The sequence below is a fragment of the Polaromonas sp. P1_F4 genome (assembly GCF_056405675.1).
In genome coordinates this window covers 335,374-381,113 of sequence record NZ_JBFUBP010000004.1, presented here as the reverse complement: position 1 = coordinate 381,113, position 45,740 = coordinate 335,374, and the positions used below count along the sequence as shown (strand labels likewise).

The window sequence follows — 45,740 nt, the reverse complement described above, 5'->3', positions numbered from 1 at the left end:
ACATTGAATGTCATCAGACGTTGGGCATTGCGGGATCAGATGTCCATCCGCGAGATCTCAAGGCGTACAGGCCTGGCTCGCAACACCGTGAAGAAGCACCTGCGATCAGAGGAGAGCGAGCCTAAGTACCCAAGACGGGTCAGCTCAAGCAAGCTCGATCCCTACGCCGAGAAGCTGGCCACCTGGCTGGTAATCGAGGCAACAAAATCGCGGAAACAGCGGCGCACTTTGAGGCAGATCCACACATATCTCCTGGCTTAAGCCCAAATTTCGCGGCTAACTTACCAATCTCCGGTTTTGATTTCAGTTGAAGTGGTGCTCGAAGTTTTGGACCTTTTGGAATAGCAAATTTGAGCATCTTTTGAAAACTCTCCACGAACTGTGGAGTGCAATCAGGATAGCCAGAGAAATCAACTGAATTGATGCCTGTCCATACTTCGTCAGCATGCAGGCCAGCTGCTTCGGCGCATGCCAACATCAGAAAAACGCCATTCCTTCCCGGAAGAAAAGCTGGAGAGATACTGTTGCTCATTTCAGCGACATTGCGCTTCAACGGAAGTGAGCGCTCCGGTTTATCCCAGGAAACTCTTATTACTTTTCTGTCAATCTTGAATTGCTTGCATTGTGCAGAGGCATAGTCCAATTCAACGTGATGTCGTTGCCCATACTCAATGCCAAGACTAAACGGCTGATAACCCCGAGACTTCGCTAGGAGAAGACAGACCGTGGAATCTAGTCCGCCACTATGAAGAACGACAATTTTCTTACCCATAGTTCCCTTTTCTTCCCATCGCAACGTAACTTAGCGTACCGTAACATAGGTGACGTAGCAAGGGAGCTTTATCTCAGAAGCTTCGACTTCTTGGCCCCAAGTACCCAAGCAAAGTAACCCCCCTTCCACCGCCATCACCGTCCTACCCAGCGCCACCACCGCGCTGCTCCCAATGCGGTCAATCAGGCCGGCGGCCAGCGCCACGCCAATCGACTGACCCAGGAACAGGAAAGAAGCAAACATTGAGACGGCCGTGCCGCGCATGGGCGCCATCTGCGTCGCGTTGGCCTGCATGACGTTGTGGAACATGAAAAAGCCAAACCCGCCCACCAGGCTGGCCGGAATGGCCGGGGCCCAATGCGGGGTGTAGGCCAGCACCAGGGCGCTGATGCCGACCATCGTGCCGCCCAGAATCACCAGGCCGTGCTGGCCGAAGCGGCGTACAGCGGGCGGCCAATGGCCACGTATAGCCCATGCCGCCTTCTTAGCCTGCCCGCTAAGGCTTCACCGGGCCTTTGCGCATGGTGGCAACCTGCCCTGCCATGGATTTCTCAAAGTCCCAGGCTGGAGAAGCAATAAGTGCGGGATAGGCGGCGCAACGCTCTCGGGCCCGCGCGGGATCGCTCGAAAACATGGTGCGCCTTTGTTTGGCCTTGAAGGCAACAAGCTTTTGATTGAGTAGCGCACGAAACGCATCGGCCTTTGCCTGATCACCTTTGGTCTCCCGCTCAATCATGGCCGACATATTGCTTTCCATTTCTTGCAGAAGAGGCGCCGACTTTGCCCGCCAGGCGGCGTAAGCGGTTTCATTTTTGGCCTTGTGCTCTGGAAATTCTTCCGCGCACAGGTCTTTGATGACTCCCAACGTTTGAGCCGCGCCAAACAACTGAGAGAGATCGTTCTCATAGTTTCCTGAAGCAGCCCCAAATTGGGCATGAGCCGCAGGGGTAAAACCGAGCACCATGAGTGTGATGATTCCAGCACTGAAAAACGAGTGGGTCATATTCGATACTTTCAATTGAAATTCTCCAGAGTCTATTTGACTTGCAAAGATGACTTGCTGTGTCGCCTTCTCAACACCCAGGCAAAGTAAGCCCCCTCCACAGCCATCACCGCCCCACCCAGCGCCACCACTGCGCTGCTCCCAATGCGGGCGATCAAACTGGCGGCCAGCACCACGCCGATCGACTGGCCCAGGAACAGGAAAGAAGCAAACATCGAGACGGCCGTGCCGCGCGCATGCGGTGCCATCTGCGTCGCGTTGGCCTGCATGACGTTGTGGAACATGAAAAAGCCAAACCCACCCACCAGGCTGGCCGGAATGGCCGGGGCCCAGTGCGGGCTGTATGCCAGCACCAGGGCGCTGATGCCGACCATCGTGCCGCCCAGAATCACCAGGCCGTGCTGGCCGAAGCGGCGTATCAGCGGGCGGCCAGCGGCCATGTACCCCACGCCGCCCAGACCAAACAGCGCCACGATGGCGCCTGAAACCGAGAGCGACAAGCCCAAGGCATGGTGCAAATGCGAGGCCCAGATGGCCAGCACGCCAAAGCCGGCAGCACCCTCTACCACCGCCATGATCAGCACGACGCGTGACCAGCGGCCGGTAATGATTTCCAGCGCCTGCGTGACGAAATGGGTGCGTTGCACGGGCTGGCGGGGTGCGGCGGCCGGGTCTTTGCCCTCGGCGCGCTGCGCGGCATTCTGGCGGCGCAGGTCAACGTAGAGCAGCGTGCCGACCACGGTAAACAGCACCGTCATGAAAACAAAAGCCCAGCGCCAGCCGAGCGCATCGGTCAGCAGGCCGCCAATCAGCTGGCCGCACACAATGCCCAGCGTGCTACCGAGGCCGGTGCGCGTGAGCATTTCCTGCAGCTGGTCGGCGGGCACGTTGTCGCCCACCCAGGCCATGCCCAGCGGAATCAACGCCGCGGCGCCCAGCGCCATCAGCATGCGGGCAAACAGCAGCGCATCAAGGCTGTGCGCAAACACGGCCAGCAGACTGCCGACGCTGCAGCCCAGCGTGGCAAAGGTGACCACCCGAAACTTGCCCAGCCTGTCGCCCAATGGTCCGTAAAAAAGCTGGGATGCGCCATATGTCATGGCAAATATCGACACGACCTGCGCGGCCTGGGCCAGGCTGACGGCAAACACGCGCGAAAGCTCGGGCAACATGGCGTCGCAAATGCGCTGGGCCATCATGCTGGCAAAGGTGCCAAATGAAAGAAGAAGGATGGAGCGGCGGACGGCGGGGGAAATGCTGGCGTGGGGAGCGCCGTGCGCGTCGGCAGGAGTCATGAAAGTAAACAGGCCTGGCAGCTGCTATATAGCCAACTTGGAAGCGGCTTTCCATTGCGCAATACGGGTCATGTGGTACTGCAAATAGAAGGTGCTGAAGAGGAAAGTCATGGTCGCTGAAAGCTCAAGCTGCATGGGTTCAACGCCGTTGTAGTGGTTCAGCATGGACCTTCGGATGGAATAAGCCCCGAAATAGAAAATCACATACGACACGAGCATCAAGAGAAAACCAACCCCCTTGAGGTTGTCTGAGCCTTCAAACAGTATTTGGGCAAAGATGGCCAGCGGGACATAAATGGCGAATTGGGTCGTCGCATTCGACGCCGGATTGATTTTTCGTACCCAGGTGGATTGGACGAACATCCAGACGATCATGAATACCCCAAGCGTGAGGAGCGTAAACAGCAGCACCAGGGCCCAATGCAATTGGGGTGGCGCGGGGTAAGCGTTTCCATTCATACCGCCACCCGGTGGCCCGGGGTCTGCCAAGGGTCCTGCTGGTCTTCGTTCATAAGCTCCCTCTTTTCTTTCTTCTAATCTATCCAGGCCACTTCGCTCAACCCATGGCCTCCAACTGCTATTTGACGGCGGCCGCGCGGCGAACGTCGGTCACCACTTTGTCCAGCGTGGCGACCAGTGTGGTCTGCACATTGTCATCTGAGACCCGGCCCTGGAATCGCTCAGAGCCGATGGCGAAGAATGGCTCGGCATCGACCATGCCCTGGATGCTGATGTGCACGACTTTTTCGCTTCTTGAGCTTTCAATGCCCTTGATCAGCAAAGCCGTGAATATGCCGCCGCCAGCCGCTGCAAGGCCAGCCTGGTTCAACGTGACAGGGGGAGCGTACACGTTGACGACAAACTCGCTCAGGGTGATCTTCCTTCCCTGGAGTTCGGCTGCCAGGTTGTTGTGCAGCCAGGCCTTCATGAGTGCGGGTGCGTCCGGCGAGAGGTTGTCGTCACCAAAATAGTTGTTGAAGCCGCCATTGTTGTCTACAGCCCTGGAGACACGCGTTTCAGCGGCACGGTCATCGACAAACCGGAAACCGGTGGTCTCAGGCGCCTGCACCGCCAGTTTGGGTGAAAGTTTTACAGCGGAAGTGGCGCCGCAAGCGGCGAGAAAAAGGGCCACGCAAACGGGCAGGACAAGGCGGACGAGGCGCATAAAAGCTTTCGAAAAAAAGAATGGGTTGAAATAAATGAGTTTGCGTAGCAGCTCAGCGAACGGTGGTCATTTGTTTGTGTGAGCTTGCCCGGGCAGGCTATTTCATCTGCGCCTGAATCTGAAGATACACCGGGTCTTGCAGCCACTCGGCGACGCTTTTGGGAAACGGTTTAATGGCGGTGCGCGGCAACACGATGTCAGGCTGGGCATTGTCAGGCGCAAGCGCCTTGCCCGACGGCAAACCCAGCAAGCCGATCTCATAGCGGATGCCGGCCGTGCCTCTGGCCTCTTTCACGCGCTCCAGCACGTCGATACCAAAGTCGGACGCGTCGGGTGGCTGCCCCACCAGCACCGCGCCATTGAGTTCGCGCAAGGCACCGGCCAGCCAGGCGGCGCCGCTGCCGGTTTCTCCATCGACCAGCACCACCCACTTTCCGGAGACCAGCCACTCACGTAACTCAATCACGCCGGTGGAATCCAGGCCCTTGACCGCATTCATGCTTTCAGTGGCCGAAAAAGGCCGGGCAAGATCGCTGCCGGGGCGGTGCTGCACGGCATGCCAGGCGCCCGCCTTGCTGTGCTTGCCCAGCAAGGCAAGCACCCACTGAACATTCACCAGCCTGCCGCCAGGGTTGCCCCGCAAATCCAGAACGCGAACCCCGCTGCTGTCGGTGGGCTGCCCGCGCAAGCCTTTCATGAGACGGACCGGCGTGTCTTCAAAAAACCCCGCCAGGCGAATGTAGAAGTGACCAGGGGCCTGCCCCACCACAACGGTCTGGTCCTGAACCGTTGGCGCGCGGGCGATGCTGCGGCTTTGAGATGGTTCACCCGGGCGCTGCGAAACCAGTTGCACCGGCATCGCTGCAGGGTGGCGCAGCAATCCAAAAAGCTCGCTGGCGCCCATGCCCGCAAGAGGCAGGCCGTCGAGGCTGACAAGCACGTCGCCGGGCTGCAAGCCCGCCGCTGCTGCAGGGCTGCTCGCAATCGCCTCCCGCACCACCCACTGGCCATCAAGGCGAGCCAGGATCAGCCCAGGATCGAAAGCGCTTCCCGTGTTCCACTCTTTGGCTTCCACCGGGGTGTAATAGCGGCCACGCGGCCCCATAAGCTTCATCATGCGGCGTTTGCATTGCAAGGCCAGCTCATTAGCCTCGGCCTCGGGCACCAGCTGCCACTCGGTGGCCAACTCCAGAATTACACGGTGGAGCTGGCCCGGGTCATTGGGTACGACGTTGAATTCTGGTGATGGTTTTTTTTGGGTGCACGCTTCGTACAGCTGCGCATAGCTGTACACCGCCAGCGGCTCGCGATGCATGACCAGTATCAGCTCAGCCACCTCCAGCGCATTGCGTTTGGCCGGCTGCGCGCTCAAAGGCGCGGCCGCCAGCAGCGCCAAGGCAGCCAGCAGGCCGGCTACTTGTTGGCGCTTTATCACAGGGCCTTGCCCAGCCGCCCCACACCCTCTTCAATCTTCGCCACGTCCGCCGTGGCAAAGCTCAGCCGCAGCGTGGCCAGGTCCGGGTTGCTGGCGTAGAACGGCGCGCCGGGCACAAAGGCCACGAGTTGCTCAATCGCTTTCTTGGCGAACTCGCCGGCGTCTTTGCTTTTGCCGCCCGCGCCCGTCAGGCGTGCCCAGAAGAACAAACCGCCCTGCGGCTGGGTGAATTCAATCGCGTCGCCGAGCTCGCGCTTGAGCGCTGCGCCCATGGCGTTGGCGCGCTCGCCGTATACCTTGCGCACATGGGTCAGCGTGGCGGGCATGCGGCCGGCCTTGAGGTACTGGGCGGCGGTGGCCTGGGCGAAGGTGCTGGTGTGGGCGTCGCTGAACTGTTTACACATGGTGGCTTTCGCCAGCAGCTCGGCGGGAGCGATCATCCAGCCCACGCGAAGGCCTGGGCTCAGCACCTTGCTGAGTGAGCCGCAGTGCGCCAGCAGCTCGCGGCTGCCGGGCACGCCGGCGCTCAGGGCGAGCAGTGAGGGTGGTGGTGCCTCGCCGAAGTAAAGGTCGCCATACGGGTCGTCTTCGACGATCAGCGTCTGGTATTTAACGGCCATCTCGAGCACCTTCTTGCGGCGATCCAGGCTGAGCAGTGCGCCGCTGGGGTTGCCGAAGGTGGGAATCAAATACACAAACTTGGGCTTGTGCTGGGCGATGAGTTGTTCGAGCTCGTCGGTTTTGACGCCGTGGGCGTCAATCGGGGCGCTGATGAGCTCTGCGCCGTAGAGGCGAAAGCACTGAATGGTGGCGAGGAAGGTGGGGCCTTCGACGATGACCTTGTCGCCGGGGGAGATCATGGTTTTGCCGAGCAAATCAAGCGCCTGCTGGCTGCCGGTGGTGACGATGAGGTTTTCGGGGGCGACGTCTTTGGCGCCCTTGGTGGCCATGAAGGCGCTGAGCTGTTCGCGCAGCGGGCCGTAGCCTTCGGTGGCGCCGTATTGCAGTGTGCCGCCGGGCTCTTCATTCAGGGCCTTGTTGCTGGCCTCCTGGATGCCGGCCACGTCGAACATGGCGGGGTCCGGAAAACCGCCGGCAAAGCTGACGATGCCGGGCTTGCCCAGCAGTTTGAAGAGTTCGCGGATGGCGGAGGTTTCAACGTTGTTGAGGCGGTCGGCAAATTGCAATGGCATGGGGGTCTCGCTTTCTGTTTTGTATTGTCGCCAATTTGCGCGCAGGTTTCCTGCGGCCCGGGCCGCAGGTTGCCCTGCGGTCGCAGGGAAGTTGACAGAGTAACAATCTAGAGTAATACTCTAGTCATGAGTTCTGCCACACCCCCCGCCGCTGCCACCCTCTCTACCCGGGAGCGCCTGCTGGACGCCGCCACCAAAGTGTTCCTGGCGCACGGCTTCACGGCCGCCTCGATGGACATGGTTCGCCAGGAAGCCGGCGTGAGCAACGGCAGCCTGTACCACCACTTCCCCACCAAGGCACAGCTGGCCGATGCGCTGTATGCCCACACGCTGCGCGATTTCCATGCGGCGCTGATGCAGCCCATCAGCGGCAAGGCCTCTGCCCAGGCCGGCGTCAAGGGCCTGATGCGCGCCTACATCCAGTGGGTGCTGCAACACCCAGACCAGGCACGGCTGCTGCACACGCTGCGGCGCGGCGGTGACATGGCAGGCGGCGCCGAGATCGACGCGGCCAATGAGCAGGCCTTTGCCACGCTGAGGGCCTGGGTAGCGCAGCAGGTGGAGGCCGGCGAGATGCGGGCCATGCCTTTTCACCTGTGGATGGCGCTGATGTTTTCACCGGCGATGTCGCTTACGCAGGGCTGGGTCAGCCAGCCCACCCCGGCCGTCACACCCAAAGTGAGGGCCGCACTGGAACACGCGGCCTGGATGGCCATGGCCCCCTGAAACACCTTCCCGATTTCAACAAGGAGTAGCTGCATGAAAGTCGTCAATGTTCATCAACGTCTGCTGCACGCCAGCCCGGAGCAGGTGGGCGCGCTGATTGATTCGCTGGGCTCGCCGGCCGATGCCTTGTGGCCCGGCAAGGTCTGGCCGCGCCTGAAGTTCGACAGGCCGCTGGCCGTGGGCGCCATCGGTGGGCACGGGCCCATCCGCTATGTGGTGGAGGCCTACACACCGGGGCAGTCTGTGCGGTTTCGCCTGACCGCACCGGCGGGGTTTGACGGCTGGCACGGCTTTGAGGTGCTGGACGCCACGCCTGCGCATTGCGTGCTGGAGCACCGCATTGAGATGAACACACGCGGCACTGGCCTGCTCTTGTGGCCGCTGGTGATTGGGCCCCTGCACGACGTCTGCGTGGAAGACGTGCTGTCGCAGGCGCAGCTCTCGCTGGGCAACGAGCCACGGCAGGTGCCATGGCCGGCCTATGTACGCCTGCTGCGCTGGCTGGTGTCGGGCGGCAGGCGGTTGACCCCGCCGTTTTCGCGCAGCCAGCATGCCCGCTGACTTGCTGGCCTGGGGCCGCCAGGTGCTGGGCCAGCAACCCTTCAGCGCGCTGCTGAACGCGCAGCTCGATGCCTTTGCGCCCGGCGGCGCGGAGCTGTCGGTGCCTGTGGTGCCCGGCCTCTTGCAACAGCACGGCTTTGTGCACGGCGGTGTGTTGTCTTATCTCGCGGACAACGCGCTGACGTTTGCGGGCGGCTCGGTACTGGGCGACTCTGTCACGTCAGAGTTCAAGATCAACTACCTGCGGCCAGCCAAGGATGCTGAGCGCTTGCTGGCCGTGGCCACCGTGGTGGGCAGCGGAAAAACCCAGGCAGTGTGCCGATGCGATATTTTCTTGCTGCGCGGGGAAGAGCGCATCTTGTGCGCAGCGGCGCAGGGCACGATACGCAAAGCGGGCTAGCCACAGCAACACGGGGCCGCTGGCGCTAGACTTGCCGGCATGCCTTTGACCCAGACGCAAGAGTTCGCGCCCAACCCGCACCAGCATGCCTACATCGCCCGCATCAACCGGGTGGTAGACCACGTCAGCGCCAACCTGGACGGCACGCTGGACCTGCAAACGCTGGCCGATGTGGCGCACTTTTCACCCTGGCACTTTCACCGCGTGTTCCAGGCGGTAACGGGTGAAACCCTGGCCGACTGTGTGCGCCGCCTGCGGCTGGAGTCGGCGGCGCAGCAACTCATTTTTTCACCGCAGACCGCGCTACAAATCGCGCTCGACACGGGCTTTGCTTCTGCGGAAGTATTCAGCCGTGCCTTTCGCGCCCATTTCGGCACAACGCCCACGGCCTGGCGGCGTGGTGACTGGCGTGAGTGGGCAACACGCCACGTGCTTGAACATGGCAAGAATCATCAAGCCCATCACAAGCCGAATCAAGACTCCATCATGGCGCTGTTTAAAGATAGAACCCTCTGGCCCGTGGGGCCGGTTTTATCTGAAAGAGGCTTGAACATGCACATTGAACTGAAGACCCTTCCGGCCATGCGCCTGGCTTACATGCGCAATACCGGCCCTTATGGCGACCAGGTGGCGCAGCTATGGCAACGCTTTGTCGCCTGGTGCGGCCAGCACGGCCACATGAACCCGCGCCCCAGGATGTACGGCATCAGCCAGGACAACCCCGAGATCACGCCCGCCGACAAGTGCCGCTACGACGCCTGCATTGAAGTGAACGAGGCTTTCAAACCGCAAGGCGAGACAGGCGTGCAAAACTTTGGCGGCGGGCGCTATGCCTGCGGCCGTTTTACCGGCAAGCCGGGCAACGAGGTACACGAGGCCTGGACGCACATGTTTGCCGAGTGGCTGCCGCAAAGCGGCTACCAGCCGGACAACAAACCGGCGCTGGAGTTGTATGAAGAAGACTTTGTAATGGACCCGAAAACGGGAAACTTCAGCTGCTGGCTGTGTGTACCGGTCAAGGCGCTATAGCCCCTGTAGCGGCAGCAACTTGCCCTCGGCCGCGGAAGGCGGCGCAATGCGCAACAGGCGTGACAGCGTGGGAGCAATGTCCACCACTTCCACCCGCGCATCGATGCGGCCGGGCTGTATCCAGGCGGGGCCGTACATCAGGATGGGCACTTGCGTGTCATACGGATGCGGGGAACCGTGGGTGGCGACCGTGTTGCCGAACATCCAGCCGGGCTTGAGTGAATACTGCACATCGCCCGACACATCGGCGTGCCAGGACTTGCGCAGCTGGTCGAAGAACGGCGCGCCCACTCGGCTGCCGCTTTGCAGTTCGCGGCGGGTATAGGCCGCGACAAATCCGGGCTCTGCCAGCAGCAGGGTACGGGCTTCTTCTGCCAGGGCATTCGGGTCTGCCTGTTTTTGTGCGATGAGTTTTTTGTCGAACAGCACGCTGGAGCCCGAGAAGCCTGCCGCCCATTTGCCTTCGCCGAACCGCTTTTGCAGGCCAGTGTTGACGCGCCCCAGCACCTGGCTGCTGTTGACGCGCCCGGCTTCACGGCCCTGGCTGGCGAGGTGGTCGGGTGACGGCATGAAGCCGTGGTCGGCCGTCAGCATGACGAGGTAGTTGTCTTTGCCGACACGGGCGTCCAGGTCCTGGAAGAAGGCCTGCAGCATGCGGTCGAGTTGCAGCAGGTGGTCGTGCGACAGCCGTGACTCGGCGCTGAAAGCGTGGTTCACGTAGTCGTGGCCCGAGAGGCTGACCGACAGGATGTCGGGAATGTCGTCTTGCCCCAGTTGCTCGCCGGCAATGGCCGCGCGGGCAAACTCCAGCGACATGGCATCGACAAAAGGACCGCGCAGCAGCGAGCTGTAAAAACGCGGGCCGGGCGCCGTGTCGTCAGGCGCCCCATACATGGCGGGCAAGCCGCCACCGGCGGGGCCAAACCATTTTTGCTGGTCGGGCACAGAGCGCGCATAGGCGGCCTCGGACAGCAGGGCTTTCCATTCAGTCTTGAAGTAGCGGTCGGCCAGCTTCTGGCCGTTAAAGGCATTGACCCAGCCCGGGTGCGCGGCCATGTAGTGCGTGCTGGACGCAAACTGCCCTGTGGCGCCCATGTACATATAAGCCGTGCCGGTTTTGCCGGCGGGCAGGATGGCACCGCGGTCTTTGCCCGAGATGCCAATCACTTTTGAGCGGCTGTCTACCCGCCGCAGCACGTCGCCCACGGTTTCCACCTTGAGGTTCTTCGGGCTGGTGCCGTCGAGTGCGTTGGTCTGGTGGCCGATGTAAGTGGCCGTGGTGTCGCCCGTGCAATACACCGGCTCTGCGGTGATGGGGTCGCGCCAGTCGTTGCCGATGATGCCGGTGCGATGCGGATAAGCGCCTGTGAGCATGGTGGCGTGGCCGGCCGCGGTGACGGTGAAAGCATGGCCGTAATGCGCGTTGGCGAACCAGGCGCCGCGATCAAGGAAGCGCGCCAGGCCATCGGGTGCGAGCTGGTCGCGGTAGTCCAGCACCTGGCGCTGCGGCAGCCCGTCCACTACCAGGAAGACAACGAGTTTGGGCCGCGGTGCACCGGCTTGCGACAGCGCGGTAGACCCGGGCGCAGCAGCACAACTGGCCAGCAATACTGCCGTGAACGCGGCAACCAGGATACGCAAAGGCGTGTGAAGTTTCATGGGGATCATGCGGGTGATGCTAGGTGAGTTCATGGTTTTCGGGCAACAGTAGTCACCCGTAGCAGGCCTGGGTGTCACGGCCTGTTGCCGGGAAGGCTTGCATGGTAACTGCGTCACCACGTACCCATTTGGGTCTCCTGTGTAGGACCATGGCTCTCCGGACTACTACTTCTGTCTCGTTCACATTTGGTTTCAATGCCAAAGGATTGACGTGCGTTTCGGTTGTAAGGCAGGATGCATTCATGACCAACAACGCAGCGCCGGACACGGCGCCCAACGTAGCGCCATATGTCGCCGCTCCAGGGGAGACGGAGGTTGAACGCGTGGTGACGGCGAGCATGTGCAACATGCGGGAAGGCATCTTCGCGCAGATGGAAAACATCCGCACGGAGTCGCTACGCCACAACACGCCCCTCGGTCTGCACGTCGTGCTGCATTACCAAAGCGGCTGGTTTGTGCATTGGGTCGAAGGGCCTTCGGCCGCTGTACAGGACTTGCTGCAGCATGTCGTGCAACACGACCCGCGCCACCATTCACCCCATACCCTGCACACCAGCAAAGGGCGGCGGCTGTTGCCGACACCGTGGTCGATGGCGATGTCGCAGGCCACCGAGTCGGCGGTTTATTTCGGCCGCCGGGTCATGGCCCTGCGGGAGCAACTTGAAAAGGGCAAACAGTATTCGCCCTCCTCGGTGCTTCGCCGCCTGTCGGCGCCCATGCAGCTTGCCCAGGCGCAGGCACTGGCAGACCCCGAAGCCTTTCACCGCATGGGCATCTGCTCGGCCAGCGGCACCGAGGCTTTCGACATGGTGGGCTGGCTGGCCAAAAAAACCGGCGGAGTGGTCGCCAAACGGCGCTTTGCCGGCGAGACAGACTTTGACGGCAGCAGCGAGTATGTCGACTTCATGGAAGGCGGCTACCCATGCCGGCTGATTGCCGTGGCGCGCAACGGCCTGACGCACGGGCTGCGCCGGGCTTTCCTTCCGGAGTGGCCGCATTTTGTGATGCTTTTTTGCGGCGCGGCCAAATTTGACGACGCACTGATGGCCCGCATGATCGCCGCCTGCGACGGCCTGCCTGCGAAGCCGGTGCTGGTGGGGGTTGCCCGCGACACCGCGACCCACCAGCGCATGCAGGACATGGCACAAGCGGCGCAACTGGAGTATGTCGTCGGGGGCGTTGCCACACCCGACAACTGCAATGCCATATGGCAAACGATGCGCGACCAGCTGGACCGGGCCGGCGCGCCGTCCAGCTCGGTGTGGGACGTGCCGCGCATGGCAGCCTGAGCGCCCTGCCCCATTTCCCCGTTTCCCCGTTTCCCGCTGTGCTTATCGGCATCTGGCTGCGCAGACTGGTCTTTGCACGCGCCGGCCTGCGCGCGCCGATACACTGCGAGGCATGAAAAAAGAAGACATCGCCCCATTCTTTGCCACGCTGAAGGCGGCCAACCCGATGCCTGTGACCGAGCTGGAATACACCAGCGTGTTTGAGCTGCTGGCCGCCGTGCTGTTGAGCGCGCAGGCCACCGACGTGGGCGTGAACAAGGCGACGCGCAAACTTTTTCCGGTGGCCAACACGCCGCAGGCCATCATCGATCTTGGGCTGGAGCGCCTGGAGTCTTACATCCGCACGATCGGGCTGTACCGCACCAAGGCCAAAAACCTGCTGGCGGCGTGCCAGATTCTGGTGGAGCAGCACGGCGGCATAGTGCCGCGCAGCCGCGAGGCATTGCAGGCCCTGCCCGGCGTAGGCCGCAAGACAGCCAACGTGGTACTGAATTCGGCGTTTGGCGAGGCGACGATGGCGGTGGACACGCACATCTTTCGTGTGAGCAACCGCACGGGCCTGGCGCCCGGCAAAAACCCGCTGGAAGTCGAGCTGGGCCTGCTCAAGCGTGTGCCCGCCGAATACCTGGTGGACGCGCACCACTGGCTGATACTGCACGGGCGCTATGTGTGCATCGCACGCAAGCCCCAGTGCTGGCAGTGCGCGGTGGCGCCGTGGTGCGACTTTCGCCCCAAGACACCGCCGCCGGCGGCTTGACGCTTCATCTGGAGCGGCTCTTAGCGGGCGAAGGTGCCGTCGGCGCGAATCATTGTCAGATTCACGAAGCGCGAACCCAGATTGCTTTGCTTGCTGTAAGTCAACGCAAAGCCGCCCAGGTCTTCATTGGTGAATGTTTCAAGCGTGCTGATGAGTTTGGCGCGCGTGACCGGCGCCGGTGTTTTTTGCAGCGCGCGCACCACCAGCTTGGCGTTCAGGAAACCTTCCATGCTGTTGTAGCTGAACTTCTTGTCGCCGTTGGACGAGATGACGGTCTGGTATTCACGCACGACGGCATTACCCAGCTCGGTAAACGGGTAAGGCACAACCTGCGAGGCAATCACGCCGGCTGCCGCATCCTTGAGCTCGGCATGCAGGCCGGACGACACACTGAGCACCATGAACTGGGCGGTCACGCCCTTGGCACGAAAAGCCTGGATGAACGCCGCATTGGGCTTGGCCTGCCCGATCAGGATCACGGCCTGCGGCTGCGCCGCGGCAATCACCTCGGCGGCTTTGGCAACGTCCACCGTGCCGCGCGGCACCGGGGCCACGGCAGCGGCCGTTGCGCCGCGCTTTTGCATGGCAGCGTTCAGGGCTTCCAGGCCTTCCTTGCCGAAAGCGTCGTCCTGGTACATCACGCCGATTTTCTTGATGCCGATGGTCCACGCGTGGTTGACCGCCGCTTCGATCTCGTCGGTGGTGCTGGCGCGCACATGGAACAGGTTGGACACATACGGTTCACGCAGCGACTTTGCGCCGCTGGTGTTGCCGATCTCCGCAATGCCGGCGGCCTGCACCAGGGGCACGATCTTCAGCATGTTGGCCGTGCCGCGATAGCCCACCAGCGCTACGGCGTTTTGGGTTTCGATCAGGGCTTTGGTGTTCTCGGCCGTCTTGTCGGGATTGAAGCCGTCGTCCAGGCTGACGAGTTTGATCTTCTCGCCGCGAACGCCGCCTTTTTTGTTGATGTCATCAAAGTACGCGTTCATGCCGCGCACATAGTCGGTCGTCAGTGCGGCGCTGTTGCCAGAGAGGTCACCCGAGTGGCCGAGCACGATGTCAGCCGAAGCGGCCGAGGCGGCCAGACCTAGAAAAAAAGCGGCCAGCAAACGGCCGCCCTTTGAAAAATTAACAACTTTCATGAAACGAATCCCTACCCTCTTGTGAAAAATTGGTGTCAATAAAAAAGCCGGCCCAAGGCCGGCTTGTGCTTCCGGTGCGCGGTGTATGTCAGGCGTCGATCCTGACTTTGGCCTGCTGGGCCACCTGCGCCCACTTCTTTTGCTCCATCTTGATGAAGGCCGCAAATTTTTCGGTGCTGCCGCCGCCGTCTTCGGCGCCGTACTGGTCCATCTTTTCCTGCACGTCCGGCATGGCCAACACCTTGTTGACGTCTTCGTTCATGCGTTGGACCATGGCCGGCGGCATCTTTGAAGGGCCCATGAGGCCGTACCACACGGTGGCCTCGAAACCGGGGAAACCGGACTCGGCCATGGTGGGCACATTGGGATGGCCTTTGGCGCGCTTGAGACGCGTTTGCGCCAACGCGATGGCCTTGCCGCTTTTGACATGCGGCGTGGCCGAGGTCATGGTTTCAAAGCAGTAGTTGACCTGCCCGCCGATCAAATCGACCAGCGCCGGGCCGGAGCCACGGTAAGGAATGTGCAGCGCAAAAATCTTTGCCTGGAGCTTGAACATTTCCAGTGCAAAGTGCTGGGCCGAACCACCGCCCGCGGAAGCAAAGCTGATCTGGCCGGGCTTGGCCTTGCACAAGGCCACCAGGTCCTTCACGGTTTTGGCGGGCTGGTCGGCATTGCAGATGAGCATGTTGGGCGTGACGCCGACCATGCTGATGGGCACGAAGTCGCGGTCTGCGTCGTAGCCGAGCTTGATGCCGAGTGCCGGCGCCAGCGCGTGGCTGTTGATGTGGGCCATCAGCAAGGTGTTGCCGTCACCGGCCTGCTTGGCCACGTAATCGGCGGCGATCACGCCGGCGGCGCCACCCTTGTTTTCAATGATGACCGAGGTGTTCCACATGGTGGACAGCTTCTGGCCCACCACGCGCGCCAGCGCGTCGGTGCCGCCACCGGGCGGGAAGCCCACCACAATGCGCACCGGCCCACTGGGCAGCGTTTGCGCCCTGAGCATGGGTGACGCCACCATGGCGGCTGTGGCCGCCGTCGCGCTGATAAAGGTTCTGCGTTGCATGGTTTCCCTTTTTGATTCAGTAATTTATGGAAATTTGATGACCGTTTGACGTAACACCCTGCGCTCGTGCGCAGCGGGTGATCAGGCTGCCTTGCGCTGCGGCACCACAGCCGCATGGCTGGAGAAATGATCCATGGCGGCCTGCACGCCCGAGCCCGCGAGCTTGACGCCCGCAAGTTTCAGACCCATTTCACAGCCGCTCAGCGCCGCCATCAACGTGAGGTCGTTGCAATCGCCCAGGTGGCCGATGCGGAACATCTTGCCTTTGACCTTGCCCAGGCCGGTGCCCAGCGAGCAGTCGAAGCGTTCGTAAATGATCTTGCGCACCGCGTCGGCATCAATGCCCTCGGGTGTCATGACGCCGGTAAGCACCGGTGAATACACGGCTGCGTCGGCGCACTGGATCTGCAGGCCCCAGGCCTTGACCGCGGCGCGCACGCCGACAGCCCAGCGCTGGTGGCGCGCAAACACGGTTTCCAGGCCGTGCTCCAGCAGCATGTCGCAGGCTTCGCTGAGGGCATACAGCAGGTTGGTGTTGGGGGTGGACGGCCAATAGCCGGTCTTGTTCATCTCGATGATTTCATCCCAGGCCCAAAAGGCTTTGGGCAGGGTAGCCTTTTTACTGGCTTCGATGGCTTTGGCCGACACGGCGTTAAAGCTGATGCCGGGCGGCAGCATCAGGCCTTTTTGCGAGCCGCTGATACTGACGTCGACGCCCCACTCGTCGTGGCGGTAGTCGGCCGAGGCCAGGCCCGAAATGGTGTCGACCAGCAGCAGGGCCGGATGTTTGGCGGCATCGATCGCCTTGCGCACGGCGGCGATGTTGCTGGTCACGCCGGTGGAAGTTTCGTTGTGCACCACGCAGACGGCCTTGATGCTGTGCTGGGTGTCGGCCTTCAGGCGCTCTTCAATCAGATGGGCCTGGACACCATGGCGCCAGACGTCGGCGCCGGGGTAGCCGATGACTTCCGTTTTGAGGCCCAGGCGCGCGGCCAGCTTTTGCCACAGCGCGGCGAAATGGCCGGTTTCGTACATCAGCACATGGTCACCCGCGTTCAGCGTGTTGGAAAGCGCGGCCTCCCAGGCGCCGGTACCGGAGGCCGGGTAAATGATGACGGGTTGTCGGGTCTGGAAGATCTTCTTGATGTCGGCCAGCACCTTGAGGCCCAGCGCCGCGAATTCGGGGCCGCGGTGGTCGATGGTGGGCAGGCTCATGGCCCGCAGGATGCGGTCAGGCACCGGCGAAGGGCCGGGAATCTGCAGAAAATGACGTCCGGTGGGGTGAAAGTCAAGCGTCAACATGGCGAAAAACTCCAGAAGTAGGACGCTATTTTTTGCATACAAAATTCATTTGTCAATAGAGCAAAGGGTTACAAATTGATTTGACACCCCTGTTTTTTGCATACAAAATTTGCTTATGGCTGCCGAAATCATTCCCATCCCCCGCGCTGCCCTTCACGAACAGGTGGCGCACCGCCTGCGCCAGATGCTGGTTGAAAACCGCATCCAGCCGGGCGCCAAGCTCAATGAACGCGAACTCAGCGAGGTTTTGAATGTCTCGCGCACGCCGCTGCGCGAGGCCATCAAGATGCTGGCCGCAGAGGGCCTGGTCGAGCTCTTGCCCAACCGCGGTGCGATAGCGGTGGAACTCACCGAAGCCGACGTGCTGAATACCTTTGAGGTCATGGCCGGGCTGGAGGCGCAATCGGGCGAACTGGCAGCCCAGCGCATCACCGATGACGAGCTGGCTGAAATCAAGGCCATGCACTTTGAAATGCTGGCCGCCTACACACGCCGCGACCTGCCCAACTACTACCGGCTCAACTCTGCCATTCACAGCGCCATCAACGCGGCCGCGAAGAACCCGGTGCTCACCACCACCTACCGGCAGGTCAACGCGCGCCTGCAGGCGCTGCGCTTTCGCTCCAACCAGGACGAAGAAAAATGGAAGTCAGCCGTGAATGAACACGAGCTGATGATTGACGCACTGGCTGCGCGCGACACCGCCGCCATGCGCAAGGTGCTGCTGGGCCACCTGGCCAGCAAGCGCGAAGTCGTGGTCCAGCAACTGCGCGCCGCAGCGGCGCCCTCCAGCACGCCTTCCAGGGCGTGACCTGCAACGTGACCCTTGCCTGGCTTCAGGGCCGGGCCTCAACACCCACACAAAACCCGGATCGCCCGCGATGAACGCCCCCCTTCCACTCAAGATCTCCCGGCAGGCCGCGGCCCACGCCTACGACAACGTGGCCCGCATCAGCAATGAAGTTGCCGGCAGGCTGGCGGCGCGGCTGGCCGCCGAAACACAGGGCGAAGTGCTGTTTTCGCCGGCCGACCGGGGCCGCTACGCCACCGACGCCTCCATCTACCAGGTCATGCCTGTGGGCGTGTTTGTGCCACGCACGGCAGACGACGTGAAGGCCGCGCTGGACATCTGCCGCGACATGCAGGTGCCCATCGTGCCGCGCGGCGGCGGCACCAGCCAGTGCGGGCAAACAGTAGGCACCGGCCTGGTCATCGACTACGCCAAGCATGTGCGCAATATCCTGGCGGTGAACCCGCAAGAGCGCACCGCCGAGGTAGAGCCCGGCATTGTGCTGGACCACCTGAACGCAGCCCTGAAAAAACACGGCCTGTGGTATCCGGTGGATGTTTCGACCAGCGCGCAGGCCACGCTGGGCGGTATGGCGGGCAACAACTCTTGCGGCAGCCGCAGCATTGCCTACGGCAACATGGTGCACAACGTGCTGGGTGCCAAAGCCTGGACATCCGACGGCAGCCTGCTGCAGCTGGGCGCTTACGCCGGCAGCAGCGGCAAGGCACGCGAGCTGGGCAGCCACGTGCGTGCGCTGGCCGAGGAGCTGCACCCCCTCATCAAGCGGCGCTGGCCCAAAGTCATGCGGCGCGTGGGCGGCTACAACCTGGACATCTTTGACCCGCAGAGCGAGCGGCCCTACACCAGTGACGGCTCGGTCAACCTGGCCCATTTGCTGATAGGCAGTGAAGGCACGCTGGCGCTGACCCGGTCGCTGACGCTGCAACTGAGCGAGTTGCCCCGGGCCAAGGTGCTGGGCGTGGTGAATTTCCCGACCTTTTACCGCGCCATGGATGCGGCGCAATTCATCGTCAAGATTGGGGAAGGCACTCTCACTGCGGTAGAGCTGGTCGACCGCACGATGATCGACCTGTCGCTGCAAAACCCGGCCTTTGCGCCGACGATCCGCAGCGCGCTGATCGGCGATCCGGCGGCCATTTTGCTGGTGGAGTTTTCGGGTGCCAGCAAGGCCGAGCTGTTGCCCAAGCTCAAGCGCCTGGGCGAGTTGATGGGCGACCTGCTGCTGCCCGATTCGGTGGTGGAAATGACCGAGGACGCACCGCAAAAAAACCTGTGGGAGGTGCGCAAGGCCGGCCTCAACATCATGATGAGCCTCAAGGGCGACGGCAAGCCGGTGAGTTTTATCGAAGACTGCGCCGTGCCGCTGCAGCATCTGGCCGCCTACACCGACGCCTTGACCGAGATCTTCAGGAAATACGGCAGCAAGGGCACCTGGTATGCCCATGCCTCCGTCGGCACGCTGCATGTGCGGCCCATCCTGGACATGCGGCGCGAAGGCGCGCCCAAGATGCGCGCGATTGCCGAAGAAGCCTCCGTGCTGGTGCGCAAGTTCAAGGGTGCCTACAGCGGCGAACACGGCGACGGCCTGTGCCGCGGGGAATGGATCAAGTGGCAGTTTGGCCCGGAGATCAGCCAGGCATTCGCCGCCATCAAGCAATACATGGACCCGGCGGGCTTGCTGAGCCCCGGACGCATGATCAACCCGCCCAAGATGGACGACACGCGGCTGATGCGGTTTCCGCCGGGCTACCGTGTCATTCCCCTGAAGACCGCGCTGGACTGGCGTGCCTGGGATGTGCAGAACGACCCGGCCACCGAAAGGACCAGCGCGCCCGGCAGCGGCGGCGACCCGGCCCGGGGTTTTGCCAAGGCCGTGGAGATGTGCAACAACAACGGCCACTGCCGCAAGTTTGACGCCGGCACCATGTGCCCGAGCTACCGCGTGACACGCGACGAGCAGCACCTGACGCGCGGACGCGCCAACACACTGCGCCTGGCATTGAGCGGGCAGCTGGACGGCATGAAGGCCGAAGACGCCTTCACCAGCGAGGCCGTGAAGGAGGCCATGGACCTGTGCGTGGGCTGCAAGGGTTGCAAGCGCGACTGCCCCACCGGTGTGGACATGGCCAAAATGAAGGTGGAGTTTTTGCACCACTACAAGCACAAGCACGGCTACACGCTCAAAGACAAGATGGTCGCGTACCTGCCCGACTATGCCCACTGGGCCAGCCGCCTGGCGCCGCTGCTGAACCTGCGCGACAAGGTGCCGGTGCTGGCGGCCTGGAGCGAAAAACTGGCGGGCCTGTCGGCCCGCCGCACACTGCCGCAATGGACGCGCCAGACCTTCTGGAAGCGCCTGAACAAGCCCGGCGCGGCGTCGAAAGGAAGCATCACGACCGCCAGCCGCGAAGAAGTGCTGGCCGCCGCACGGCCGGTCGTGCTGTTTGTGGACACTTTCAACGGCTACTTTGAGTCAGAAAACGCACTGGCTGCACTGAAGGTGCTGCAGGTCGCCGGCTACACGGTACACGTGGCGGCGAAAACCGAGGCCGACGGCAAGAGCCTGTGCTGCGGCCGCACCTACCTTGCGAGCGGCATGGTATCCAAGGCCAAAGCCAAGGCACGCGAGGTGGTGGAGGCCCTGCTGCCCTTTGCCGAAAAGGGCATCGCCATCGTCGGCCTGGAGCCCTCCTGCCTGCTGACGCTGCGCGACGAGATGCTGGTAATGGGCCTGGGCGAAGCGGCGCACACCATCAGCCGCCACGCACTGCTGCTGGAGGAGTTCCTCGCGCGTGAAGCGGCCGACGGCAAACTCGACAAGCTCAAGGGCCGGCTGAAAGCGACGGCCCAACCCATCTTGCTGCACGGCCACTGCCACCAGAAAGCTTTTGGCGCGGTCAGCCCCATCCTGGAGGTGCTCAAGCTGATTCCCGGCGCAAAACCTGAGCTGATCGAATCAAGCTGCTGCGGCATGGCAGGCAGCTTTGGCTATGAGGCCAACCACTATGAGGTGTCGATGCAGATGGCCGAACTCAGCCTGCTGCCGGCAGTGCGCAAGCAGCCCGACGCTATTGTGGTGGCCGACGGCACCAGCTGCCGCCACCAGATCAGGGACGGCGCGCAGCGCGAGGCGATTCATGTGGCAGTATTGCTGGCGCAGCAGCTGCGGGGCTGAAGGCGGCCGCCGCGCGGCCGGTTTTCAGCGCCGCTAACGCTATACTTTTAATAGCTGCTTGCGCCCGTCCTTATTGGAAGAAAGCCTGTTTTCTCTTGAATATTCCGGTGCAACGCACATCAGCCACGCAAGCGCCTAGACATGCCCCACCACCATGGGCGCATGCCTGAGGTGAAGCGACAGGCCCAGGGCCGCCATGTGGTTGCCGTTGCGCCCGAGGATGGTTTCGGCCAGCGGAAGGAATTCTTCCTCTTCAAAGCGCGCGTGTTTCAGGTAGGCCTGCACCAGTGCCTCCGCCGCTTGCAGGTCCAGCTCTGCCGGCTGGTTTTTTGCCGCCGCTTTCACTGCGGGTTCGAGGTCTTTCCAGATCGATTCGATCTTGCGGTGCTCGGCCACCAGGCGCTTGATCATCGCGCTGACCTTCTCGGCCTCTTCTCCCTTGGCGGCGCTGCGCAGCACCGCCGGGAACAACTCATTTTCTTCGTCGGCATGGTGGCTTGCCACCGCGTACTTGAAGAGGCTGAGCGTGTGCGAAGCGACGTTGCGCGCTTGCGCGGCAGCAGCCAGCAAGGCTGGCAGCTCGGCGAAAGCCTGTAGCTGGGAAGCAATGCCGAAGTGGCATTGCGAGAAGCCGGCCAACGGCATGGTGAGGTCAACCAGGCCCGCAGCGGCGGGAGGCGCGGGCAATTCCCCACTGTGGTAGCTGACGTGATGGATGCTCATGGATATTCCCCTGGTTAACGGATGCACCCTGCCGGCCAGCCAACCCGGCAGCAGCCGGGAAGAACCAACTGGACACCGTGCAGCCAGTTTGACTATAGGGAGGCGATCAGGGGCGCTGTTGATCCAGATCAAACAGCCGCAGGTTCCCCCAAAGCCCGTGTCAGAATATCCGGAAATTTATTCCAACAGGGAGGACTTGATGAACCATTTGTGGAAGCGCATCTGTGCGCTGGCGGTTGTGCTGTCTTGCAGTGCAGCCCTGGCGCAGCCGATGTCAAAAGACGAAGCCGAAAAAATCTGGGCGGAAGCCCGCGCCGCAGCCAAGGAAGGCCCGCAGGATATTCCCCTGGCCGACCAGGCGGTGCTGAAGCTGCCGGCCGGCCGCATTTTTGTGCCGCAGCCGCAGGCCGCCAGGCTTCTCAATGCCATGGGCAACCCCGGCAAAGACTCGCGCTTGCAGGGCCTGGTGTTTCCGGCGGCCAACGACTCCTGGTTTGTTACGGTGCGCTTTGAATCCGCGGGCTACGTGAAAGACGACGACGCCAAGGACTGGAACGCCGAAGACCTTCTGAAGAGTTACCGCGAAGGCACGGAAGCCTCAAACAGCGAACGCAAGAAGATGGGTTTTCCTGAAATGGAAATTGTCGGCTGGGCCGAAAAGCCGGCCTACAACGCCGCCACCCACCGGCTGGTGTGGGCCATGTCCAGCAAGGACCGCGGTGCAGCGCCCGATGCCGCGCAGGGGGTGAACTACAACACCTACGCGCTGGGGCGTGAGGGCTACTTCAGCCTGAACCTGGTGACGGCGCTGAATGATTTGCCGAAAGACAAACCCGTCGCCGCGGAGCTGCTGTCGGCCCTGCAATACAACGACGGCAAACGCTACGCCGATTTCAATTCCAAAACCGACAAGGTGGCCGAATACGGCCTGGCCGCGCTGGTGCTGGGCGTGGCCGCGAAAAAACTCGGCTTCTTCGCCGTCGCCGCGCTCTTTTTTGCCAAGTTTGCCAAGGTGATCTTTCTGGCCGTGGCGGGGTTTGGCGCGGTGTTCCTGAAATACTTCAAGCGCAAACCGGCTGCAGCGCCGATGCCCGTCGCGGCCGCCGAACAGGAGACGGTTCCTGCCGCATTCGGCAGTGCGGCAAACACGCCAACCACCCCGGCAAAACCTCCCGCTCCGCCCACCGCCTGAAAAGCACCTTCGCGTGACGAAACTCCTGCTGCTGCTTTTCACCGGCGCCAAATTCGGCAAGCTGCTGCTCACGGGCGGCAGCATGCTGATTTCAGTGTTTGCCTACGCGCTGCTCTTCGGCTGGCGCTACGCGGTGGGTTTTGTGGCGCTGCTGTTTGTGCACGAAATGGGCCACTACATTGCCGCGCGGCAGCGTGGCCTCAATGTGGGCGCGCCCACCTTCATCCCGTTTGTGGGTGCGTGGGTAGAGCTCAAGGACATGCCGCATGACGCCGAAACCGAAGCGTATGTGGGCCTGGGCGGCCCGCTGCTGGGCACGATAGGCGCGCTGGCCTGCTATTTCCTGGCGCGCGACCAGGACAGCAACCTGCTGCTGGCGATTGCGTATTCCGGCTTTTTCCTGAACCTCTTCAACCTGATTCCACTGTCGCCGTTTGACGGAGGCCGCATCACCGCGGTGCTGTCGCCGCGCATCTGGTTCCTGGGGGTGCCGGTGCTGGTGGGCCTGTTCTTCTGGCGGCCCAGCCCCATGCTGATCCTGATGGCGCTGCTGGCCGGACCGCAGCTGCTGAAGGCCATACGCTACAAATCAGACAGCGAAGAAGCGAAAACCTATTACGCCACCAGCGCCGCCACGCGGTTTGAGTACGGCTTTTATTACCTGGCCCTGGCGGCGTTTCTGGCGGTAATGACGCATGACGTGCATGAAATGCTGCGCGGCGTCAGCGCCATCCGGTAAATCGGGTTGAGCGCACGGCCCGTGTCAGTCCGGCACAAACTTCGCGTTGAAGGTTGCTTCGTCTTCGGGCAGCTCCAGCGTCACCAGTTGCCCCATGCGCATGTCGGCGAGGCGGCAGGCGCCGAACAGGCTGTATTTGCCCTTGAGCCCGTAGCTTTCCATGTCGATCAGCATGAAGGAGTGCGGCACAAACACCTGGTGCAGAAAAATAGTGCGATACCGGTTGCGCGGCGACGGAAAGAGCTTGTAATGCTCGGTGGTGATGCTTTGTGCTGCTGCCATGATGTAGGTGAGTGAGGGCGGTCGGGGGCGGTCCGGTGTAATGCGTTAACCCTGACTGTAAGCTCTAGCCTTGCACAAACCTTGCCGCAGCCCTGTTTTTGCCCACTTATGCCCCAATACCCATGACAGAGCGCCACCCGACCCCCGGAAAAGAAGAAATTGCCCTGCTGGAGCCGTTCGACCGGCTGAGCCTGGGGCAGATCCAGGTGGTGGCGACACCGGCCCAGGCTGCCGCAGCGCTGCAGGCCCTGGCCGGCGCCACGGTGCTGGGTTTTGACACCGAATCAAAACCGACCTTTGCCAAAAACGAGGCTTCTGAAGGGCCGCACATCGTGCAGCTTTCAGCGCTCGACAAGGCCTGGATCTTCCAGCTCGAAGATGCCGAATGCCGCCGCGTGGTCGGGTTGCTGCTGAGCTCGCCTGCGATCATCAAGGCCGGCTTCGGCCTGGGGGACGACCAGCGCCGCATCATCCGCAAGCTGGGCACAGACCTGCAGGGCGTGCTGGACCTGAACGTGGTGTTCCGCGAGCGCGGCTACCGCAAGGACATGGGTGTGCGCGGCGCTGTGGCCGTGATGTTCAACAAGCGCTTCCTCAAATCCAAGAAAGCCGCCACCTCCAACTGGGCCAATGAACGGCTGACGGAAGCGCAGATCATTTATGCGGCCAACGACGCTTATGGCGCGCTGCGTGTGTTCAAGGCGCTGGGGCTGGGGTAGGCGCAGCCGCAATACGCTACCAAATTGATAGCTGGTTGCGCTCGTCCACAAAGGGCTTCAACCGCTTTTTACTTAAGAATTCTGACGGCCCAAATTATCTTTATCTTTAGAAGGAAACAACCATGAAAACACTGTTCCCCCTGCTCGCCTGCGTCCTGATCTCCGGCTGCGCCGCCGAACTGGTCAGCGTCAATGACAAACTGATTGTGGTCAAAGCGCGCCCGTCGAAATTGGGCGAAGCCACCGACATCGCTGAAATGGAATGCCAGAAGCGCGGCCTGCATGCCCGGCTGGTGACAAAGCCAACCCCCGAGCAGTACGGGTTTGAGTGCGTGCGCTGAGTCAGGCATCCACGCAGCAAGTCGAAGAAGTCGAAGAAAGCGAGGAGATGGCATGCAACAACTTCTGAAGTTCTGCAGGATCTTTTGGCTGCTGCTGCCCGCGCTGGTATGGCCCGGCGGCGGCGCGTGTGCGGCCGACATTCATGTGATGACCTCTGGCGGCTTTACTGCCGCCTATAACGAGCTGGTGCCGGCCTTTGAGCGTGCAACCGGGCACAAAGTCATCACGGCGTATGGCGCTTCCATGGGCGACGCGCCGGACGCCATTCCGAACCGGTTGGCGCGCAAGGAGCGGGCCGACATCGTGATCCTGGCGGCGCCGGCGCTGGATGCGCTCGTGAGCCAGGGCAAGGTGCAAGCCGGCAGCCGGGTGGACCTGGTGCGTTCCCTGATCGGCATGGTGGTACGCGCAGGTGCGCCCAAGCCTGACATCAGCACGGTCGACGCGCTCAGGCGCACGCTGCTGGACGCCCGGTCCATTGCCTACTCGGCCAGCGCGAGCGGTGTCTATATCTCGACCGAGCTGTTCCAGCGCCTGGGAATTTCCGCGCAGGTGGCAGGCAAGAGCACCAAAATACTCAGCGAGCGGGTGGGCACCGCGGTGGCCCGCGGTGATGCCGAACTGGGGTTCCAGCAGGTCAGCGAACTGCTTCCGGTTCCGGGCATCGACTATGTGGGGCCGCTGCCGGATGAAGTGCAGCGCGTCACCGTGTTTTCAGCGGGCATTGCCGCCGATGCTGTCGAGCAGGATGCCGCACGTGCATTGATTCGTTTCTTTACCACTGCGGCGGCCGCGCCCGTCATCCGGAAAACCGGGCTGGAACCTGTCACCGCCCCTTGATGGCGGGCACTGCGGGCATCATGGGTAGTAGAGTTGCTCCAGCCGCGCGGCCTCGGTGTAGATCGACGGCAGCGTGATGTTGCGGGCACCCAGGGCGGCAGCGCGCAAACCCACGCTGTAGCGCGTGTCCTGGCCCGGAAGCGGCGGCGCACTGGCGGGTTTTGCCTTCAGCCAGGCCAGGGCGTCGGCGGCGGCGATTTCCCCCATCGACTTGGCAGACGGCGCCACACTGAGCCCCCCGCCCTGCTGAACGTATTCAATGTCGACCCCCAGCGGCAAGGGCGCGGCGTTGGCTTCGAGCCACTTGATCACCTCGGCATCGGGCACCACGCCGGCCGCTGCGGGCCCGGCACGCAAACTGCCGTGCGAGAGCACCAACACCACATCGGCCTTGCCGTCCATGGCCTTGATGGCAGCCTGCCAGGCGGGGAAATCGCCCAGTGTGTGGGTGACCGCCACGCTATGCGGCGCCCAGTTGAAAGCCTCGACCTGCCTGAGTTGACCCTTGCTGGTGGGGCCGGTGTCGCCCAGTACTGCCACGCGCACGGGCTGGCCCTTTTTGACGTGCTGCAGCAAGTCGCGCATGGCGGCCAGCGGCAGGCGCTCGGCGACACCGGTGACGTTGGCTGCGCCCACGTAGCCGTACTCTGCGGGCTCATGGTCTATGGCGGCGAACACCACCCTGGGACGGCCCTGCCCGGCGAAGCGGCGCATCACGTATTGCTGGGCTTCGTCGTCTACGGCAATCACCAGGTCGGGGTTGAACTGCTCAATGGCGCGCAGGCCTTCTTTTGCGGCGTCCTGGCGGTGGTCTTCATCGGGAAGGCGGTCTATGCCCAGGTAATGCCAGCGCACCGTCAGCGGCTGCCTGTTTTTGTCCAGGACATGGCGTATGCCTTCGTCCATCTTGCCGACGGTGGTGGAGTTGCGGTCCGAGCTGTGCAGCACCAGCACCCGCGGCTTGGACAGGTTGAACATGCCCAGCAGCAGCAGTGCGACAAGAAGGGCCGCGCCCGTCAGGACGGCAAGGGTTCCGTTTTTCATACAAGGCCCAGCCATTCCCAGTAAGGGATCGAAAGATAGGCTGCCAGCAGGCGCGCCAGGTTCATCCAGTGGTTATAGCGCAGGAAATCGGTGTGTTTGTAGTAGCGGTCCAGCCCGCTGCCCATGACCTGCAGGTACTGTGAGCTTTGGTAGGGCATGAACCAGATGTCGCTGAACATGGCGGTCAGGAAGACCACAACCCAGGGGTTGATGAACTGCGCCTGCCCGATCGGCAGAAGGATGACCGCTGCCACGATCATGCCGGCGGTAATGGGCAGCACCAGGCGCAGCAGCAGCGTGACCACCAGCGCGACCGGAATAAACCAGACCATTTTTCCGCCGACAAAATCAAACATGTTGCCCGCCGAATGGGCCAGTGCGGTGTCCAGCCCCAGGTAGCTGATGGCACGGCTCAGGCCGTCAAGGCTGAGCAGAAAGAAAATCATCGGCCAGTCGATTTTTTGCTGGAAGTCTTTCTTGCTCAGCAAGCCCATGAGCAGCAGGCCCACCAGCAAAAAGGCCGCCAGCCAGGCGGGAGAAATCTGGTGCCAGCCGGCGGTGCCGGCGCCCACCAGGAAGAACAGGAAACCGGTGAGCGCGGCTTTTTCGGGCCGGGTGACGTCGCCCAGCAGGGCCAGCTGTCGCTTGAGCCTTTCCTTGGGCAAAGCGGCCTGGGCCGTGCGCCCAAAACACAGGCGCACCACCACCAGGTGCGCGGCCGTGACGGTGAGCGCGGCCACGCCGGCAGCGACAAACCAGAACAGGCCCTGGAACTGGTCCTGCAGTTGCACGGGCAGCATGCCGAAAGCCGTCAGGTTGGACGACTTGCTGGTCAGCAGCATCGGTGAGAACAGCATGGCGCCGGAAAACGTGGCGGCCATCAAGGCCGTGGCGGACTTGCTGTGCGCCGGCAGGTTCAGGCCTTCGATCATGTCGCGGTAAAACGGCAGCACCAGCGACAGCCGCGCATTGCCCGAGGGCATGATGGGCGACAGCAGGTAACCCGACAGCAGCAGCGCCGCCTGGTGCCAGAACGGCGTGTCGGGCAGGCGTATCAGCAGCCAGAGCATGAAGCGGTAGCTCAGGCCCGAGGCGGAGATCACTGCGGCCAGCGCGTACACGCCGACCAGCGTGGTGAGTGTTCTTGACGAGAACCCGGCCAGAGCGACTTCGTAGGGCACAAGACCGACGATCAGCACCGCGGTAATGGCCACCAGCGGCGGCACGAACTCATCGGCCAGGTTGAACAGCCACATCAGCACCGTGGCCGACAGGATGGCCAGGAACAACGAGGCCTCCACCACCAGCCCGGCCATGCCGGAAAGGAAATAAATCGCGGGCGGCACCATTACCACGCCCAGCCAGCCCACCAGCTCGCGCCGGGAAATGGGTTTGGCCGGTTTTTTGGCGGCCGGCTTGCCGGGGGCCGGTGCAAGAAAGGATTCGCCGCCCACATAACCCATCAGCGTCAGCCAGGCCTTGTTGCGCAGGGCGGGCGATTTTTCGGCCAGCTCGGCCAGGGCTTCGCGTGGGACCCGCACCGCCCTCACCGGCGTGGCGGCCGTCACACTGCACAGGTAGCTGGCCGTGCCGCAGGCGGCTTCTTCACCACAGCGCATGCCGGGCAGCGCCACCGTGCGGCCGCCTGGTGTGGTCAGCTGCAGCTCACCGGTTTCAATCACGTACAGATATTCGGCCGGTGCGCCTTTCTCATACAGCGTGTCGCCGGCGGCGAATTCGAGCGTGTGCAGGCTGCCGAGCAGGCGTGCAAGCTGGCTGCCGGACAGGTCGGCGAACAGCGCGTCGCCACGCAAAAGCGCCAGGATGTCGGCGTCGGGGATGGCAGCGGAAATGACGGAGGAAACAGGCATGGATTCCCGGACCTACATTGAGGTGACGGTAAGAATCCGCAGGGGCATCGGCATGGGGCCTCCTCCTTTAGCTATTGTATTGATAGCTGCTTGCGCCCGGCTTGATTGGCCTGCAGCTGTTTTCTGCCATTAAATCACCGTTTTCCCGAAAACGGCCGCCGGAAAACCCTAGGAGGCCACTGCGCCGTGGCCACTCGATACGACCGGAAGGCCTGCGAGTTTCTTCAGGCCTTAAAAATCCCCACTGCCGCCACTGGCCAGGCTTTCGAATTTGGTAATGCGATTCAGGAAGGCCAGCTTGACCGTGCCCGTGGGGCCGTTACGCTGCTTGCTGATGATGACTTCGGCGACACCGGGCTCCTTGCAGGCCTCTTTGGTGTAGTACTCATCACGGTAGATGAACATGATGATGTCGGCGTCCTGCTCGATGGCGCCGGACTCGCGCAGGTCGCTCATCATGGGGCGTTTGTCGGTGCGGGACTCGACGCCGCGGCTGAGCTGCGACAGCGCGATCACGGGGCACTGCAGCTCTTTGGCCAGCATTTTCAGGCCGCGTGAGATTTCGCCGACGGCCGTGGCGCGGTTCTCGTCTGCCATACCGCCGGATACGCTCATGAGCTGCAAATAGTCGACCACGATCAGGCCGAGCTTGCCGCACTGGCGGGCCAGGCGGCGGGCGTTGGCGCGCAGCTCGCTCACCGTGAGGCCGGGGGTTTCGTCGATGTGCAACGAAACCGTGCGCAGCTTTTCAATAGCTTCGGTCAGGCGCGGCCATTCTTCGTCCGTGAGGGCGCCCGTGCGCAGATGGGTCTGGTCGATGCGCCCGATGGAGCCGACGATACGCACGGCAAGCTGCGAGGCGCCCATTTCCATGGAGAACACGGCAACCGGCAGGCCTTCGAGCAAGGCGACGTTTTCAGCGATGTTGATGGCCAGCGCGGTTTTGCCCATGGAGGGGCGCGCCGCCAGGATCACCAGGTCACCGGCCTGGAAGCCGGATGTCATGCGGTCTAGGTCGTAGAAGCCCGTGGGCACGCCGGTGACATCCTGCGGGTTCTCGGCCATCTCGGTGACGCGATCGAGCAGGCTCACGACCAGCGTATCCATGCTCTGGAAGCCTTCTTTCATGCGCGAGCCCTGCTCGCCGATCTTGAAGATCTTCTGCTCTGCTTCGTCGAGGATGGTCGCGACGTCTTTGCCCTGCGGGTTGAAGGCGTTGGTGGAAATCTCGTCCGAGGCGGACACCAGTTTGCGCAGGATGGAACGCTCGCGCACGATTTCTGCGTAGCGGCGAATGTTGGACGCGCTAGGAACGTACTGCGCAAGGGAATTGAGGTAGCTCAGGCCCCCTACTTCGTCGGCCTTGCCCTGGTTTTGCAGGTGCTCGTACACCGTAATGATGTCGGCCGGCTTGGAGGCGTTGATGAGCGCGCCCACGGCGGCATAGATCAGCTTGTGTTCGGAGCGGTAGAAGTCCTGGTCGGTCAGCAGGTCGCCCACACGGTCCCACGCGCCGTTGTCGAGCAGCAGGCCGCCCAGCACGCTGGATTCACCCTCGATGGAGTGCGGCGGAATGCGCAGCTGGGCGATCTGGCGGTCGGGGCTGTAGCCGGGATCGTCATAGGTGGAAAGTACGGCGGACATGGGTTTCCTTGGGAGAGGGTGAATGGTACGCCGGGAGCGTAAAACCTCACGGGATAAGGTTGTGGATAACCGGGGGAAATCGGGTGGAAATACACCGTGAGCTTGTGTACAGCCGCTTGATCCGGCCGGCCATGAAAAAAGCCGCTCGGCGAGCGGCTTTTTTGCGGAGGGAGAAACCGCTTAAGCGGTTTCGCCGTACACGGTGACGGTGATGTCCACTGCCACGTCGGTGTGCAGGGCAACGGTCACGGCGTGGTCGCCAACAATCTTCAGCGGACCGTTAGGCATGCGGATTTGCGACTTCAGCACAGGGAAGCCCTGCTTGGTCAGCTCGGCCGAGATGTCATGGTTGGTGACGGAGCCGAACAGGCGGCCGTCAACACCGGCTTTTTGCGTGAGCTTGACGGTGGTGCCGCCGAGCTTTGCGCCCTGGGCCTGCATTTCGGCCAGCTTGGCTGCTGCAGCTTTTTCGAGTTCGGCGCGTTTAGCTTCGAATTCGGCCTTGTTGGCTTCCGTGGCGCGGCGTGCGCGGCCCGAAGGGATCAGGAAGTTGCGTGCATAGCCGTCTTTGACCTTGACGATTTCGCCGAGGTTACCGAGGTTCACGACTTTGTCGAGCAGAATAATTTGCATGGTCGTGCTCCTTACAGGCTACGGTGCTGGTCGCTGTAAGGCAGCATCGCGAGGAAGCGAGCGCGCTTGACGGCGGTGTTGATCTGGCGCTGGAAAATCGCGCGCGTACCGGTCAGGCGTGCGGGGATGATTTTTCCGTTTTCGGCTACGAAATCGCGCAGGGTGTCGATGTCTTTGTAGTCGATTTCTTCAACGCCAGCGGCTGTGAAGCGGCAAAAACGCTTGCGCTTGAACAGCAGGGATTGGGTATTGCGCTTGGGGCGCTTGTCTTTGTTGAAACGTTTTGGTCCGGGCATGATGGACTCCTTAAATGGGGTTCGGTACTTGCTCTACCTTGTGCAGAGCCTGGATATGAAAAACAACACCTTTGCTGGTGCGCGCATTGATGAGAAAACCGGTGAACCTGAAGGGTTTGCCTAGCGGGGATTTGGCTGATTGCTCAGCCAGCGCTCCGAAGGCCACCGCCCTGACCGTCAACTTGACCTGTCTGGTGACTCCGGCTTCGACGATTTCGGACTCGTGTTCGAGGACGAAATTGGCGGCGGGGATTCCAGCGGGCGTGTAGCGAAGAGGACTTGCCTCGGCGATACAGGCGGTCAGTTCAACGTGGTTCACTGCGTGCTTTTGCTCAATGGCAGCTGCGCGGCAGCGAGGCGTTCAACAGCATGGTGGCTATTAAGCCGCATACTCCTGCTGTTGGGCCTTACGGGCTTCTTCCCTCTCGACGTTGCGCATCATGAGGGACGGGCCGGTTTCGGCTTTCTTCTTCACCACGGTCAGGTGGCGCAGCACGGCATCGTTGAACTTGAACGCGTGTTCAATTTCTTCCATCACGGCCTGGCTGGCTTCGATGTTGATGCAGAGGTAGTGGGCTTTGGCCAGTTTCTGGATCAGGTACACCAGCTGGCGGCGGCCCCAATCTTCGACACGGTGCACTTTGCCACCGCCGGCGGTGATCATGCCCTTGTAACGTTCCAGCATGGCTGGGACTTGCTCGCTTTGATCCGGGTGGATCAGCAAGACGATCTCATAGTGACGCATAAACTCTCCTTGTGGTTGATTGAAGCTGCCCCAGCGTCGTTAAGGGTGCAGCAAGGCGAAGCCAATGATTATAGCACCCCCACGCTCCCCCACTTCGTGTGGGTCGCTGCCCCCCGAGGGGGCCGCCCGCCTGTGGCCCGGCAAAGCCGGTTCCACGGCTCATGCCGGTAAAGGCGGGGAGGAGCCGAATTCGCCCACTTTTTGAGAGAAAAGGCCCTGAAAACGCCGAGAACACCCCCAACGACCACTTTGACCGGGTTTTAGAGGCGTTTTAGGTCTGGATAGCGGATGTATTCGACCAGTTCCTGGACTTTCTGGCTCGGGGGCCGGGTGACCAGGCTCACCAGCACAATGACGGCAAAACCGACCGGCACCCCGAAAAGCCCAGCCGAGATCGGGTCTATGCCCCACCAGAGCTGCACCGGCGAAGTGATGCCGAAAGTGGCGCGCAGCCAGGCCTGGTTGGTGAACATGTAATACGAGGTCACGCCCAGGCCCGACACCATGCCCAGCACGGCCCCAATGCCGTTGGCGCGCTTCCAGAAAATCCCCAGGCTGAGCGCCGGGAAGAACGAGGCGGCGGCAAACGAGAACGCGGCCGACACCAGAAACAGGATGTCTGCCGGCTTTTGCGCCGCCACATAGGCCGCCAGCAAGGCGACGATCAGCAGCAATATCTTGGATACAGTCACCCGGCTCACGGTCGAGGCGTTGGGGTCGATCATCTTGTAATAGAGGTCGTGGCCCAACGCATTGGCAATCGTCAGCAGCAGGCCGTCGGCGGTGGAGAGCGCGGCAGCCAGCCCACCCGCGGCCACCAGGCCCGAAATCACATACGGCAATCCTGCCAGCTCGGGTGTCAGCAGCACGATGATGTCGCCGCCGATGTTCATCTCGTTGAGCTGCAGGATGTTGTCCTTGTTGATGTCTGTGACCGACAGCAGCGAAGGGTCCACCCGCGTCCAGGAATGCACCCAGGCGGGCAGCTGGTCAAACGGCATGCCCACCAGCACGGTGAATATCTCGTACTTCACCAGCACCGCCAGTGCCGGTGCGGTGAAATAAAGCAGGAAGATACACACCAGCGACCAGGTGACTGATTGCCGCGCTTCCCGCACACTGGGCACGGTGTAATAGCGCATCAGGATGTGCGGCAAGGCCGCGGTGCCCACCATGAGGCAAAAAACCAGCGCCAGGAAATTGCGGCGCGAAGTGTCGTAGATCTCCTGCTCTTTCGGGGTCCCATCCGGGTTGCCTGAGAACTGGGCCGCGTGGGCGGGCATGCCGTTAAGCGGCTGGGTTTTGACGTCCGCAGCGGCCCTGGCCGCCGTCCAGGCCTTGACGGCGGCGGCCTCGTCCCGGGGCATGGCGGCCATCGCCCTGGCGGCCGATGAAATTTCAGCCACGGATGCATTGCCGCTTTTGAGCTGCTCCATTCGTTTGGCGGCGGCCAGCTTGTCGGCGGCCAGCGACTCGGCGGGGTGCTCCAGCCTGCCCGACAGCGCTTGCGAGCGCTGCCTGAACAGCTCACGCACCTGCAGCTCTTTGGGGTCGGCCGTCAGCTCTTTCTCCTTGGCCGTAACCTTTTCAAGCTGAAAACCATAAACCAGCTGCGGCACTGGCACGCCCGTCTGCTTGACCGACAGCCAGATCACCGGAATGAGATAAGCCACCACCAGGATGATGTACTGGGCCACCTGCGTCCAGGTCACCGCGCGCATGCCGCCCAGGAACGAGCACACCAGAATGCCGCCCAGCCCCAGGAAGATGCCCAGCTCGAACGCGATGCCGGTCAGGTAAGAGGTGATCAGGCCGACGCCGTAAATCTGCGCCACCAGATAGGTGAAGGAGCACAAAATGGCCGCCGCCACGCCGATGAGCCGCGGCAGTCGCCCACCGTAGCGCTCTCCCAGAAAATCCGGGATGGTGAACTGGCCGAACTTGCGCAGGTAAGGCGCCAGCACCAGAGCCACCAGGCAGTAGCCGCCCGTCCAGCCCATGATGAAAGCCAGCCCGCTGTAGCCCGTGAGGTAAAGCGTTCCCGCCAGGCCAATGAAGGAGGCGGCCGACATCCAGTCGGCGCCGGTGGCCATGCCGTTGTAGACCGCCGGCACGCGCCTGCCTGCCACATAGTATTCGGAGGCGTCGGTGGTGCGGCTCATGACGCCTATGCCCGCATAGAGGCCGATGGTGGCCAACAAAAAAGCGGTGCCTATCCAGAGGCGCGGCAAGCCCGCGCGCTCCAGAAGCGCCAGGATGCCCACAAACACCACGAGGCCCAGCGTGTACCAGCGGTAGACGCGGTCCAGCTGCCTCTTGAATTGCTGGCTCGAGAGCATGACCCCGTCGCGTGAACCAAAGAAGCCACCCATTCAGTCCTCGTCCGCCACGTCATGCTCGATGTCGAGCCGGTTCATGTACCAGGCATAAAAGCCGACGATGAGGCAATACACCACCAGGGCGCCCTGCGCACCCATCCAGAAGCTGAAAGGCCAGCCAAAAAAAGTGAAGTTCAGCGCGCGCGCAAAGTAACTCACACCAAACGTGACACTGAACCAGATCAGGAGCAGCGCCGCCGTCACAGCCAGGTTCTTGCGCCAGTACCGGCGGTGGCTTTCAGTGGGCTGCATGGGTTGCCTCGCCGGTGGCCGCAAAAACGGCCTCGTTCTCGCGCTCGAACTGGGCCGCCACACGCGGCTCAAAGCGACTCAGGTGTGCAATCACCTTGCGCGCCTTGGCGGGCTGGCCCAGCGCCAGCCACACCTGCGCGAGCCGGTACCAGCCGTAAGGGCCCAAGGGCTGCAGGGCTGTGTTCTTTTGCAGGGCCTCGGCGGCTTCCTCAAACCGGTGCGCGTGAATGTGCACCAGCGCCAGGCCATACCAGGCCTGGTCCAGGCGCGCGTCCAGTGCCACCGCGCGTTCAAAGGCCGGCCCGGCCTCATCATGACATCCCGCCTGCTGCAACACGTAACCCAGGTTGAACCAGCCCGCCGCCTGCCCGGGCCTGACAGCGGTCAATTGCCGCAGGCTGGCAATGGATTCGTGCGTGAGCTGGAGCTGCGCCGCCACATGGCCGCGGCTGGCCAGCGCATAGGGGTCTGCGGGTCGCAGTTGCAGCATCTGGTCAAAGACGGTCAGCGCAGCAGGCCGTTTGGCGCAGGCGAGCAAAAGCAGTGCGCGTATTTTCAGAAAACCGTATTGAAGGGTGGCCCCTATTTGCACAGCGCCACCCCAATCTCCAGGCAGATGCGGATTTTGGCAATGGCCGCAACGGCCCACACCAGCAGCAGCACCAGAAAGGCCACCAGCGGCAAGTGACGGTCCATCACCACCCGCGGAGATATCCAGCGTGCTGCCTTGACCCAAGGCAGGCCCACCAGCTGAAGCACACGATAAAACGGATTGCTGCCCTTGGCTGCGCCTGCCAGCAGGCCTACCGCCCATTGGCCGGCCAATGCAAGAAGAGCGATTTCAGTGAGCAGTTTGACGGTAGTGGTGACGGCAAGCATGGCTCATGGCAAACAGATAAAGGGATGAAGGGATGAAGGGATGAAGGCAACAATTCCGATTGTCATCGGAGGCCTTGCCAATTGGCTTACCGGTAAACCTTCTGCCACCGGGGGTTTTCCCGTGGTCATCCAGTTGAAGCGCGCGAAAAAAATGCGCTGCGGATCTCTCCACAGCGCACCTTCTCAATTCATGTCAACCGTCTTCAGTTGGCCAGTTGCTTCCAGGTGGCAATCACCGTATCGGGGTTCAGCGAGATGGAGCCGATGCCCTCGTCCTTGAGCCATTGCGCAAAGTCCGGGTGGTCGCTGGGGCCCTGGCCACAAATACCGACATATTTTCCCGCGCGCCGGCAAGCCTGGATGGCCCGGCTCAGCATGGCCTTGACGGCGGGGTCACGTTCATCGAAGTCCTGGGCCAGGATGTCCAGGCCGGAGTCGCGGTCCAGGCCCAGCGTGAGCTGGGTCAGGTCGTTCGAACCAATCGAGAACCCGTCGAAGAACTCAAGAAACTCGTCGGCCAGGATGGCATTGCTCGGTACTTCGCACATCATGATCACGCGAAGGTCTTTTTCGCCGCGCTTGAGGCCGTGCTGCGCCAGCAGGTCCGTGACCTTCTTCGCCTGGCCCAGGGTGCGGACAAACGGCACCATGACCTCAACGTTGACCAGGCCCATGTCGTCGCGCACGCGCCTGAGCGCTTCGCACTCCATCGCAAAGGCTTCGCCGAAATCAGGGCTGAGGTAGCGCGACGCGCCGCGAAAACCGAGCATCGGATTTTCTTCCTCGGGCTCGTAACGTGAACCGCCGATCAACTTGCGGTATTCGTTGGACTTGAAGTCCGACAAACGCACGATCACCGGCTTGGGCCAGAAGGCCGCTGCGATGGTGGCCACACCTTCGGTCACCTTGTCGACATAAAAGGCACGCGGCGAGGCATGGCCGCGCGCCACGCTTTCCACTGCTTTTTTCAGGTCGGCATCCACGTTGGGGTAATCAAGAATCGCCTTGGGGTGCACGCCGATGTTGTTGTTGATGACAAATTCCAGCCGTGCCAGGCCGACACCGTGGTTGGGTATCTGGCAGAAGTCAAACGCCAGCTGGGGGTTGCCGACATTCATCGTGATCTTCAGGTCGATCGGCGGCATCTCGCCTCGCTGCACTTCCGTCACTTCGGTCTCCAGCAGGCCGTCATAAATGTTGCCGGTATCGCCCTCGGCGCAGCTCACGGTGACGAGCATGCCGTCTTTCAGCGTTTCGGTGGCATCGCCGCAGCCGACCACTGCCGGGATACCCAGCTCGCGCGCAATGATGGCCGCGTGGCAGGTGCGCCCGCCGCGATTGGTCACGATGGCACTGGCGCGCTTCATCACCGGTTCCCAGTTCGGGTCGGTCATGTCCGTCACCAGGATGTCGCCGGCCTGCACCTGGTCCATGTCCTTGATGTCGTGGACGATGCGGACTGCGCCCGTGCCGATCTTCTGGCCGATCGCGCGGCCCTCTGCCAGCACGGTGCCGGTGCCCTTGAGCTTGTAGCGCTGCTCGGCCTTGCCCTTGGACTGGCTCTTGACGGTCTCGGGACGCGCCTGCAGGATGTAGAGCTCGCCGTCGATGCCGTCCTTGCCCCACTCGATGTCCATCGGGCGGCCGTAATGCGCTTCGATGATCAGCGCATAGCGGGCGAGCTGCTCGACGTCGGTGTCGGTCAGTGAATAGCGGTTACGCAACTCGGTCGGCACATCAGTGGTCTTGACCAGCTTGCCGCCGGCTTTTTTCTCGTCGGCGCTGGTGAACTCCATCTGCAGCAGCTTGCTGCCCAGGTTGCGGCGAATGACGGCGCGTTTGCCCGCTTTGAGCATGGGCTTGTGCACGTAAAACTCGTCAGGGTTGACGGCGCCCTGCACCACCGTTTCACCGAGGCCGTAGCTGGCGGTGATGAACACCACGTCTTCAAAGCCGCTTTCGGTGTCGATGGTGAACATCACGCCGGCTGCACCCTTGTCGCTGCGCACCATGCGTTGGATGCCGGCGGACAGCGCCACGTCGGAATGGGCAAAGCCCTGATGCACCCGGTAGCTGATGGCGCGGTCGTTGTAGAGCGAGGCGAACACCTCTTTCATCTTGTGCAGCACGTCCTCGATGCCGACGACGTTCAGGAAGGTTTCCTGCTGGCCGGCAAATGACGCGTCAGGCAAGTCCTCTGCCGTGGCGGATGAGCGCACCGCAAAGCTGGCTTGGGCATTGCCGGCGCTGAGGGCGGCAAAACTGTCGCGAACGGCTTTTTCCAGATCGGCCGGGAAAGGCTGGGCTTCCACCAGCTTGCGGATTTTGGCGCCGGCTTCGGCCAGCGCGCGCACGTCATCGGTGTTGAGCGTGTCCAGCACGCCGTTGATTTTTTTGTCGAGGCCGTCATGCGCCAGGAACACGCGGAAAGCGTGGGCCGTGGTGGCAAATCCGGTGGGAACACGAACCCCGTTGGGGCCGGTCGGCAGTTGCGAAATCATTTCGCCGAGGCTGGCGTTCTTGCCGCCGACAGACTCGACGTCTGTCATCCTCAGGTTTTCAAACGGTACGACCAGGGCGGTCGCCTCAAACAGCTTGGACATGAAAATACTCCGGGAGGTTTAAAAACCGTGGAATTCACCATGCGCGGCAAGCAACCTTGTTGTTGTTGGAAGGGGTTGTGGCGGGGCATGATGTGACAAACTGGATAATTGCCACGATTGTAGGCGGCTGCGGCCGGGCGTGCCGCGTCAGGCTTTCACCCGGCTTTCAACCAGCCAAACCCTCATTTCCGCCCTTTCAAGCTCCTTCGAAGCCCTTCCATGTCCCAACGCACCGTATTTTTCATCTCTGACGGCACCGGCATTACCGCTGAAACCTTTGGTAACGCCATCCTGGCGCAGTTTGAGTTCAAGCCGCGCCATGTCCGCCTGCCTTTTATCGACAGCGTGGACAAGGCCCACCAGGCGATCCGGCAAATCAACCACACGGCCGAAGTCGAGGGCAAACGCCCCATCGTCTTCACGACGCTGGTGAACATGGAGATCCTCGCCGTCATCAAGGCTCATTGCAACGGCATGCTGCTGGACATGTTCGGCATGTTTGTGGCGCCGCTGGAGGGTGAACTGGGCATCAAGTCCAACCACCGGGTCGGCCGGTTTTCAGATGCGTCCAAAAGCAAGGAATATGACGACCGCATCGAGGCGATCAATTTCTCGCTGGCGCATGACGACGGCCAGAGCAACCGCGACCTGGCCGGTTCGGACGTGATCCTGGTGGGCGTGAGCCGCAGCGGCAAGACGCCGACCTCGCTCTACCTGGCCATGCAATACGGCCTGAAGGCCTCCAACTACCCGTTGATTCCTGAAGATTTCGAGCGCCGCCAGCTACCGCCGGCGCTGGTGCCGCACCGCAAGAAGATCTTTGGGCTGACCATCGCGCCCGAGCGCCTGGCGCAGATCCGCAATGAACGCCGGCCCAACTCCAAATACGCCAGCCTGGCCAACTGCCGCGAGGAAATCCATGAGGCCGAAGCCATGATGCGGCGCGAGGGTATACGCTGGCTGTCAACCACCACCAAGTCGATCGAAGAGATCGCCACCACCATCCTTCAGGAGATCCGGCCCGAGCGGCTGGAGTACTGAGGCTGGGCCAGGCACATCCATGCCGCTGCGCGGGATGCACAGGGTGACCATAAATCGAAGCAGGGGTCAGCATCGATAAGCAATTCCCGCTGCATAGGGGCTGAATCCCATTTTTCCCGGGGACCGGGTGAAGTTGCTACTGATTTGATAGCTGCCCGCGCCCGTCCCTATTGGCAAGGAAGCATTTTTACCGAAAAAATGGAGTCTTGGATTTTGTTAAAAATTTGGCATGAAATCAGCCTTTGGCCCAATCCCGACGTGCGCGAGCAGCTATCTTTTTTATAGCAGCACCGGGTCAGCCCAGCACCGCCACACCCTTGACCTGCGCGTACACAAGGTTGCCAGGCTGCAATTGCAAGGCTTCTGCCGACTTCTGGGTGAGCCGCGCCAGCAGTGTGCTGCCGCCGGCGTCCAGGCCGACCATCACCTGTCCCGGGCTGTCGGCTGAGAGGCCGGTGACGGTGACCGCAAAGATGTTCTGCACGCTGGTGCCCTCCTGGCGCTCCAGCGTCAGGCTCACATCACGCGCCTGGATGCGCACGCGCACGCGCTGGCCGACCTGCAGCGAAGGGTTGAGCAGGCTGATGCGTCCGCCGGGAAACTCGGCATGGCTCATGTGCCATTCAGGCTCGACGGCACTGATCACGGCATCTATCACCGCGGCCGCGGCATCGCCATGCGCCAGTGGCAGATCGAGCCGCGTCATCAGCTCGCGCGTGGGGCCTGAGGCCGTGACACGGCCGGCATCCAGCAGCACCAGGTGGTCGGCCAGCCGGGCAACTTCATCCGGGGCGTGGCTGACATAGAGCACGGGCATGTCGAGTTCGTCATGCAGGCGCTCCAGGTAAGGTAGGATTTCGGCCTTGCGGGCGATGTCCAGCGAGGCCAGGGGTTCGTCCATCAGCAGCAGCCGCGGGCTGGTGGCCAGCGCGCGCGCGATGGCCACGCGCTGGCGCTCGCCGCCCGAAAGCGTGCCGGGCATGCGCCGCATCAGTTTTTGCAAGCCCAGCAATTCAATGGCATGTTCCAGCGACATGCGGCGCTGGCCAGCCGGCACGCGGCGCTGGCCGAAATCGAGGTTGCGGTGCACGTCAAGGTGGGCGAACAGGCTCGCTTCCTGGAACACATAACCCAGCGGCCGCTGATGCACCGGCAAGAAGACGCCGGCCTTGTCGTCTTGCCAGACCTCGCCATTGACCGAGAGATGGCCGGCCGCTGCCCGCTCCAGTCCGGCAATGCTGCGCAGCAGGCTGGTTTTGCCCGAACCCGAAGGACCAAAGACGGCCGTGACGCCGCGTCCCGGCAAGTCCAGCGACACGTCGAGCGAGAAATCGGTGAAGACACGATGAAACGAGGCGGTGATGCCACTGTCTGCCGGCCTCATGCGCCCTGCCCTTTGCGCCTGCCCGGCTGCAGGGTATTGAAGGTATAGAGCGCGAGCAGCACCAGAAAGGAAAACACCAGCAGACCGCCGGCCAGCCAGTGCGCCTGGCGGTATTCAAGCGCTTCCACATGGTCGTAAATCTGCACCGACATCACACGCGTCTTGCCAGGAATGTTGCCGCCCATCATGAGCACAATGCCAAACTCGCCCACCGTGTGCGCAAAACCCATGACGGCGGCCGTCAGGTAGGCGGGCCGTGCCAAAGGCAGCACCACGCTGAAAAAGGTATCCAGCGGGGACGCGCGCAAAGTGGCGGCGGCTTCCAGTGGGCGTTCACCAATGGCTTCAAAAGCGTTTTGCAAAGGCTGCACCACAAAGGGCATGGAATACAGCACCGACCCCACCACGAGTCCGGCAAAGGTGAACGGCAGCACGCCCCAACCTAACGATTGCGTGAGCTGGCCCACCGGGCCGTTCGGCCCCATCAGTACCAGCAGGTAAAAACCCAGCACCACCGGCGGCAAGACCAGCGGCAAGGCCACCAGCGCACCCACTGGCCCTTTGAGCCACGAACGCGTGCGCGCCAGCCACCAGGCCAGCGGGGTACCGGCCAGCAGCAACACCACGGTGGCGGTGGCCGCCAGCTGAAAGGTCAGCGTCAGTGCCTGAAGGCTTGCATCGTCGAGCATGGTTGAGTGTTGCCTCAGTGTGACTTGGTGGCCGTTTCAGGGCTCGTAGCCGAAGGAACGGATCACTGCCCTGGCCTTCTCGGTTTTCAAAAAGGCCATCAGCTGCGCCGCGGCCTTGCTGTCTTTGGCCTTGGCCAGCAGCACCGCATCCTGGCGGATCGGGCTGTGCAGGCTCTCGGGAACAATCCAGGCCGAGCCCGACTTGATCTTGCCGCCTTCGTAGACCTGCGAGAGCGCGATAAAACCGAGCTCCGCATTGCCGGTGGAAACAAAGCTGAAGGCCTGACCGATGCTTTCGCCTTGCACCAGCTTGGGCTCCAGCGCGGCCTGCAATCCGAGTTTGTTCATCGTCTCCACCGCGGCCGCGCCGTAGGGTGCGAGCTTGGGTGCGGCAATGGCGATCTTTTTGAAGTTGCCCTTCTTCAAAACCTCGCCCTGTGCATCGACCACGCCAGGCTGGGCCGACCAGAGCACCAGCTTGCCGGTGGCATAGGTAAAGCGGCTGCCGTTCACGGCCGCGCCTTCCTTCTCCAGCCTGGCGGGGGTTTCGTCGTCGGCCGCAAGAAACACTTCAAACGGCGCGCCATGGGTGATCTGCGCGTAGAACTTGCCGGTGGCGCCGAAGGTCAGCACCGCTTTGTGGCCCGTGTCTTTTTCAAAGTCCGCGGCGATCAGTTTCATGGGTGCGGTGAAATTGGCGGCCACAGCGACCTGAACTTCCTCCGCCAATGCGGCGGCCGATGCCAGTGCGAGACACAGAGCCGGCAGCCAGCGCGACACAGTTCTGAACATGATGAAAGTCCGGTGATGAAAGATAGGAGACGGCAGTGCGGGAGACGAAGATGCGTTTGAAAGAAAGCCACTCCTGTCGATTCGCTATTCTATTTTAGAATAGCGGTACCTGTCCCGAGGCCTCCATGAAAAAAGCCGCTGCTTCCTCGTCTGCTGCTCCCTCCTTCGCAAGCGCCTTCAGCCATGAACCGGCCGACAAGCGCATCGAGATCCTGCGCCTGGTGGGTGAAAGCGGCTCGATCTCGCAGGCGGCGCGGCAAGCCAGGGTCAGCTACAAGGCCGCCTGGCAAGCCATCGACACCTTGACCAACCTGGCCGGTGTGGCGCTGGTGGAGCGCGCTGTGGGCGGCTCTGGCGGTGGCGGCGCCACCCTGACGCCGGCGGGCCAGAAGCTGCTGGCAGTGGCGGGCCTCTTGAGCGAAACACGTAGCCAGGTGCTGGCGGGCTTCAAAGCCAATGAACTGCTGCTGCCCCGCGCGCTGCCGGTACTGTCCAGCATGAGCGTGCGCACCAGCATGCGCAACCAGTTGCCCTGCCAGGTTGAGAAGATCGAGGTGCGCGGCCAGATGGCGCGTGTGCACCTCAGGCTGGCTGGTGAGGCACTGCTGGTTTCGCGCATTACCAAAGCCAGTGCCGAATTGCTGGGCTTGCAGAAAGGGCAAACTGTACTGGCCCTGTGCAAGGCTACGGCGGTGGCCGTGCGTGAGCCCGCGGTTCCCACACGGCCGGAGATTTGCGTATTGAATGGCCGTGCGGTTCGGATCAGCCGCGGCGCCACGGGCGATGAAGTGTCGATGCAACTTGACGGAGGCCTGCAGCTGGTCGGCTTTGCGCCTGCCGGCAGCAGCCTGAAAGTCCGCTCCCCGGTTCAGGCCCTGGTCGACGAATCAGCCCTCGTGATTGCCCTTTCAGCCTGATGGCCAGGTAAAAAAAGCCGCACCGCGCCTATTCTACAAATAGCTAATATCTATCGATACACTAAATTTAAAATAGTTATACTATCGTCTCGAAAGCATTTTTACCCGTTCTTTAACCCAGCATAGGAAGCTATTCAGATGTCCCTGATCAATACCCAAGTCCAGCCTTTCAAAACCCAAGCTTTCCTCAACGGCAAGTTCATCGACGTTTCAGACGAATCGCTGAAGGGCAAATGGTCGGTCCTGATCTTCATGCCGGCCGCATTCACTTTCAACTGCCCTACGGAAGTTGAAGATGCTGCCGACAACTACGCCGAATTCCAGAAAGCCGGCGCAGAGGTATACATCGTGACCACCGACACGCATTTCTCGCACAAGGTGTGGCACGAAACCTCCCCTGCGGTCGGCAAGGCCAGGTTCCCGCTGGTGGGCGACCCAACCCACACGCTGACCAAAGCCTTTGACGTGTTCATCCCCGAAGAAGGCCTGGCATTGCGCGGCACCTTCGTGATCAACCCCGAAGGCGTCATCAAGACGGCTGAAGTGCACTCCAACGAGATCGCACGCGACGTCAAGGAAACCCTGCGCAAGCTGAAGGCAGCCCAGTACACCGCCGCTCACCCCGGCCAGGTTTGCCCTGCCAAGTGGAACGAAGGCGCCAAGACGATCGCCCCTTCGATCGACCTCGTCGGCAAGATCTAAGAACAGGTCTAACGCCCTGCTGCCTTCCTGACGAAGGCCCGGGCCCCGGCACGCGCGTGTGTGCCGTCCCGGGCTTTTTTGTTCCCCATTGAAATTGAAAGTGAGTCCCTCATGCTCGACGACGCCACCAAAGCCCAACTGAAAAGCTATCTCGAACGCGCCACTGCGCCCATCGAAATCGTCGCCTCGCTCGACGACAGCGAGGCTTCGGGCGAAGTGCTGTCGCTGCTGAAAGACGTGGCTGAGTCCTCGCCGCTGGTTAAATTGACCGAAAGCCGCGATGACCCGCACCGCAAACCCTCTTTCTCGATCAACCGCCCCGGTGAAAACCACGGTCCGCGTTTTGCCGGCCTGCCCATGGGCCATGAATTCACCTCGCTGATCCTGGCGCTGCTGCAGATCGGCGGCTACCCGCCCAAAGTCGAGCAACCCGTGCTCGAGCAGATCCGCGCGCTGGACGGCGATTTCGACTTCGAGGTGTATGTCTCGCTGACCTGCCACAACTGCCCGGATGTGGTCCAGGCGCTGAACCTGATGGCAGTGCAGAACCCGCGCATCAAGACCACCATGATCGAGGGCGGTACCTTCCAGGATGAAGTGAAGGAGCGCGAGATCATGGGCGTGCCCACGGTCTTCCTCAACGGAACCATGTTCGGAAACGGCCGCATGAGCCTGGAAGAAATCCTCGCCAAGATCGACACCAGTGGCGTGGAACGTGAAGCCAAAATCATCGACAAAAAGGAAGCCTTCGACGTGCTGATCGTCGGCGGCGGCCCGGCCGGCGCAGCTGCGGCTGTGTATGCCGCACGCAAGGGCATCCGCACCGGCGTGGCGTCCGAGCGCTTCGGCGGCCAGGTACTGGACACCCTGGGCATCGAGAACTTCATCTCCATCAAGGAAACCGAAGGCCCCAAATTTGCCCACGCGCTGGAAGAGCACGTGCGCAACTACGACGTGGACATCATGAACCTGCAGCGCGCCAAGGCGCTGGTACCGAACAGCGGGCCGGACAAAAACCTGATTGAAGTGCAGCTTGAAAGCGGCGCCTCGCTCAGGAGCAAGTCGATCGTGATCTCGACCGGCGCGCGCTGGCGCAACATCAACGTGCCCGGCGAACACGAGTTCAAGAACAAGGGCGTGGCCTACTGCCCGCACTGCGACGGCCCGCTCTTCAAGGGCAAGCGCGTGGCGGTGATCGGCGGCGGCAATTCGGGCGTCGAGGCGGCGATTGACCTGGCCGGCATCGTCGGCCATGTGACGCTGATCGAGTTCGACACTGCGCTGCGCGCCGACGCCGTGCTGCAGCGCAAGCTGAACAGCCTGCAGAACGTGACGGTGTTCACCAACGCGCAAACGACCGAAATCACCGGCGACCAGAAGGTCAACGGCCTGGTCTACAAAGACCGTGCCAGCGGCGAGCTGAAAACCGTTGAGCTTGAAGGTGTGTTCATCCAGATCGGCCTGGTGCCCAACACCGACTGGCTCAAGGGCGTGGTGGACCTCTCCAAACACGGCGAGATCATCGTCGACGCCAAGGGCCAGACTTCGGTGCCGGGCGTGTTCGCGGCGGGCGACGTGACAACCGTGCCCTTCAAGCAGATCATCATCGCGGCCGGTGAAGGCGCCAAGGCGGCCCTCAGCGCGTTTGACTACCTGATCCGCAGCCCCATCGCAGCGCAGTGATGCAGTGATGCAGTGATGCAGTGATGCAGTGATGGGATACCCGAAAAGGCCGTCCTCTCCGGGCGGCCTTTTTTTGAGCGGTTTTTCACCGGAATCCCCCTGATATCTACAGGGAACAAGATGAGAATTGTTCTCATTTGATGGTATAGTTCGCAGCGCCCCTACTCGCTAGCCAAACAACCCGGCAGCCTTCTCGCGCTGCCAGGCGTAGCAAGCCAACAACCCGCCCACAGGCCCCTGAATTTTCGTCACCCATCGTGGCGTCAGGGGCTGCTGTGCGCACGCCAGTTCCCTGGCGATCCTCCCCAGGAGTTTTGACTTGCTCACCTCGCATCTGCCGCACGCCGCGCGCCACCTTGCACCGTTCGCCATCCTTTCTCTGATCGCCGCGCTTCAAGGCGCATATGCCCAGACAGCGGCCGAGACAACCCTTCGCGAAGTGCAGGTGCGCTCCGATCAGGAGAAAGAAACCGCAACCGGCCCGGTGATCGGCTACCGCGCCAAAAGAGCTTCTACCGCGACCAAGACCGACACGCTGCTGTCCGAAACGCCACAGGCCGTGACCGT

At 62.1% G+C, this 45,740-nt stretch carries 47 protein-coding genes and 1 pseudogene (1 of these 48 running past the window's edge); 19 read left to right on the top strand and 29 right to left on the bottom strand.

The annotated features are described in order from the left end of the window. Positions 1-258, top strand: a pseudogene (locus AC1DYQ_RS11615) (IS21 family transposase); the annotation flags it as partial. Here the strand turns inward: AC1DYQ_RS11615 and AC1DYQ_RS11610 are convergent. From AC1DYQ_RS11610 to AC1DYQ_RS11575, 8 genes are all read right to left on the bottom strand, one after another. Next, positions 140-772 carry a 7-cyano-7-deazaguanine synthase gene (locus AC1DYQ_RS11610; protein ID WP_477686911.1) on the bottom strand — a complete coding sequence of 211 codons (633 nt, stop codon included), beginning with the start codon at positions 770-772 and terminating at the stop codon, positions 140-142. The pseudogene AC1DYQ_RS11615 and the gene AC1DYQ_RS11610 overlap by 119 nt on opposite strands. Before the next feature lie 30 nt (positions 773-802). Then, on the bottom strand, positions 803-1,189 hold the full coding sequence (locus tag AC1DYQ_RS11605; RefSeq protein ID WP_477686910.1) for a hypothetical protein: 387 nt from the start codon (positions 1,187-1,189) through the stop codon (positions 803-805). 79 nt (positions 1,190-1,268) lie between these two features. Continuing rightward, entirely contained in the window at positions 1,269-1,790 is a 522-nt protein-coding gene (locus AC1DYQ_RS11600; RefSeq protein WP_477686909.1) for a hypothetical protein, read from the bottom strand. Between the two features lie 17 nt (positions 1,791-1,807). Next, on the bottom strand, positions 1,808-3,070 hold the full coding sequence (locus AC1DYQ_RS11595) for an MFS transporter (RefSeq protein WP_477686908.1): 1,263 nt from the start codon (positions 3,068-3,070) through the stop codon (positions 1,808-1,810). Between the two features lie 24 nt (positions 3,071-3,094). Further along, entirely contained in the window at positions 3,095-3,559 is a 465-nt protein-coding gene (locus AC1DYQ_RS11590; RefSeq protein WP_477686907.1) for a hypothetical protein, read from the bottom strand. 88 nt (positions 3,560-3,647) lie between these two features. Beyond that, entirely contained in the window at positions 3,648-4,235 is a 588-nt protein-coding gene (locus AC1DYQ_RS11585; protein WP_477686906.1) for a hypothetical protein, read from the bottom strand. Positions 4,236-4,332: 97 nt separating this feature from the next. Then, on the bottom strand, positions 4,333-5,670 hold the full coding sequence (locus tag AC1DYQ_RS11580; RefSeq protein WP_477686905.1) for a S41 family peptidase: 1,338 nt from the start codon (positions 5,668-5,670) through the stop codon (positions 4,333-4,335). After that, positions 5,667-6,857: an aminotransferase-like domain-containing protein gene (locus AC1DYQ_RS11575; protein WP_477686923.1), complete on the bottom strand. Its 1,191-nt coding sequence runs from the start codon at positions 6,855-6,857 to the stop codon at positions 5,667-5,669. Before AC1DYQ_RS11575 ends, AC1DYQ_RS11580 begins: the two co-directional genes overlap by 4 nt. Positions 6,858-6,989: 132 nt before the next feature. Between AC1DYQ_RS11575 and AC1DYQ_RS11570 the strand changes: the two genes are divergently transcribed. The 4 genes from AC1DYQ_RS11570 to AC1DYQ_RS11555 are packed head-to-tail and all read left to right on the top strand — an operon-like array spanning position 6,990 to position 9,579. Next, the gene (locus AC1DYQ_RS11570; RefSeq protein ID WP_477686904.1) at positions 6,990-7,589 is read left to right on the top strand and encodes a TetR/AcrR family transcriptional regulator; all 600 of its coding nucleotides are present in this window, start codon (positions 6,990-6,992) and stop codon (positions 7,587-7,589) included. A 33-nt stretch (positions 7,590-7,622) separates the two neighbouring features. Continuing rightward, on the top strand, positions 7,623-8,150 hold the full coding sequence (locus AC1DYQ_RS11565) for an SRPBCC family protein (protein WP_477686903.1): 528 nt from the start codon (positions 7,623-7,625) through the stop codon (positions 8,148-8,150). Beyond that, on the top strand, positions 8,140-8,550 hold the full coding sequence (locus AC1DYQ_RS11560) for a PaaI family thioesterase (protein ID WP_477686902.1): 411 nt from the start codon (positions 8,140-8,142) through the stop codon (positions 8,548-8,550). Before AC1DYQ_RS11565 ends, AC1DYQ_RS11560 begins: the two co-directional genes overlap by 11 nt. A 39-nt stretch (positions 8,551-8,589) precedes the next feature. Further along, positions 8,590-9,579, top strand: a complete 990-nt coding sequence (locus AC1DYQ_RS11555) for an AraC family transcriptional regulator (RefSeq protein ID WP_477686901.1) — start codon at positions 8,590-8,592, stop codon at positions 9,577-9,579. Here the strand turns inward: AC1DYQ_RS11555 and AC1DYQ_RS11550 are convergent. Beyond that, the gene (locus tag AC1DYQ_RS11550; protein ID WP_477686900.1) at positions 9,574-11,271 is read right to left on the bottom strand and encodes an alkaline phosphatase family protein; all 1,698 of its coding nucleotides are present in this window, start codon (positions 11,269-11,271) and stop codon (positions 9,574-9,576) included. The two genes, AC1DYQ_RS11555 and AC1DYQ_RS11550, sit on opposite strands and share 6 nt — an antisense overlap. A gap of 209 nt (positions 11,272-11,480) precedes the next feature. Here AC1DYQ_RS11550 and AC1DYQ_RS11545 point away from each other — a divergent pair, with 209 nt between their 5' ends. Continuing rightward, entirely contained in the window at positions 11,481-12,527 is a 1,047-nt protein-coding gene (locus tag AC1DYQ_RS11545) for a BLUF domain-containing protein (RefSeq protein ID WP_477686899.1), read from the top strand. 112 nt (positions 12,528-12,639) lie between these two features. Then, complete coding sequence (gene nth, locus AC1DYQ_RS11540) at positions 12,640-13,284, top strand: endonuclease III (RefSeq protein WP_477686898.1); 645 nt, start codon at positions 12,640-12,642, stop codon at positions 13,282-13,284. A 20-nt stretch (positions 13,285-13,304) separates the two neighbouring features. Here the strand turns inward: nth and AC1DYQ_RS11535 are convergent, their stop codons facing one another. The 3 genes from AC1DYQ_RS11535 to AC1DYQ_RS11525 form a co-directional block, all read right to left on the bottom strand. Continuing rightward, positions 13,305-14,429 carry an ABC transporter substrate-binding protein gene (locus AC1DYQ_RS11535; RefSeq protein WP_477686897.1) on the bottom strand — a complete coding sequence of 375 codons (1,125 nt, stop codon included), beginning with the start codon at positions 14,427-14,429 and terminating at the stop codon, positions 13,305-13,307. A gap of 88 nt (positions 14,430-14,517) precedes the next feature. Then, positions 14,518-15,495: a Bug family tripartite tricarboxylate transporter substrate binding protein gene (locus AC1DYQ_RS11530; protein WP_477686896.1), complete on the bottom strand. Its 978-nt coding sequence runs from the start codon at positions 15,493-15,495 to the stop codon at positions 14,518-14,520. Between the two features lie 81 nt (positions 15,496-15,576). After that, positions 15,577-16,797: a pyridoxal-phosphate-dependent aminotransferase family protein gene (locus AC1DYQ_RS11525; protein ID WP_477686895.1), complete on the bottom strand. Its 1,221-nt coding sequence runs from the start codon at positions 16,795-16,797 to the stop codon at positions 15,577-15,579. Positions 16,798-16,912: 115 nt separating this feature from the next. Between AC1DYQ_RS11525 and AC1DYQ_RS11520 the strand changes: the two genes are divergently transcribed. Beyond that, on the top strand, positions 16,913-17,608 hold the full coding sequence (locus AC1DYQ_RS11520; protein ID WP_477670981.1) for a GntR family transcriptional regulator: 696 nt from the start codon (positions 16,913-16,915) through the stop codon (positions 17,606-17,608). 70 nt (positions 17,609-17,678) lie between these two features. Then, entirely contained in the window at positions 17,679-20,783 is a 3,105-nt protein-coding gene (locus AC1DYQ_RS11515; protein WP_477686894.1) for an FAD-binding and (Fe-S)-binding domain-containing protein, read from the top strand. Positions 20,784-20,918: 135 nt separating this feature from the next. On the opposite strand, the gene AC1DYQ_RS11510 is transcribed toward AC1DYQ_RS11515, so the two are convergent. Next, positions 20,919-21,506: a hemerythrin domain-containing protein gene (locus AC1DYQ_RS11510; protein WP_477686893.1), complete on the bottom strand. Its 588-nt coding sequence runs from the start codon at positions 21,504-21,506 to the stop codon at positions 20,919-20,921. Between the two features lie 199 nt (positions 21,507-21,705). Here AC1DYQ_RS11510 and AC1DYQ_RS11505 point away from each other — a divergent pair, with 199 nt between their 5' ends. Together AC1DYQ_RS11505 and AC1DYQ_RS11500 are read left to right on the top strand one after the other, a co-directional pair. Continuing rightward, on the top strand, positions 21,706-22,698 hold the full coding sequence (locus AC1DYQ_RS11505) for a DUF2167 domain-containing protein (protein WP_477686892.1): 993 nt from the start codon (positions 21,706-21,708) through the stop codon (positions 22,696-22,698). Positions 22,699-22,711: 13 nt separating this feature from the next. Then, on the top strand, positions 22,712-23,437 hold the full coding sequence (locus AC1DYQ_RS11500) for a site-2 protease family protein (protein WP_477686891.1): 726 nt from the start codon (positions 22,712-22,714) through the stop codon (positions 23,435-23,437). Positions 23,438-23,461: 24 nt separating this feature from the next. On the opposite strand, the gene AC1DYQ_RS11495 is transcribed toward AC1DYQ_RS11500, so the two are convergent. Continuing rightward, positions 23,462-23,719, bottom strand: coding sequence for a hypothetical protein (locus tag AC1DYQ_RS11495; protein WP_477686890.1), 258 nt, complete (start codon positions 23,717-23,719; stop codon positions 23,462-23,464). A 122-nt stretch (positions 23,720-23,841) separates the two neighbouring features. Between AC1DYQ_RS11495 and AC1DYQ_RS11490 the strand changes: the two genes are divergently transcribed. The 3 genes from AC1DYQ_RS11490 (at position 23,842) to AC1DYQ_RS11480 (ending at position 25,620) form a co-directional block, all read left to right on the top strand. Then, the gene (locus AC1DYQ_RS11490) at positions 23,842-24,438 is read left to right on the top strand and encodes a 3'-5' exonuclease (RefSeq protein WP_477686889.1); all 597 of its coding nucleotides are present in this window, start codon (positions 23,842-23,844) and stop codon (positions 24,436-24,438) included. Between the two features lie 122 nt (positions 24,439-24,560). Continuing rightward, a complete protein-coding gene (locus tag AC1DYQ_RS11485; RefSeq protein ID WP_477686888.1) occupies positions 24,561-24,779 on the top strand; it encodes a hypothetical protein in 219 nt (72 codons plus the stop codon). A 52-nt stretch (positions 24,780-24,831) separates the two neighbouring features. After that, positions 24,832-25,620: a substrate-binding domain-containing protein gene (locus AC1DYQ_RS11480; RefSeq protein WP_477686887.1), complete on the top strand. Its 789-nt coding sequence runs from the start codon at positions 24,832-24,834 to the stop codon at positions 25,618-25,620. Positions 25,621-25,638: 18 nt separating this feature from the next. On the opposite strand, the gene AC1DYQ_RS11475 is transcribed toward AC1DYQ_RS11480, so the two are convergent. The 12 genes from AC1DYQ_RS11475 to ppsA all read right to left on the bottom strand — a co-directional run bounded on the left by AC1DYQ_RS11475 (position 25,639) and on the right by ppsA (position 37,965). Further along, positions 25,639-26,664 carry an ABC transporter substrate-binding protein gene (locus tag AC1DYQ_RS11475; protein ID WP_477686886.1) on the bottom strand — a complete coding sequence of 342 codons (1,026 nt, stop codon included), beginning with the start codon at positions 26,662-26,664 and terminating at the stop codon, positions 25,639-25,641. Beyond that, positions 26,661-28,535: an SLC13 family permease gene (locus AC1DYQ_RS11470; RefSeq protein WP_477686885.1), complete on the bottom strand. Its 1,875-nt coding sequence runs from the start codon at positions 28,533-28,535 to the stop codon at positions 26,661-26,663. The genes AC1DYQ_RS11475 and AC1DYQ_RS11470 overlap by 4 nt, the downstream gene beginning before the upstream one ends. 231 nt (positions 28,536-28,766) lie before the next feature. Next, entirely contained in the window at positions 28,767-30,179 is a 1,413-nt protein-coding gene (dnaB, locus tag AC1DYQ_RS11465; protein WP_457278782.1) for a replicative DNA helicase, read from the bottom strand. Between the two features lie 180 nt (positions 30,180-30,359). Beyond that, positions 30,360-30,812, bottom strand: coding sequence for a 50S ribosomal protein L9 (gene rplI, locus AC1DYQ_RS11460; protein ID WP_457278783.1), 453 nt, complete (start codon positions 30,810-30,812; stop codon positions 30,360-30,362). An 11-nt stretch (positions 30,813-30,823) separates the two neighbouring features. Next, a complete protein-coding gene (rpsR, locus tag AC1DYQ_RS11455; RefSeq protein ID WP_077592883.1) occupies positions 30,824-31,108 on the bottom strand; it encodes a 30S ribosomal protein S18 in 285 nt (94 codons plus the stop codon). A 10-nt stretch (positions 31,109-31,118) separates the two neighbouring features. Further along, a complete protein-coding gene (gene priB / locus AC1DYQ_RS11450; protein ID WP_477649539.1) occupies positions 31,119-31,427 on the bottom strand; it encodes a primosomal replication protein N in 309 nt (102 codons plus the stop codon). Positions 31,428-31,487: 60 nt separating this feature from the next. Continuing rightward, positions 31,488-31,853 carry a 30S ribosomal protein S6 gene (gene rpsF, locus AC1DYQ_RS11445; protein WP_007871089.1) on the bottom strand — a complete coding sequence of 122 codons (366 nt, stop codon included), beginning with the start codon at positions 31,851-31,853 and terminating at the stop codon, positions 31,488-31,490. 260 nt (positions 31,854-32,113) lie between these two features. After that, the gene (locus tag AC1DYQ_RS11440) at positions 32,114-34,225 is read right to left on the bottom strand and encodes a sodium:solute symporter family protein (protein WP_477686884.1); all 2,112 of its coding nucleotides are present in this window, start codon (positions 34,223-34,225) and stop codon (positions 32,114-32,116) included. After that, entirely contained in the window at positions 34,226-34,483 is a 258-nt protein-coding gene (locus AC1DYQ_RS11435) for a DUF4212 domain-containing protein (RefSeq protein WP_477686883.1), read from the bottom strand. Then, complete coding sequence (locus AC1DYQ_RS11430) at positions 34,470-35,075, bottom strand: tetratricopeptide repeat protein (protein ID WP_477686882.1); 606 nt, start codon at positions 35,073-35,075, stop codon at positions 34,470-34,472. Before AC1DYQ_RS11430 ends, AC1DYQ_RS11435 begins: the two co-directional genes overlap by 14 nt. Continuing rightward, complete coding sequence (locus AC1DYQ_RS11425; protein ID WP_477686881.1) at positions 35,066-35,362, bottom strand: hypothetical protein; 297 nt, start codon at positions 35,360-35,362, stop codon at positions 35,066-35,068. Before AC1DYQ_RS11425 ends, AC1DYQ_RS11430 begins: the two co-directional genes overlap by 10 nt. Positions 35,363-35,565: 203 nt before the next feature. Next, complete coding sequence (ppsA, locus tag AC1DYQ_RS11420; protein ID WP_477686880.1) at positions 35,566-37,965, bottom strand: phosphoenolpyruvate synthase; 2,400 nt, start codon at positions 37,963-37,965, stop codon at positions 35,566-35,568. A gap of 219 nt (positions 37,966-38,184) precedes the next feature. Between ppsA and ppsR the strand changes: the two genes are divergently transcribed. After that, the gene (ppsR, locus tag AC1DYQ_RS11415; RefSeq protein WP_477686879.1) at positions 38,185-39,006 is read left to right on the top strand and encodes a posphoenolpyruvate synthetase regulatory kinase/phosphorylase PpsR; all 822 of its coding nucleotides are present in this window, start codon (positions 38,185-38,187) and stop codon (positions 39,004-39,006) included. A 295-nt stretch (positions 39,007-39,301) separates the two neighbouring features. On the opposite strand, the gene modC is transcribed toward ppsR, so the two are convergent. Genes modC through modA form a run of 3 tightly spaced genes read right to left on the bottom strand, consistent with a single transcriptional unit; the run spans position 39,302 to position 41,871 of the window. Continuing rightward, positions 39,302-40,390 (bottom strand): molybdenum ABC transporter ATP-binding protein, encoded by a 1,089-nt coding sequence (gene modC / locus AC1DYQ_RS11410; protein WP_477686878.1) that lies wholly within the window; start codon positions 40,388-40,390, stop codon positions 39,302-39,304. Beyond that, positions 40,387-41,079, bottom strand: a complete 693-nt coding sequence (gene modB / locus AC1DYQ_RS11405) for a molybdate ABC transporter permease subunit (protein ID WP_477686877.1) — start codon at positions 41,077-41,079, stop codon at positions 40,387-40,389. The genes modC and modB overlap by 4 nt, the downstream gene beginning before the upstream one ends. 36 nt (positions 41,080-41,115) lie before the next feature. Then, the gene (modA, locus tag AC1DYQ_RS11400) at positions 41,116-41,871 is read right to left on the bottom strand and encodes a molybdate ABC transporter substrate-binding protein (RefSeq protein WP_477686876.1); all 756 of its coding nucleotides are present in this window, start codon (positions 41,869-41,871) and stop codon (positions 41,116-41,118) included. A gap of 125 nt (positions 41,872-41,996) precedes the next feature. Between modA and AC1DYQ_RS11395 the strand changes: the two genes are divergently transcribed. From AC1DYQ_RS11395 to AC1DYQ_RS11380, 4 genes are all read left to right on the top strand, one after another. Then, positions 41,997-42,788: a TOBE domain-containing protein gene (locus tag AC1DYQ_RS11395; RefSeq protein ID WP_477686875.1), complete on the top strand. Its 792-nt coding sequence runs from the start codon at positions 41,997-41,999 to the stop codon at positions 42,786-42,788. Positions 42,789-42,926: 138 nt separating this feature from the next. Further along, positions 42,927-43,490 carry an alkyl hydroperoxide reductase subunit C gene (gene ahpC, locus AC1DYQ_RS11390; RefSeq protein ID WP_477671003.1) on the top strand — a complete coding sequence of 188 codons (564 nt, stop codon included), beginning with the start codon at positions 42,927-42,929 and terminating at the stop codon, positions 43,488-43,490. A 111-nt stretch (positions 43,491-43,601) separates the two neighbouring features. Beyond that, on the top strand, positions 43,602-45,173 hold the full coding sequence (gene ahpF, locus AC1DYQ_RS11385) for an alkyl hydroperoxide reductase subunit F (protein ID WP_477686874.1): 1,572 nt from the start codon (positions 43,602-43,604) through the stop codon (positions 45,171-45,173). A gap of 319 nt (positions 45,174-45,492) precedes the next feature. Then, positions 45,493-45,740, top strand: partial view of a TonB-dependent siderophore receptor gene (locus AC1DYQ_RS11380; RefSeq protein ID WP_477686873.1) — the 5' end (the start) only. It continues 1,858 nt past the right edge of the window; 248 of the gene's 2,106 nt are visible here — the first part of the coding sequence; the start codon lies at positions 45,493-45,495; its stop codon lies off the right edge, out of view.

Bases quoted from the DNA above. Each gene is read 5' to 3' on its own strand.
- AC1DYQ_RS11555 (WP_477686901.1), top strand. From the start codon at position 8,590: ATGCCTTTGACCCAGACGCAAGAGTTCGCGCCCAACCCGCACCAGCAT.
- rplI (WP_457278783.1), bottom strand. From the start codon at position 30,812: ATGCAAATTATTCTGCTCGACAAAGTCGTGAACCTCGGTAACCTCGGC.
- ahpF (WP_477686874.1), top strand. From the start codon at position 43,602: ATGCTCGACGACGCCACCAAAGCCCAACTGAAAAGCTATCTCGAACGC.
- AC1DYQ_RS11550 (WP_477686900.1), bottom strand. From the start codon at position 11,271: ATGAACTCACCTAGCATCACCCGCATGATCCCCATGAAACTTCACACG.
- AC1DYQ_RS11470 (WP_477686885.1), bottom strand. From the start codon at position 28,535: ATGCCTGTTTCCTCCGTCATTTCCGCTGCCATCCCCGACGCCGACATC.
- AC1DYQ_RS11595 (WP_477686908.1), bottom strand. From the start codon at position 3,070: ATGACTCCTGCCGACGCGCACGGCGCTCCCCACGCCAGCATTTCCCCC.
- AC1DYQ_RS11545 (WP_477686899.1), top strand. From the start codon at position 11,481: ATGACCAACAACGCAGCGCCGGACACGGCGCCCAACGTAGCGCCATAT.
- AC1DYQ_RS11565 (WP_477686903.1), top strand. From the start codon at position 7,623: ATGAAAGTCGTCAATGTTCATCAACGTCTGCTGCACGCCAGCCCGGAG.
- AC1DYQ_RS11510 (WP_477686893.1), bottom strand. From the start codon at position 21,506: ATGAGCATCCATCACGTCAGCTACCACAGTGGGGAATTGCCCGCGCCT.
- AC1DYQ_RS11610 (WP_477686911.1), bottom strand. From the start codon at position 772: ATGGGTAAGAAAATTGTCGTTCTTCATAGTGGCGGACTAGATTCCACG.
- dnaB (WP_457278782.1), bottom strand. From the start codon at position 30,179: ATGTCCGCCGTACTTTCCACCTATGACGATCCCGGCTACAGCCCCGAC.
- modC (WP_477686878.1), bottom strand. From the start codon at position 40,390: ATGAGGCCGGCAGACAGTGGCATCACCGCCTCGTTTCATCGTGTCTTC.
- AC1DYQ_RS11505 (WP_477686892.1), top strand. From the start codon at position 21,706: ATGAACCATTTGTGGAAGCGCATCTGTGCGCTGGCGGTTGTGCTGTCT.
- nth (WP_477686898.1), top strand. From the start codon at position 12,640: ATGAAAAAAGAAGACATCGCCCCATTCTTTGCCACGCTGAAGGCGGCC.
- AC1DYQ_RS11535 (WP_477686897.1), bottom strand. From the start codon at position 14,429: ATGAAAGTTGTTAATTTTTCAAAGGGCGGCCGTTTGCTGGCCGCTTTT.
- AC1DYQ_RS11530 (WP_477686896.1), bottom strand. From the start codon at position 15,495: ATGCAACGCAGAACCTTTATCAGCGCGACGGCGGCCACAGCCGCCATG.
- modA (WP_477686876.1), bottom strand. From the start codon at position 41,871: ATGTTCAGAACTGTGTCGCGCTGGCTGCCGGCTCTGTGTCTCGCACTG.
- AC1DYQ_RS11570 (WP_477686904.1), top strand. From the start codon at position 6,990: ATGAGTTCTGCCACACCCCCCGCCGCTGCCACCCTCTCTACCCGGGAG.
- AC1DYQ_RS11520 (WP_477670981.1), top strand. From the start codon at position 16,913: ATGGCTGCCGAAATCATTCCCATCCCCCGCGCTGCCCTTCACGAACAG.
- AC1DYQ_RS11495 (WP_477686890.1), bottom strand. From the start codon at position 23,719: ATGGCAGCAGCACAAAGCATCACCACCGAGCATTACAAGCTCTTTCCG.
- AC1DYQ_RS11525 (WP_477686895.1), bottom strand. From the start codon at position 16,797: ATGTTGACGCTTGACTTTCACCCCACCGGACGTCATTTTCTGCAGATT.
- AC1DYQ_RS11480 (WP_477686887.1), top strand. From the start codon at position 24,832: ATGCAACAACTTCTGAAGTTCTGCAGGATCTTTTGGCTGCTGCTGCCC.
- AC1DYQ_RS11485 (WP_477686888.1), top strand. From the start codon at position 24,561: ATGAAAACACTGTTCCCCCTGCTCGCCTGCGTCCTGATCTCCGGCTGC.
- rpsF (WP_007871089.1), bottom strand. From the start codon at position 31,853: ATGCGTCACTATGAGATCGTCTTGCTGATCCACCCGGATCAAAGCGAG.
- AC1DYQ_RS11585 (WP_477686906.1), bottom strand. From the start codon at position 4,235: ATGCGCCTCGTCCGCCTTGTCCTGCCCGTTTGCGTGGCCCTTTTTCTC.
- AC1DYQ_RS11560 (WP_477686902.1), top strand. From the start codon at position 8,140: ATGCCCGCTGACTTGCTGGCCTGGGGCCGCCAGGTGCTGGGCCAGCAA.
- AC1DYQ_RS11515 (WP_477686894.1), top strand. From the start codon at position 17,679: ATGAACGCCCCCCTTCCACTCAAGATCTCCCGGCAGGCCGCGGCCCAC.
- AC1DYQ_RS11490 (WP_477686889.1), top strand. From the start codon at position 23,842: ATGACAGAGCGCCACCCGACCCCCGGAAAAGAAGAAATTGCCCTGCTG.
- ppsR (WP_477686879.1), top strand. From the start codon at position 38,185: ATGTCCCAACGCACCGTATTTTTCATCTCTGACGGCACCGGCATTACC.
- modB (WP_477686877.1), bottom strand. From the start codon at position 41,079: ATGCTCGACGATGCAAGCCTTCAGGCACTGACGCTGACCTTTCAGCTG.
- AC1DYQ_RS11395 (WP_477686875.1), top strand. From the start codon at position 41,997: ATGAAAAAAGCCGCTGCTTCCTCGTCTGCTGCTCCCTCCTTCGCAAGC.
- rpsR (WP_077592883.1), bottom strand. From the start codon at position 31,108: ATGCCCGGACCAAAACGTTTCAACAAAGACAAGCGCCCCAAGCGCAAT.
- ppsA (WP_477686880.1), bottom strand. From the start codon at position 37,965: ATGTCCAAGCTGTTTGAGGCGACCGCCCTGGTCGTACCGTTTGAAAAC.
- AC1DYQ_RS11440 (WP_477686884.1), bottom strand. From the start codon at position 34,225: ATGGGTGGCTTCTTTGGTTCACGCGACGGGGTCATGCTCTCGAGCCAG.
- AC1DYQ_RS11425 (WP_477686881.1), bottom strand. From the start codon at position 35,362: ATGCTTGCCGTCACCACTACCGTCAAACTGCTCACTGAAATCGCTCTT.
- ahpC (WP_477671003.1), top strand. From the start codon at position 42,927: ATGTCCCTGATCAATACCCAAGTCCAGCCTTTCAAAACCCAAGCTTTC.
- AC1DYQ_RS11435 (WP_477686883.1), bottom strand. From the start codon at position 34,483: ATGCAGCCCACTGAAAGCCACCGCCGGTACTGGCGCAAGAACCTGGCT.
- AC1DYQ_RS11475 (WP_477686886.1), bottom strand. From the start codon at position 26,664: ATGAAAAACGGAACCCTTGCCGTCCTGACGGGCGCGGCCCTTCTTGTC.